Genomic DNA, 57,671 nt, shown 5'->3' with positions numbered 1-57,671 from the left:
AAATTTATTTTATAAAAAAATATTTTTTACTAAAAAAATAAAAAATTATTTAATTATATATTATTTTTAATATCTATATATTATATCATAATATATTAATATTCATTAAATCGTTTTTTTACATTTTTAAAAATAAAATTTTTTATTGAAATATTATTCAATATAAAATATATAAAATTTATACTATAAAATAATTTATAAATAAAACAAAAAAAATATATACTTATGAAAAAAAAAATAAAAAATGAATTTGATATTAAACAAATGAGAATATCAGGAAAAATAACAGCTAATGTTTTAGAAATGATTAAACCATATATAATACCTGATATTTCAACAGAAGATATAAATCAAATTTGTCATAATTACATAACTCTTAAAAAAAAAGCTATACCTGCATGTTTAGGATATAATAATTTTCCTAAATCTATATGTATATCAATAAATGATGTAGTTTGTCATGGAATTCCTAATAGAAAATTATTCTTAAAAAACGGCGATATAGTTAATATAGATGTATCAGTTATTAAAAATGATTACTATACTGATGCATCAAAAATGTTTTTTGTAGGGAAAGTAGATAAAAAAAATAAAATATTATGTAAAAAAACAAGAAAAAGTCTATATTTATCATTAAAATGTATAAAACCAAACAACAAAATAAATAATATTGGAAAAATTATTCAAAAATATATAGAAAAAAATAAATTTTCAGTTGTAAAAGAATATTGCGGACACGGAATAGGAAAAAAATTTCATGAATTTCCACATATTTTACATTTTTATAATAAAAAAAATAATATAAAAATGAAGAAAGGAATGACTTTTACTATAGAACCTATGGTAAATACAAAATCATCATATGTAAAATGTATGAATGATGGTTGGACAATAAAAACACAGGACGGAGGTTTTTCTGCACAATATGAACATACTATTTTAGTAACTAAAAATGGATGTGAAATAATAACACATCAAAAAAAAGAAAAAATACCAAAAATTTTTATTAACATATAAAAATATATATAAAAAATAATAGGTTATTAAATAATATGATAAAAATAAAAAATAAAATAGAAAAAATTTTCCAAAAAAAAATAAAAGAAAAAAAATATATAATTAAAAAAAAGGAAAAAAAAGATATTAGAAGTACAATTTCACTCTTAAACTCTGGTAAAATTAGAATTGCAGAAAAAATTAATAATAAATGGATTACACATCAATGGATAAAAAAATGTGTACTATTATATTTATATTCTAATAATAATAAAATTATAGAAACATCAAATAATGTTTTTTATGATAAAATACCATTAAAGTACAAAAACTATAATAAATTAAAATTCATTAAAGATTCTGTACGAATAGTTCCAAATGCAGTAATTAGATTTGGATCATTTATTGACAAAAATGTAATAGTAATGCCTAGTTTTATCAACATAGGAGCATACATCGGAAAAAATACTATGATTGATACCTGGGCAACAGTTGGATCATGCGCACAAATTGGTTCTAATGTACACTTATCAGGAGGTGTTGGAATAGGAGGTGTTTTAGAGCCCCTACAAAACAATCCAACAATTATAGAAAATAACTGTTTTATTGGAGCTCGCTCCGAAATTGTTGAAGGAGTAATTATAGAAAAAAATTCAGTAATTTCTATGGGAGTTTATATTGGTCAGAGTACTAAAATTTATGATCGAGAAACAGGAGAAATATTTTATGGACGAGTTCCTTCCGGGTCAGTTGTTGTTCCGGGAACACTTCCATCTAATAAAAACAATATACATTTATATTGCGCTATAATTGTTAAAAAAGTTGATAAAAAAACATTAGAAAAAACAGAAATAAATACCTTACTACGTAATATATAATATAAATTATATATTATATAAGAAAATTATCAATAAATAATATCCACTAAATTAAGTGGATGTTATTTTAAAAAATATAATTGTAGTATAATTTTTATATTTAAAAATTAATTTTTAATTTAGTATCTTATTCAATACCATTATAAATTTTATTTTTTAAATAAAAACTAATTTTATATAAGGATTATTAAAAAATGAAATTATTATCAGGCGCTGAAATGGTTATACAATCATTAATAGATTTAAAAATTAATATAATATTCGGTTATCCTGGAGGGGCAGTATTAGACATATATGATGCTATATTTACTGTAGGTAAAAAAAAAATAAAACATATATTAGTAAGACATGAGCAAGGCGCTACCCATATGGCGGATGGATATGCAAGATGTACTGGAAAAATTGGAGTAGTATTAGTAACTTCTGGTCCGGGAGCAACAAATGCAATTACGGGAATTGCAACAGCTTATATGGATTCAATACCATTAATTATCATTTCAGGACAAGTATCTTCTGAATTAATTGGATTTGATGCATTTCAAGAATGCGATATGATAGGTATTTCTAGACCAATTGTTAAACATAGTTTTTTAGTTAAAAAAACTGAAGATATTCCTTTAATTTTTAAAAAATCATATTTATTAGCATCAAGTGGAAGACCTGGACCTATAGTAATTGATTTACCAAAAAATATTTTAAACCAAGAAACAAAAAAAAAATATATTTGGCCTAATAATATTTATATTAAATCTTATACACCTGAAAAAAAAAATAATTTTAAATATATTGAAAATGCATTAAATATTTTAATAAAATCTAAAAAACCAATAATTTATGCTGGAGGAGGAGTTATTAATTCAAATAGTCATACTGAATTATTTACTCTAGCAACTATTCTTAATATACCCGTTACTATGTCCCTTATGTCATTAGGATCCTTCCCTGGTAACCATTCACAAAATTTATCTATGCTAGGAATGCATGGAACCTATGAAGCTAACATGGCAATGCATTATTCTGACACAATATTAGCAATTGGGGTAAGATTTGATGATAGAACAACTAATAATGTAAAAAAATACTGTCCTTATGCTAAAATAATACATATTGATATTGACCCTACTTCTATTTCAAAAACAATTATAGCAGATATTCCAATTATTGGAGATGCAAAAAAGATACTAAAAAAAATGTTAAAAATAATTAACAAAAATAAAATATTAAATCGATCTAAATCATACTTACATAAATGGTGGAAAAAAATTGATAAATGGAGAAAAATAAAAAAAAATCATTATAATGAAAAAGAAAAAATGATCAAACCTCAAATTTTAATTAAAATATTATATAAATTAACAAAAGGAAATGCTTATATAACATCAGATGTAGGACAACATCAAATGTTTACTGCATTACATTATATGTTTAATAAACCTCGTCATTGGATTAATTCAGGAGGGTTAGGAACTATGGGATTTGGACTACCAGCTGCTTTAGGAGTTAAAATTGCTTATCCTAAAGAATTAGTAATCTGTATAACTGGAGATGGTAGCATACAAATGAATATACAGGAATTATCTACTGCAAAACAATATAATCTTGCAATATTGATAATAAATTTAAATAATAAATCTTTAGGAATGGTTAAACAATGGCAAGATATTATCTATTCTGGAAGACATTCTCATTCATACATGAAATCATTACCTAATTTTATAGCATTAACTAAATCATATGGACATACAGGTTTAACAATTAAAAAACCAAATGAAATAAAAAAAAAATTAAAAATTGCTATAAAAAAAGTTCAATCGGGTTCTTTAGTATTTGTAGATGTACACATTGATCCAAATGAACATATTTACCCTATGCAAATAAAAAATGGCGGGATGAATGAAATGATATTAGAAAAAATAGGATAAATTTAATTATGCGTCGAATTTTATCAATTTTATTAGAAAATGAATCAGGAGCATTATCTAGAGTAATAGGACTATTTTCACAAAGAGGTTACAATATCGATAGTTTAACTGTAGCACCTACTGAAGATAAAAAAATATCAAAATTAACTATTCAAACATTGGGAAATAAAAAAACTATTGAACAAATTGAAAAACAATTACAAAAATTAATTGATGTCTATAATGTTATAGAAATAACCAATAAAAATTATATAGAAAGAGAAATTTTATTAATAAAAATCCAAATAAAAGATTTTGACAATCTTCATAAAATGAATCAATTAATAGAAATTTATCAAGGTAATATTATTGATTGTTTTTCAGAAAAATATATCATTCAAATTACAGGAACTAATCATATTATTGATTCATTTATAAATATCTCAAAAAAATCATTTATTATTATAGAATCTTCTCGATCTGGGGTAATTAATATAAATTGTAATAAATAATAAACACAAATATATTTAATTAATTAAAATATTTTATTATAAGAAAATTTACTATAACTATTTATACATTTTCTATTTAATATTTAAAAAAATATTTTTATTTTTTAAAAAATAATGCTATAGAGAATGTATAATCACGGGTTTAGAAATCAAATAAATTATGATTCATATACCAGTATTACTAAAAGAAGCAATTAATTCTTTAAAAATAAAAAAAAACGGAACATATATTGATGGAACATTTGGATGTGGTGGACATTCTCTAGAAATATTAAAAAATTTAGGTAATTTAGGTAAACTATATGCTATTGATAGAGATCCTTATGCAATAAAAAAGGGGAAAAAAATAGTAGATAAAAGATTTTCTATCAATTATGGAAATTTTTCTGATATAAAAAAATATTTAAATAAAAATAATCATAAAAAATGTATTAATGGTATTTTGTTAGATTTAGGAGTTTCTTCTGTACAAATAAATACAGCTAAAAGAGGTTTTTCATTTATGAAAGATGGACCATTAGATATGCGAATGAACGATAAAATTGGTATACCTGCATGGAAATGGTTGAAAAAAGCAAATCAAAAAGAAATTGAATATGTTTTACAAAATTTTGGAGAAGAAAAATATGCAAAGAAAATTTCTTTTTCTATTGTAGAAAGAAACAAAAAAAAAGTTATTATGAGAACCCTAGATTTGGTAGAAATTATTAAAAAATCTATACCAAGAAAAAATAAATTTAAACATCCTGCCACTCGTACTTTTCAAGCTATACGTATTTATATCAATCAAGAAATAGATGAATTAAAAAAAATATTAGATATGTCATTAAAAATACTAAAAAAAAAATCTAGATTAGTTATTATTAGTTTTCACTCAATAGAAGGTAGAATTATTAAAGATTTTTTCAAAAAAAATAGCAACATAAAAAATATTCCAAAAGGATTACCAATAACCGAGAAACAAATCAAAAAATATAATAATAAAAAGAAAATAAAAATCATAAAAAAAATCAAACCTAGTAAAATAGAAATAAAAAAAAATCCTAGATCACGTAGTGCAATTCTAAGGATTGCAGAAATTTTATAATATAAAACAGATTAAAATTTTTTAAAAAAATAAAAATTATTTTTTTAAAAATTTTATAAATAAAAAAAAAGTATAAATTTATATATAAATTAACAATTTAATAAAAAATTAATAATATATTTTACTAAATATAAAATTTATTATTAAATACATAAAAATTTTATAATAAAAATTATATATAATACTATATAAAACTATTAAAGAATATTTTACTATGATAAAAAAAATAGATAACATTCAAGAATTATTAAATCCTTGGGTTAATAATGTTCCACATAAAAAAATTTGTAATATTAGATTTTATATCTCAAAAATAAAAATCGGTGATTTATTTATAATATTACAAGAAAAAAAAAAATCAAAAAAAAAATATATCATAAAAGCAATTAAACAAAAAGCAAATGTAATTTTATATGAAACTAAAAAAAATAAACACGGATTATGTATATCAACACAATTCCATACACTAATTATTTACTTTAAAAAATTAAATCAATATATTCATAAAATATATGAAAGATTTTTTAATTATCCACAAAAAAAATTAAAACTCATCGGGGTTATTGGAACATACGGGAAAACTACTGTAACTAATTTAATTGCACAGTGGGAACAGTTAATTAATAAAAAAATTGGTGTAATTAAGAATTTAGAAAAAAAAATATATAAATCAAAGTATAATATATATAATATAGATTTAAATAATTCAATTCAAAAAAAATTATATTATTTAGTAAAAAAAAAAATAAATACTTCTATTATAGAGTTATCTTCTAATCTTTTAATTAAAAAGCAAATATCTGATTTACAATTTGAATCAGTAATATGTACAACTTTAAATTATAATAATTTAGATGGTCAAAAAAATATGTTTCAAAAAGAAAAAATAAAATTTTCTTTTTTAAATAGAAAAAAAATAAAAACAATTATTTTAAATGGAGATGAAAATATAACGCATTTTTGGATAAAAAATCTTAAAAATAAAAAAATCATTTCTATTACTACACTAAAAACGGATAATATCTTCAATACAAAATATTGGATTAATGCAACAAAAATTATATATAATACATCATATACAAAAATTTTATTTAATTCAACATGGGGATCAGGAAATTTAAAAAGTTCACTATTAAGTGATTTTAATGTTAATAATATACTTTTATCTTTAGCAAATCTACTTTCAGCAAACTATTCTTTAAATATTTTAATAAAAAGTAGTCAATTCTTAAATCCTATAAATAGAAAAATGGAAAAAATTCAAAAAAACAATAGTCCATTATTTATTATAAATAATATTCACTCACCACAAATATTATATCGTACATTAAATTCATTAAAAAATTATAATTATGAAAAAATTTGGTGTATTTTAGGATATGAAGAAATAAGAGATATTAGTGAAAGAAAAATTCTAGGAAATATTGTAGAACAATTTTCTGATTTTGTAATATTTATAAATAACCATACACAGTATAAAAAAAAAAATTTAATTATAAAAGATATAATAAGAGGTAGTTATAAAAAAAATAAATTTTTTATTTTTTACAATATAGAAAAAGCTATACAATTTATTTTTTCTCAAACTAATAAATATGATATAATTTTAATATCAGAAAAAGAAAAAAAAGTAAAAAAAATTATTAAATATATAAACATTATTTTAAAAAAAAATTTTTAAATATAAAAATAAAGAATTTTTTAAAAATTAAATAATAATTTTTATATTATATACTTATAAAAAATTCAAACAATTAATTAAATAAATTAAAAATTAATCTATTTAATAAATTAATGAAAATATATTTTTATTTGAAAAAATTTATATTATTAAATTATAAAAAATTAATAAAAAATATTATTATCAAATATAATTAATTTAATTTTTAAATACTTTTAAAAAAATAAACATTATTATATAAATATAAAAATAAAAAAATACATAAAATCATATATAAAATATACCACTCAATCAAAAAGTAATAATCACTCTATTTAATATATTTAAATAAAAATAAATTTTTATATTTTCTTATATTCTAAAAATCAATTATAAAATATTATTAATAATATTAAATTTTCTAATCTCTTATTTAAAAATTAAAAAATAAAAAAATTATATAAATCAATACTATTATATATTTTATTTTAACTATAAATAATATTATAATGTCTACTTAAAGATAAAAATATATACCTAATAAAATAAATAACGTCTATATTTTTTTATAATATTTCAAAAAAAAATTAATATATAATACTATATAAATTTATATAAATTTATATAAATAAATCAAAATAAAAAAGTATTATTATACAACTCTAGTGTAATTAAATAAAATGAACCTTTTAACAAAAAAAAATATGATTGTCGGATTAGAAATAGGAACAACAAAAATAATTGTTTCAATAGGGGAAATTCTACAAGATGGTATAATAGATATAATTGGTTTTGGTGAATGTAATGCTTTAGGAATAGAAAAAGGAAAAATTAATAATTTAGAATTATTAATAGAATGTATTAATAAATCCATTCATGAAGCAGAAGCCATGGCTAAATATAAAATTTATTCTGCATATTTAACTATATCACATGAAGAAATTCATTGTCAAAACGAAATCGGAATTATACCAATTAAAAAAAAAGAAGTGACAAAAAAAGATATAGATGCTGTTATAGAAATAGCTAAATCTGTTAAAATAAACAATGATCACAATATTTTACACATTATTCCACAAGAATTTTCTATAGATAAACAATCAGGAATAAAAAATCCAATTGGATTATCAGGTATACGAATACAAGCAAATATACATTTAATTACATGCAACAGAAGTATCAAAAAAAATATTATAAAAGCTATTAAAAAATGTGGAATTTATGTAAAAAAAACTATATTTACAGGACTAGCATCTAGTTTTTCAGTTTTAACTGAAGAAGAAAAAAATACTAATGTTTGTTTAATAGATATAGGTGGTGAAAATATGAATGTTTGTATTTATATAAAAGGATCATTATATCATAATTTTGTTATTCCTTACGCAGGTAATACTATTACACGTGATATTGCTTATGCTTTTTCTTTATCCTATTCTGATGCAGAATTTATAAAAAAAAAATATGGCCATGCCATAGAAGACATTTCAATCACATGTAAAAATTTAGAAATTTTTAATAAAAAAGGAGAAAAAATAATTAATTGCTATTATCATTCACTAGTTGAAGTTATTGAACCTAGATGTATTGAATTATTTAATCTAGTAAAAAATGAAATATTAAAATTATATTCAAAAAATAATATTAAAAACATTAATAATCAAATACTATCTAATATAGTATTAACTGGCGGTTCTTCAAAAATTAAATCTTTATCACAATGTGCAAAAAAAATATTTAATGTTAATATAAAAATCAAAAAACCTTGTAATATATATAAAATACCAAAATATCTTTCTAAACCTGAATATTCAACAATTGTTGGTTTATTATATTACGGAAAAAAACATCAACAATGTTATTCAACAAATAAAAAAAAACATGGTTTTTTAAAATATTTACTTAACCAAATGAAAGATTGGTTAACAAAATAATTACATATTAATCAATAATATTATGATTATAATTATTTCTATTTTATGGAGTTTTTTATGTTTGAACCTTCTGAATTAAGTAATGATGCAGTTATTAAAGTTATTGGCGTTGGTGGAGGAGGAAGTAATGCAGTTGAACATATGGTTCGTGAAAAAATAGAAGGTGTTGAATTCTTTGCTATAAATACAGATGCACAAGCATTAAGAAAAATAGCAGTAGGACAAACAATACAAATTGGAAATAATATAACTAAAGGACTAGGAGCTGGAGCAAATCCAGATGTAGGAAAAAATTCTGCTGAAGAGGACAAGGAAACATTAAAATCTGCATTAGATGGAGCAGATATGGTATTTATAGCAGCTGGTATGGGGGGGGGAACAGGAACAGGAGCCGCTCCAGTAGTAGCTGAAGTAGCTAAAGAATTAGGAATATTAACTGTAGCTGTAGTAACTAAACCTTTTAGTTTTGAAGGTAAAAAAAGAATGAATTTTGCTGAACAAGGATTAAATGAACTATCAAAATATGTTGATTCTTTAATTACAATTCCAAATGATAAATTATTAAAAGTATTAACACGAGGGATATCATTATTAGATGCTTTCGGGGCTGCAAATGATGTACTAAAAGGTGCAGTACAAGGAATAGCAGAACTTATTACTAGACCGGGTTTAATGAATGTAGATTTTGCAGATGTAAGAACTGTTATGTCAGAAATGGGATATGCCATGATGGGAACAGGATCTGCTTCGGGTGAAAATAGAGCAGAAGAAGCATCTGAAATAGCTATATCAAGCCCTTTATTAGAAGATATTGATCTTTCAGGAGCTAGAGGAGTATTGGTAAATATTACAGCAGGTTTTGATTTAAGATTAGATGAATTTGAAACTGTAGGAAATACTATTAGAGCGTTTTCTTCTGATAATGCTACTGTTGTTATTGGAACATCATTAGATCCACAAATGGATCATTCTTTACGAGTGACAGTAGTAGCTACCGGAATAGGAATGGAAAAACGTTCCGAAATATCTTTCATGAGAAATAAATCTTCTAAAGAATTGCTAGTTGACTATAGAAATCAATCAATACAAAGAAATAGAGTTACAAAAAACATAAAAAAAAATACATTACATGATGTAACACCAATGAAAAAATATGAAAAAAATTTTTTAGATATTCCTGCATTTTTGAGAAAAAAAAATTAAATATACAAAGTATTTTTAATAAAAAAATATATCAAAACAATATAATATAAAAAATTATATATAAATTATTAACTATAATTTTATTAATAAATTATTCTTAATAATATTTAAAAAGTAAAAATTATTTTTAATAATATTAATTAAATTTTTTATTTAAAAATTTTTTGATAAATTAGTAAAAATAGAGTTTATATAAAAATGTCAATATACCCATTAAATATAACAGTTAAAGCTATAAACAGAATTAAAAAACTTTTAGTCATAAAAAAAAATTTACAACTAAAATTACGTATATATATAACTGGAGGTGGATGTAGTGGTTTTCAATATGGATTTGAATTAGAAAAATTTATTAAAAATGATGATATACACATTGTAACATCTGGTATAGAAATTATTATTGATCCAATTAGTTTTCAATATTTAAATGGCGGAGAAATAGATTATATAGAAAATTTAGAAGGATCAAAATTCATAGTTATTAACCCAAACGCTCAAACAACCTGTGGATGCGGATTATCATTTAGCATATAAAAGTTTATAAAAACAAATATTACATTTATCTAAAAAATAAACTATATACTTAAAAAAATACATATTTTATTTAATCCAACCACTAAAGTAGAGCAGGAAAATAACCTGCTCTTTAAAAATAGAAAAGAAATTATTCTCTAATAAAAATAGAGAAAAATTAAATATCACAAAAAAAATAACATAAAAGTTCAATAAATTACATATATCTATTTTTATTATTTAAGTATTAAATTTATTTATATTTTAAATTAATAAAATTAATATTTATTTTTTATTTATCATATCTGTTGCTGTACCATTAAATAATTGAGCAGCTATATTAATAGATTCAGATAATGTGGGATGAGAATGAATAGTTAAAGCTAAGTCTTCTATATCACATCCCATTTCAATAGATAAACTAATTTCAGATAATAATTCTCCAGCATTTCTACCAATAATTATTCCTCCTATAATTCTATTACTATCAGAGTCAATAATTAACTTTGTAATACCATTATCAGAACAATTAGAACTTATTGCTTTACCAGAAAATTTCCAAGGCACAATAGCTGATCGACAATTAATTCTTTGTAAATTTGCCTCTTCTTCCATAATTCCAGTCCAGGAAATTTCAGGATCACAATAAGCAACAGACGGGATAACTTTAGGATCAAAAAAATATTTTTTACCTGAAATGACTTCAGCTACTATATGTGCTTCATGTATTCCTTTATGTGCAAGCATAGGAGGACCTGAAACATCACCAATAGCAAAAATATTTGATATATTTGTTCGCATCTGATTATCTACTATAATAAAACCTAAATTATTTGTTTTAACTCCAATAGAAGATAAATTTAAACAACTCGTATTAGCTTTTCTACCTATTGAGATTAATACATTATCGTATATTTTATTAATCAATAAATTATTTTTTTTTTTAGTATTTATAGTAATACCATCTATATTAGAATTTAGCTTAATTAACGAAGTATTTAAATATATATTAAAATATTTTTTTGTATACTGAAGAAATATATCACTCATATCTTGATCAATCATAGGAAAAAATCTTTCAGAATTATCAATTAAATCTACCTTAGATCCAAAAGAACTAAAAATAGAAGCCATTTCTAAACCAATAATTCCCGACCCAATAATTAATAAATTTTTAGGAATTGTTTTAAAATTTAAAGCTTGAGTAGAATTCCAAATACGTTCATCTTTATAATCTATATTTTTCAATTTTATTGGACTAGATCCTGAAGCAATAACTGCATAATCAAATTGAATATTATAAATAGAATTATTATATACAACTTCTAATTCATTTTTACTTAAAAAATTTGCAATTCCAGGCAATATATCTACTTTTCTATATTTAGCCATGCTTTCTAAGCCCGAATTTAATTTAAAAATAATATTATTCTTCCATTTCATAATTTGAGATATATCTAATGGATTATCATTACCTATGTTAATACCATATTTAGAAAATTCTTTTATTTCTTTTATTAAATTAGTTAAATGCAATAATGATTTTGATGGAATACAACCTACATTTAAACAGGTTCCACCTAAAATTCCATATTTTTCTATAATTATAGTAGATAACCCTAAATCAGAACATCGAAAAGAAGCAGAATATCCAGCAGGTCCACCACCAATTACTGCTACATTAACACAAATTTTTTTTTTCATAAAAATACTCTTCTGTTAATAAAAAATAAATTTTTTTAATATAAATAAAATTTACATTAAAAAACAAAAATTAATATAATTTCTAAACTAAATTAATAAATTTCTAATATCAGATAAAATATAACCTAAAAAAGTTGTAAAATAAACACCTTCTGCGCCATCAATTACACGATGATCATACGATAAAGAAAAAGGAAGCATTAAACGAGGATAAAATTTTTTTTTATTCCATATTGGTTTTAAAACAGCTTTAGAAATACCAAGTATTCCCACCTCAGGAGCATTAATTATAGGAGTAAAACCAGTACCACCAATTCCTCCTAAACTTGAAATAGTAAAACTCCCCTCACTCATTTCAGAAATTTTTAATTGATTATTTTTAGCTTTTTTTACAATATTATTTATATCAATAGATATTTCACTAATACTTTTATATTTTAAATTTTTTAAAACCGGAACCAATAAACCATCCTTTGTATCTACAGCTATACCAATATTAATATCTTTTTTTAAAATAATACTTTTTTTACTAGCGTCTAAAATACTATTTAATCTCGGGTATTTTATTAAAGCATATGTAACAGATTTAACTAAAAAAGATAAAAGTGAAATTTTTTTATAAATACTTTTCTGAGAAACATGAGAATTATATAATTTTCTAAAATTTTCCAGATCAGTAATATCTGCTTCATCAAATTGAGTAACATGCGGAATATTTTTCCAGTTATTTAATAAATTATTTCCAGACATTCTTTGAATGGATGTTAAATTTTCATGTTTATTTTGATTATTTATATTATTTACAAAATTTTTTTCAATATTACTCTTATTTTGAAAGCTGTTATTTTTTAATAAATTATATTTATGTAGATCCTCCAAAATAATTCTACCTTTTCTTCCACTACCTTTAATATGTGATAAATTTATATTCAATTCTCTTGCAAAACGACGAATATTCGGAGAAGCAGAAGTATATTTAATAGATTTATTATCATTATTTTTTAAATTTAATAATTCATTATTTTTTAATAAATCAAAAGTATCTGAACTATCTCTTTTAAATTTACTTGTATTATTTTCTTTTAAAATATTACTTTGATTAAAACTATCTAAAACTAAAATTAATTGATTAATTAATAATTTCTCTCCTACTTTAACAAATATTTTCTTAATAACTCCAGAAGAAGGAGAGGGTATTTCTAAAACAGATTTATGACCCTCTACAGAAATAAGACTACTTTCTTTTTCTACCGCTTCTCCCTTTTTAACAAAAATCTCAACTACTTCAACACAATCTACCCCAATATCAGGAACACAAACTTCTATGTCCACTATATCACCTCTTTATGCTAAACGTGGATTAAGTTTATTTGAAACAATATTTAATTTACTTAAAGCTTGATCAAGTATCATTGAATCTACATTTCCTTGTTCAATCAAAGCATCTAATGCTGCAATAACAATAAAAGATTCATTAATTTCAAAAAAATTACGTAATTTCTCACGACTATCTGATCTGCCATATCCATCTGACCCTAAAACCCGAAATATATTTGAAGGAATATATGCTCTAATTTGTTCTGCAAAAATTTTCATATAATCAGTAGCTGCAATAACAGGAGAAAAATTCATAATTGAAGAAATATACGTTTTTTTCTTTTTCTTTAGTGGATTTAACATATTCCAACGCACACAATCTTGACCATTTCTTGCAATTTCAGTAAATGAAGTTACACTATATACATCAGAACCAATTTGATATTCTAATAGTAATATTTTAGCAGCTTTTCTAACACAACGCAAAATAGATCCAGATCCTAGTAATTGAACATGACCTTTTTTACCTTTATATCTTTCTAATTTATAAATTCCTTTACAGATACCTTTTTTTACATTTTTAGGTATTTTCGGCATTTTATAATTTTCATTCATTGTAGTAATATAATAAAAAATATTTTCTTGTTTTTTTCCATACATACGCTTTAAACCTGATTGTATAATTATTGCTAATTCATAACTATATGTAGGATCATAAGAAATACAATTAGGTATAGTTAAAGATAAAACATGACTATGTCCATCAGCATGTTGTAAACCTTCTCCATTTAATGTGCTTCTACCTGAAGTTGCTCCAATTAAAAAACCTCTAGCTTGTTGATCACCGCATGACCACAAAAAATCTCCTATTCTTTGAAAACCAAACATAGAATAATAAATATAAAAAGGTATCATAGGAAAATTATTAGTACTATATGATGTAGCAGCAGATAACCAAGAGGCACAAGCTCCTAATTCATTAATACCTTCTTGCAAAATTTGACCATTAGAATCTTCCCTATAATAAAAAATTTGATCTTTATCAGCTGGTGTATATTTTTGTCCTTTATAATTATATATACCAACTTGACGAAATAAACCCTCCATACCAAATGTACGTGCCTCATCTGCTATAATAGGTACAATTCTATTCTTTAAATCAATATTTTTTAAAAGAATATTTAAAATTCGAACAAAAGTAATTGTAGTAGAAATGGGTCTTGTTTGTTTTTCTAGTAGAGAATTAAAATCATTTAACTTTGGAATATTTAATAATTCAGAAGAATTTTTTAAACGTATAGGAAGATAACCTTTTAACTTTTTTCTTTGTTTATGTATATATAAAAATTCTGGGGAATTAGAAGCAAATTTTATATATGATAATTTTTCTATAGAAATTGAATCTAATTTAATATTTAATTGTTTTTTTAAATGATAAATATCTTTAATATCTAAATTTTTTATTTGATGAGCAATATTTTTACCTTCTGCAATATTACCTAAACCATAACCTTTAACTGTATGCACTAAAATAACTACTGGTTTATCTACTATAGATTTAGCTAAACAAAAAGCAGAATATATTTTTTTAAAATCGTGTCCTCCTCTATTCAACTTCCAAATATCATCATCCGTCATATCCTCTACTAATTTCTTTGTTTCTTTGTATTTACCAAAAAAATGTTTTCTAATATATGCACCATTTTTTGACTTAAAAGTTTGATAATCTCCATCTACAGTTTCATTCATTAATTTTTTTAAATGACCAGAATAATCTTTATCTAATAAGATATCCCATTTACTACCCCAAATTACTTTAATAACATACCACCCAGCTCCAAAAAAAATATCACTTAATTCATTAATAATTTTTCCATTACCATTTACAGGTCCGTCTAAACGTTGTAAATTACAATTAATAACAAAAATTAAATTATCTAATTTTTCTCGAGCTGCTATAGTAATAGCTCCTTTGGATTCTGGCTCATCCATTTCTCCATCACCTAAAAATACATAAACTGTTTGTTTTGAAGTATTTTTTAAATTTCTATTATTTAAATATTTTAAAAATTTTGCTTGATAAATTGCTGATATAGCACTTAAACCCATAGAAACAGTTGGAAATTGCCAAAAATTTGGCATTAATTTAGGATGAGGATAGGAGGACAATCCCCCCCCGTCAGTTTCTTGTCTAAAACTATCCATTTGTTTTTCAGTTAAGCGATCTTCTACAAATGCTCTAGAATAAATACCCGGAGATATATGTCCTTGAAAATAAACTAAATCACCACCATCATAATCATTACGAGCACGAAAAAAATGATTAAAACAAACTTCATAAATCATAGCAGAAGATTGAAAAGAAGAAATATGTCCACCTAAATCTAAATTTTTTCGAGAAGCACGCAAAACCATCATTATTGCATTCCAGCGTATAACTGAACAAATTTTTTTTTCTAATTTAATATCGCCAGGATATTTATATTCATCATTTACATGAATTGTATTAATGTAATCTAAATTCATTTTTTTTAAAAAATGAGTATTTTTTAATATATTTAATTTTAAAATTTTATTTATTAAAAAAGTAACTCTGTTAATACCATCTCTTTTTATTACTGCATTAATAGAATCTATCCATTCCTTAGTTTCAGTTGGATCAATATCTTTAAAAATATTTTTTGACATACTTTTCTAACCTTTAAAAGTATTAAATATTTGACATTTAAAAAATTTAATTTTTTATAAATACAAATTATTTATTTTAAAAATTTTATATAATATATATTATATATAATTAAATATATTTTATAAAAAAAATAATTATTAAATCTATTAAAAAATTTACTTCTAATATTTTTATTATATAATTCAGTTTATTTAATATTTTTTAAATAAAAAATAAATTTATAAATTATAATTAATGTAATCTAATTATATTAGATAATAATAAAAATATTTTTTATAATTATATAATCTCAATAGATTTTCTAATTAATAAATGAAATGAATTAAAATCTTTATTATCAATAAAATTTAAATATATATTTTTCTCTTTTTCAAAGTCTATAAAAAAAATTTTAATTAATGTTTTAATTACATTATTTTTTATTGATTCTAACATTGATTGAAACATAAAAAATGATTCTCTTTTATATTCTTGTTGTGGATCTTGTTGAGCATACCCTCTTAAATAAACACTTTGTCTTAATGAATCTACTGCATTTAAATGTTCTGTCCAAAAAATATCCAATATTTGTAACATTACTGATTTTTCAATCATATTTGAGTATTTTTTTAAAACACTAGATGTATTATTATTATAACTAAATTGTATTGTAGTAACAATTAAATCAATTAATTTATCAACATTTTCATATAAAGTAGTATCATGTTCTAAAAACTTATTTATTGATTTAATAAAATAAAAATTATTTTTTAATTCTTGTTCTAAAGAAAAAAAACTATCAAGGTTAATTGTATTTCCTGAAATATATTGTTTAATACAATAATGTATACGATCTTTTAAAATACACAAAATATAATCATGAATACTAGATTTGTTAATTAATTTATTTCTTTCATTATATATGACTGAACGTTGTTCATTAATAATATCATCATATTCTAATAATTGTTTTCTAGAATCAAAATTTTGATTTTCTACTTTTTTTTGTGCTTGTTCAATAGACTTACTTAACCAAGGATGCTCAATAGATTGGCCTTCTTTCATACCAATTGTTTTCATAAAATGAATAACACTTTTTGAAGCAAAAAGACGCATTAAAGAATCATCTAGTGATAAATAGAATCTTGATGAACCTGGATCACCTTGCCTTCCAGATCTCCCTCTTAACTGATTATCAATCCTACGAGATTCATGCCTTTCTGTACCAATAATATGTAATCCTCCTGATTTAACAACTAATCTATTTTTATCTCTCCATAATTTTAAAATAAAACTATTTTTTTTAAATAAATATCTTTTATCATTGCTATTATCTATTAAAATACCTCCTAATACAATATCTGTTCCTCTTCCAGCCATATTAGTCGCGATGGTAACTGCTCCAGGTTCTCCTGCTTTAGATATAATAAGAGCTTCTTGAGAATGAATTTTAGCATTTAAAACATTATGTTTTATATTTAATTTACTTAATAATTTAGAAATTTGTTCAGATTTTTCAATAGAAACTGTTCCAACTAATACAGGTTGTTTTCGACGAACACAACTACGTATATCAGAAATAATTGCATTAATCTTATCTTGTTTAGAAAGATACACTAAATCTGGCATATCTTTTCGAATCATTGGTTTATTTGTTGGAATAACTACAGTATCTAATTTATAAATTGAATTAAATTCAACAGCTTCTGTTGCAGCTGTACCAGTCATTCCTGATAATTTAACATATAAACGAAAATAATTTTGTAAAGTTATAGTAGCTAAAGTTTGATTATCATTTTGTATAAAAACATTTTCTTTTGCTTCTATTGCTTGATGTAATCCATCAGACCAGCGTCTACTTGACATAAGTCTTCCGGTATGTTCGTCAACAATAATTATTTTTTTATTTTGAATAATATAATCTATATCTTTTAAAAAAAGATAATGTGCCTTTAATGCTAAAATCACGTGATGAATAAAAAAAATGTTTTCAGATAAATATAATGACTCTTTTTTTAATATAAAATTATGTTTTACTAATAATTTTTCTACCTTGACCAGTCCTATTTCAGTTAAATAAACTTGACGTTGTTTATAATCTATATAAAAATCACCTGTTTTACAAATTTTATTACAATTTTTTTTATTTTTTGGTGTTAAATATATAACAAGAGAATTAATATGATTATATAAAGAACTACTATTTTCTATAGATCCTGAAATTACTAATGGTGTGCGAGCTTCATCAATTAAAATAGAATCAACTTCATCAACCAAAGCAAAATATAATTTTCTTTGAACTTTCTCTGTATTACAAAAAATCATATTATCACGTAAATAATCAAAACCATATTCATGATTCGTACCATATGTAATATCAGCTAAATATGCTTTTTTTTTCTCTTCTTGTGACATACCTGAAATATTTATACCAACGCTTAAACCTAAAAACTCAAATAAAATACGATTTTTATTTGCATCTCTTTTTGCAAGATAATCATTCATTGTAACTATATGTACCCCTTTACCTAAAAGTGCATTTAAATAAGCGGGTAATGTAGCAGTCAGTGTTTTTCCTTCTCCTGTACGCATTTCGGCAATACACTTTTTATGTAGAATAATTCCCCCTAAGATTTGTACATCAAAATGTCGCATACCAAAAATTCTTTTACTAGACTCACGAATTACAGAAAAAGCTTCGGGAAGCAATGAATCTATTGTATCACCATTTTTTAATCGTAATTTAAATTCATGTGTTTTTTTTTTTAATTCATAATCTGATAAATTTAATAGATCTTTTTCTAAACTATTTATTTTAATAACAAGATCATTTAATTTTTTTAAAACACGTTCATTTCGGCTAAGAAAAAAATTATTAATTAGTTTACTTAACATACTAAAATCTCATATTTACTAATGCAAAATGTAAAAAGTTTATATAAAATTAAAAAAAATATTTTCATAAAAACATTAATTTATTAAAAATTTTCATAAAAATAAAAAATAAAATTATATTATATAATTTTCACAATATGATAGAAATAAAATTATATTAAATGATATAAAGAAAATTTTTTTATTTATAAAAATATTTAAATTTTATTTATTTAAAAAAATTTTAATTAATCAAACTATCTATCATATCATGATATGATATAATATATTATTATTATATAAATAAAATAAACTTTTATATAAAAATATTTATTTTAAAATAAAAATAAATTTTTAATAAAAATATAGTATATTTATTTAATTAAATTTAATAAAAAAAAATAAATAATTTTACTAATAAAAATATAAAAAAATTTTTATTTTTAATTAAAAATATTTCTAATATATAGAATAATAGTTAGGATATGAAGCAGATAAAAAATATAGACCATGAGGCGGGACAGTAGAATAAATTTTATTTATATCTTTATTATATAAAACTATTTTAGTCCAATCAGCACTATGTTTAGATAATCCTATAGAAACTAAACAACCTACTATATTTCTTACCATATGATATAAAAAAGAATTAGCAGTAATATCAATAATTACAAAATCATTTATATTATATACTAACAAAGAAATTATTTTTCTATTAGAAGATAAAGATTGACAACCGCTACTTTTAAAAGAAGTAAAATCATGTTGACCAAGTAAAAAACTAGAACTATATTGCATTTTTTGTATATCTAAAATATCCTTTACATAAAAATAATATTTTGTCATAAAGCTAGATTGTCTATTTTTATTTAAAATAATATATCTATAAGAACGAGATAAAGCAGAAAATCTAGCATTAAAATTAGATGAAATTTCTTTTATCCATAAAATCTTTATATCATATGGTAATAAAGAATTTACACCTTTTAACCAAACAGTATTACTACGTATAGTATTAGTACTAAAATGAGCAATCTGTTTAATAGCATGTACACCGCGATCAGTTCTCCCAGCACAAACTATATCTACTTGATGATTAGCAATTTTTGAAAAAGCTGATTCTACACATTCTTGTAAAGTTAATACTGATCTTTGTTTTTGCCAACCATAATACATACTTCCATCATATTCTACACCAAAAACAAACTTCATTTACTTTTTCCTAAAATATATAATTTAATAAAAATGATATAAAAATATAAAAAGGTTATATATAAATATTATTTATACACTTTTTATTTATATAAATAATTTTTGTTATATCAATGTTACTTGACATTAGATGCTAAAATATGGCATTTTCTATACATAAAAAAATTTTATATGCATTAAAAAAATGTTATGTATAAAATATCTACTAAATATTATTTTTATAAAAATATAACATATTTTTGAATATTAATATTTATTTAAATAAATTTAATTAAAAAATTTTAAATAATAAATATTTTATAAAAATTTAATTTATGTATATAATTTAAAAAATTAAAAATTATTAAAATAAATTATATATCTCATATATATACATTATATATATTATTTCTGATATAGAAAATAAAATTTATTTTTCGTTTATTAAAATTATACTAATTTCAAAAAACTATATAAAAACATAAAAATAAAGTAGATATTAACATATGAATCATATTATAAAAAAAAATCATAATATATCTCAAAAAAAAATTAGTAAAAATTCTATAAAAGTATTATATAGATTAAATAAATCAGGTTATGAAGCATATTTAGTAGGAGGAGGAGTTAGAGATTTATTATTAGGAAAAAAACCTAAAGATTTTGATATTGCTACTAACGCTAAACCAAATGAAATTAGAAAATTATTTAAAAATTGTCGATTAATAGGAAGACGATTTATTATTGCTCATTTAATATTTAAAAGCGAAATTATAGAAGTATCAACATTTAGAGCTAAAAATAATAATATAGAAAATAATAAATTATATTTTAATTCTAAAAAAATAAATAATGGTATGTTATTATTTGATAATACTTTTGGAAAAATAGAAGAAGATGTATATAGAAGAGATTTAACAATCAATGCGTTATATTATAGTATAAAAGATTTTGGAATTAGAGATTACGTTGGAGGAATAAAAGATATAAAATTAAAAATAATACGATTAATAGGTGATGCTGAAACAAGATATAGAGAAGATCCTGTACGTATGTTACGAGTAATTCGTTTTTCAGTAAGATTACATATGCATATAGATAAAAAAACTGCAGAACCAATAATTAAACTTTCAAATTTACTAAAAAATATACCACCCGCGCGATTATTTAATGAATCTATAAAATTATTTTGTTTTGGATATGGTTATTTAACTTATATAAGATTAAGAAAATATTCTTTAATATATCCTCTTCTACCGTTTTTATTTCATACCCTTAGTAAAAAAAACAAAATATTTTTAAAAAATATTATTATAAAATGTTTAAAAAAAATAGATTCTATTATTAATAGAAAACTTATATGTTATCCGTCCTTTTTATTTGCTACATTATTATGGTATCCACTAATAGAAAAAATACAAATACTATTAAATACTAAAAAATTAAAATATTCTAAAGCATATTCTATTTCTGTAAATTATATTTTAAAAAAATATTCAATTCTACTTGGTATTCCTAAAAATATTATTTTAATTATTAAAAAAATATGGAATTTGCAAAAAGATATAGAAATGAAAAAAAAATACGAAATTAAAAAAATCATTCAAAATAATAATTTTTTTCAAGCTTTAGAATTAACTACACTAAGATCAAAAATAGAAAATAAAATTGAACTAAAAAAGATTTTATTTTTTTGGAATAAAAAAAAAACTTTTTTTTAAAAAAAATAATAATATATATTATATATATTTATATATATATAAATAAAATCTATAAAAATTATATTATAATTATAATATTAAAATTTTTCAAAAAAATATATTGATAAACATATATTAATAATATAAATATTAGTCAAAATTAAATCTTTGTAAATATATTAAACCAAAAAAAAATATATTTTATATATATAAAATATTTTATTTTAGAAAAAATAAATTTTATAATAAAAATATAACTTTAATTTTTAATATTTTATAAAAAAAAATAATAAAAAAAATATTAATATTATGATATAATTTATTAATTTACCTATAAATATGTTTATAATAATAAATATTATTATTTACAAATAAAAATATTTATATTCTAAATATTTTTCATATCATTCATAACAATAAAATCAAAATTTTATATATATTCTAATAAATATATACTATTAATCAATATATTCTATATATAGTATTTAATACTATCAACAACAGAATAAATCTAAATAATTTTTTAACAAGAGATTACATTTATGAAAACATTAAAATTTGGAGGTACATCACTTGCAAATGCAGAAAAATTTATACAAGTATCCTCAATTATTACTAATAAAATAAAAAATAATCAAATATCTGTAGTATTATCTGCTCCAGCTACTATTACTAATCAATTAGAAAATGCTATTAAAAAGTGTATAGAAAAAAATATTATTCCTATAAAAAAACTAAATATTATTAAAAATTTTTTCTTTAATTTAATAAAAAATATACATTTATTAGAAAATAAATATCCTAAAGAAAAAACACAAAAAAAAATAATTATACAATATAAAAAATTGTATAATAAATTTTCTAATATACAATCATTAGCAAAATGTCCAGATAATATATATGCCAAAATAATTAGTATAGGAGAAATTATTTCTGTCCAATTAATGAATGAATTATTAAAAATAAAAAAAAACAAAATCATGGTAATTAATCCAGTTAAATTAATTGCAGCAACTGGTAATTATCTTAATGCTATAGTAAATATAAATAAGTCAAAAAAACGTTTTCAAAAATTAAATTTTTCAAAAATAAATATTATTCTTATGCCGGGGTTTATAGCTGGAAATAAATTAAAAAAACTTGTTGTTTTAGGAAGAAATGGGTCTGATTACTCTGCAACAATTTTATCTATATGTACAAATTCTCACACCTGTGAAATTTGGACTGATGTAAATGGAATATATACAGGAGATCCTAATATAATATCAAATACCCATTTATTATCAGAAATAACATATCAAGAAACACTAGAACTAGCTTATTTAGGAGCTAAAGTAATTCACCCTGCTTCTATAAAACCTTTAAAAAAATATAATATACCATGCATTATTAAAAATACAAATAATATACAAAACTCGGGAACTATAATTAGTAATCAAAATAAAAAAAATGATAAAAAAATTAAAGGAATTACATATTTAAATAAAATCATTTTAGTAAATATATTTATATCAAAAAATTATAATATAGAAAAAATCTCATATAAACTATCAAAATATTTATCTTCTAATAATATTATTACATATTTATATAATCAATCTATATCAGACAACAGAATTAATTTTTATTTTCAAAAAAATCACTCAATTAATATTAAAAATGAATTAGAAAAAATTTTTAGTATAGAAATACAAAAAAAAATATTAAAACCAATTATTTTATTAAAAAAACTAAGTATTATTTCTATAATTAGTAGTAATATTACAAAACATAACACTGTAATTTTAAAAAATATTTGTTCAATTGTAGATAGTTTTAATAATAAAATATTATTTATATCACATAATATATCAAATATATCACTGTCAATAGTGTTAAAAGATAAAAATATTATTAAAATAATAAAAAAAATTCATAATTTAATTATCAATAAAATAATACCAATAAATATTTTCTTAATTGGTATTGGGGGAGTTGGATTAGAACTACTAAAAATAATTTTTAATCAGCGTAAAATATTAAAAAAAAAACTTATTCAAATAAATATTAATCTTATTGCAAACTCTAAAAAATATATCGTAAACAAAAAAAACATTAAACCAAATAAATGGATTAATAAATTTAAAAAATCTACCAAAATTTTTTATTTAAAAAATATTTTAAATTTAGCAAAAAAAAATGGTTATTTAATTCCTATTTTAATTGATTGTACATCAAGCCAAAGTATTGCTAATCAATATAATTTAATTATGAAATCTGGATTTCATATTATTACAGCTAATAAAAAATCTAATTCATCAAAATTATCTGAATATATAAAAATAAGAAATACATCTAATAAATATAATAAAAAATTTTTTTATGAAACACATGTTGGAGCAGGTTTACCAATTATTCAGAATTTAAAAAATTTAATAGATTCAGGTGACCGTTTAATTAAATTTCAAGGAATTCTTTCTGGTTCAATGTCATACATATTTGGAGAGCTAGATGATAATAAAACATTATCAGAAGCTACAAAAAATGCTAAAGAATTAGGATTTACAGAACCAAATCCAAAAGATGATCTGTCAGGAATTGATATAGCTAGAAAATTATTAATTCTAGCAAGAGAATTTGGATATTCTTTAGAGCTTTCTGATGTTAAAATAGAAGAAATTTTACCTGATTGTTTTAAAAAAATAGATAATAAAAAAGTTTTTTTATCTAAATTAAAAAAAATAGATAATTTATTTATTAAAAAAACAAAAAAAGCTAAAAAAGAAAAAAAAGTATTAAGATTTATTGGAACGATAAAAAACAATGGAAAATGTAGCGTAAAAATAAAATCTGTAAATAATAAAAATCCATTATATTATATTAAAAATGGAGAAAATATATTTGTTTTTTATACAAAATATTATCAACCAATTCCTTTAATAATACGTGGTTACGGGGCTGGAAATAGTGTAACTGCATCGGGTATTTTTTCTGATTTATTGCGTATTGCATTATAATCTTAAGAGTTTAAAATAATGATAAAAATTTATGCTCCCGCTTCTATTGGAAATGTTGGTGTTGGTTTTGATATTTTAGGAGCAGCTATTATGCCAATAGATGGCACGTTACTAGGTGACTGTATATCAATACAAACATCAGATGCTTTTCAATTCAACTGTCATGGAAATTTTTCTACTCAATTACCAAAAGATATAAAAAAAAATATTATATGGCAAGCATGGAACTGGTTTAATGAAAAAATAAAAAAAAAAATACAAATATCTATTACACTCGAAAAAAATATGCCAATTGGTTCTGGTTTAGGATCTAGCGCTTCATCTATAGTAGCTAGTGTACTTGCTTTAAATCAATTCTATAAAACTAATCTTAAAAAAAAAGAATTAGTAGATATTATGGGAAAATTAGAAGGAAATATATCAGGAAGTGTACATTATGATAATGTTGCACCATGTTATTTAGGTGGTTTACAACTAATTACGGATGATATATATCATATTACACAAAAACTTCCTATATTTGAAGATTGGCTTTGGGTAATTGCATGGCCTGGTATTACATTATCTACTTCTACAGCACGAAATATTTTACCATTAACATATGATAAAGAAAAGTGCATAAAAAATAGTCGAAATTTATCTACCTTTATACATGCTTTATATACTAAAAAATCAGAATTAGCAATTCGAGTAATGATAGATACTATTGCAGAGCCTTATCGAATTCCATTAATACCAAATTTTTTAAAAATAAAAAATGCAGTAACTAAGTTAGGTGCTTCAACATGTAATATTTCAGGTTCTGGGCCTACTTTGTTTTCAATATGTCTAAACTTTTCTATTGCAAGTAAAGTAAAAAAATGGTTAGAAAAAAATTATATTAAAAATAAAAAAGGATTTGTTTATATCTGTAAAATTGATCAGTTAGGAGCTAGAAAAATAAGGATTTGAAAATGAAATTATATAATTTAAAAGATAATAATGAAGAAGTAAATTTCTTAAGTGCTATTAAATACGGGTTAGGAAAAAAACAAGGATTATTTTTTCCAAAATATTTACCAAAATTTAATACTAAAGCATTAGAAAATTTAATAAAAATGAATTTTATCGATCGTAGTACACATATATTATCACATTTTATTTCAGATGAAATATCATTAAAAGATTTAAAAAAACAAATTAAAATAGCTTTTTCATTTACTAAACCAATTATTGTACCTGTTACTAAAAATATTTCATGTTTAGAATTATTTCACGGACCAACATTAGCATTTAAAGATTTTGGAGCTAGATTTATGGCTCAAATGCTTTCATATTGGAAAAATAAAAATTCTATTATGACAATATTAACTGCTACCTCAGGGGATACTGGCGCTGCAGTTGCTCATGCATTTTATCGTATGAATAATATTCGGGTTGTTATTTTATATCCTAAAGGCAGAGTTAGTAAATTACAAGAAATATTATTCTGCACGTTAGGAAAAAACATACATACAATTGCTATTGATGGAAGTTTTGATGATTGTCAATATTTAGTAAAACAATCTTTTAACGATAAAAAGTTAAAAAAAAAGATTGGTTTAAATTCAGCTAATTCAATTAATATTAGTAGATTGTTAGCTCAAATATGTTATTATTTTGAAGCATTTTCATTAATTCCATCTAAATATCATAATGATATAGTTATATCTATTCCTTGTGGAAACTTTGGTAATTTAACTGCCGGGTTAATTGCAAAATCATTAGGATTGCCAATTAAATCTTTTATTGCTGCAACTAACTCAAATGACACCGTACCTAGGTTTCTAAAAAACGGAAAATGGAAACCAAAGAGTACAATATCAACTATTTCGAACGCTATGGATATTAGTCAACCAAATAATTGGCCTAGAGTAGAAGAGTTATTCAAAAGAAAAAAATGGGATTTAAATGATTTAAAATCTGAAAGTGTATCTGATACAGAAACTATACAAACAATACGAGAATTATATAAAATTGGATATACATCAGAACCACATGCAGCTATAGCATATAAAGTATTAAAAAAGCATATTCAAAAAACAGATTTTGGTTTATTTTTAGGAACTGCTCATCCATCTAAATTTCAAAATACTGTAGAAAAAATATTAAGCATAAAATTAAAATTACCAAATTCTTTACAGTCTAGAGTAGACTTAAAAAATTTTTCACATAACATGAAACCAGATTTTTTAAAATTAAAAAAATTTTTATTAAAAAATATTTAATAAATCTTAAAATTTAGAGAGGAAAATATACACCTCTCTAAATAACCACAGAGTAAATATTACTATAATTTATACATTAAACAAAAAATTTATAATATCACCATCTTGCACAATATATTTTTTTCCTTCACTACGTATTTTTCCTAATTTTCTAATTTTATTTATACTACAATATCTTATTAAATCATTATATGAAATTATTTGAGCTCTAATAAATCCTTTAGAAAAATCAGTATGAATTAATTTAGCTGTTTGTAACGCTGTTTTTCCTTTCTTAAAAATCCAAGATCTAACTTCTTTAGAACCTGCTGTAAAAAATGTTTCTAGTTGTAAGATATCACATAATTTTTTAATAATTTTTTTACAATCAATAAAATCAATATAAAATATATTTTTTTTAGATAATTCATTATTAACATAATTTAACTTAAAATTATTATTTTCATTTAATATTATAGAAAAAATGATTGATTTATTAATATTTTTATTTTTAAAAAATTTATCTAAAAAAAAATTCATATCTATGTTATATTCTGTATTTATAATATAAATAATAGGTTTTAAAGTTAAAAACTGATATTGTTTTAGTTTTTTAAATTCATCTTTAGTAAATGTAATATCTCTTAAGGCTAAACCAGATTGTAGTTGACAAATACAGCGATTCACTAAATTTAATATTACTTTTTTATTAATATCTTTTGTAAATTTAGCTAACGAATTTCTTTTAATAATCTTTTCACATAAATCTAAATCAGATAACATTAATTCTGTATTAATAATATCAATATCTCGAACTGGATCAATTTCATTATATATATGAATAATACTAGTATCTTTGAAATAACGTATAACATGTATAAGAGCATTACATTCTCTAATTTTATCCAAAAATTTATTTCCTAAACCTTCCCCTTTAGAGGCGCCTTTTACTAAACCAGCAATATCAATTAAAGTAACAGTACTAGGAATAATTTTTTTTGATAATACACAATTAGCAATTTTTTCTAATCTAGCATCAAACACTGAAACAATACCTATATTAGGATTAATAGTACAAAAAGGAAAATTTTTTGATGGAATATTTAATTTCGTTATTTTATTAAATAATGCTGATTTTCCTACATTAGGTAAACCTATAATACCAAATTTATATACCACAATAATTTACACCTGTGAAATAAAAAATTTTATTAATCAAAAATAACTTTATTTATTTAAAACAATTTTTTTATTTTTTAAAAAATCTTTTTTATATATATTATCTTTAGTCAAAAAAATAAATTCCAAAATTGCTTTTATAATCATTTTTTTTTCTATAATACCGGGATTACTTAAAACAAAATTTGATATATTTTTTTTTAATTCTGGTCGACCAATACCAATATTTAATTGCATAAAAGTACTTTTATTTTTAAAAGTATTAATAATACTTTTAACTCCATTATGACCATTATAAGATTTACCTATCTTTATTTTCAATACCCCGGGGAGTAAATCTAATTCATCTCGTACTATTAAAATTTCAGATAACTTAATTTTATAAAAAGATGATAAAGCATATACTGAATTACCATTTAAATTCATAAAAAGATTTGGTCGTAATAAATAAATCTTATTGTTATTTAATTTAATAGAAGATATAAATCCTAAAAATCTTTTTTTTAATTTCAATGAACTTTTATAAAAATCAGATAACATATTAACAAACCAAAAACCAACATTATGTCTTGTTTCATAATATTTATGAAAAGAATTTCCTAAACCTACAATCATTTTTATTTTTTTCAAAAAAAACCTACTTTAAAATGTGTTTTTAATTAATAAAAAAAATATTTATATAATTTATTAACAAAAAAAATTATATTATATATATAATATAATTATCAAATTATATAAAATAAAAAATAATTAATTTTTATATTATGATAATATAAATTACATATGCAATAAAAAATATTTTAAAATCACTTTTTATTTTTTATTAAAAATAAACTTTTATTTATTAAAAATAACAATTAATATTTTTATTAAATAAATTTCAATTAAAAGAAATAAAATTTATTCTTTTATATAAAATTTTAATTTTCAAACATAAAAATAAAATTATAAACTATATATATTACTATTTTCAAAAAAATTTAATACTCAATAATAATATTAATATACATTATAAATATTAAATTAAAAATAAAATTATAATAACATATATATAAAAAATTATTTTATTTAAACATATTAATTTATTTTAAAGAAATAATTATTATCTTATATTAAAAAAATAATTTATCATACTAAATACTAAAATTGAGATTTATATGTCTATAAAGCAAAATTTACGAGTTACTCTAAATAATCGATTTAGAGGATTTTATCCTGTTGTTCTAGATATAGAAAGTGCAGGATTTCATGCAAAAACAGATGCTTTATTAGAAATTGCTGTTGTAACATTAAAAATGAATGAATTTGGTTGGTTACAAATAGACGATACCTTGCATTTTCACATTACACCTTTTCAAGGTTCTATTATAAAAGCAAAATCTGTAGCATTTAATAAAATTGATCCATTTAACCCTCTTAGAGGAGCGATTAGTGAAAAAAACGCATTAGAATATATCTTTAAATCAGTAAAAAAAAAAATTAGTATTAATAAATGTAAAAAAGGAATATTAGTAGCGCATAATGCAAATTTCGATCATAATTTTTTAATGGCTGCTGCTAAAAGAATAAAAACAAAAAAAAATCCTTTTCATCCATTTACTATATTTGATACTGCTACACTTAGTGGTTTAATTTTTGGACAAACTGTTTTAGCAAAAGCATGTAAAATTGCAGGAATTTCATTTGATACTATGCAAGCACATTCCGCCTTATATGATACTATGAAAACAGCATGTCTTTTTTGTGAAATAGTGAATAAATGGAAAAGAATTGGAGGTTGGCCGCCAAATATATCTCATCGAAAAAAAAATGATGAGATATAAATATATAATATATTTAATATTATCGAAAATCTATATACTAGGTTTTATATTATCATGACAGTTTTGAACTAATTTTAATAATTCTCCACTACGAAACATTTCTAAAATAATATCACACCCTCCAATCAAACGTTTATTAATCCATAACTGAGGAAAAGTAGGCCATTTTGAATATTTGGGTAGAGCTATACGAATATCATTATTTTGTAAAACATCAACGTAAAAAAAATTAGAAGTACAATATGATAATGCTCGTACTGCTCGAGCTGAAAAACCGCAACTTGGATGCTCTGGTGACCCTTTCATATATATAATAATACTATTTTTCTGTAACTGTTTTTCTATTTTATTAAAAATGTCTTTCATTTTTAAAATCACTCTTTAAAGTTATAATATATAAAAAAAAATAAAATAAAAAAAATATATTTTTATTTTATAAAAATAAAAAAGTTAACAAAAACAAAAATTTAAATTAATAAAAAAAAATATATATATAATATTGTTTAAATCAAATAAATCTATTATAATATAATTTATATATGGGGCTGATTATGGATTTGACAAAATATACAAAAATTTTTGTTGCATGTCGAGGGTTGGTTTGCCTCGATAAAAAACCAATTTAAAATAAAAGCAAAAAATAAAACTTACGCTTTAGCAGCTTAAAAAACTAGATAAAGCCCTTTCTTTCTAATCTTTTTTTTCTTCTCTTTTAAAAAGAATAGATATATTTTGAAAGGTTATATAAAAAGAGATAGCTATATGCAATTAATCTTGAAAGAATATAGTGATATTTAAAGCCAAGATAAAAAATAATACTTTGTTTATTGAGTATTATTTAACAAATAAAAATAAACTAAACATGTAGAGCAATAATCTCAGTTATTTTGGACGCGGGTTCGAATCCCGCCAGCTCCAAAAATATCTAACAAAAAATTCAATTAAATATATATCACATGAAAAAAAATATAAATAAAATATAATTATTTATATATTTTTTCAATAAAAAATTATTTTGATAATTTAAATTTTTTTATTATTTCATTTAAAGAAAATAATTAAATTTAATTATTTTTTTAATTAAAACAATTTATTGGAGAAAAAAATGCAAAAAAAAAAAATTCAAGATTATAAAAATAAAGAAATAGAAAGCAATATTAAAGATAAAAAACAAGAAAAAAAAACAAAAAAATTTAAAAAAATAGAAGAAAAAATTTCTTCTTTAATAAAAAAAAAAAAAGATATAGAATTAAGATATTATGCTGATATAGATAATATAAAAAAAAACAATAAACAAGAAATTACTTTAATTAAAAATAATCAAATTAAAAAATTTTTAAAATCTATTGTTCCTATTATCAATAAAATTGATAAATTAATAAAAATATCTAAAAATTCAAATTTAACACAAAATACAATAATAGAAGGTATACAATTAACAAAAAATATATTTGAAAAGAATTTAAAAATATGGCGTATAAAAAAGATAGATCAAGTAAATGTGATATTTAATCCTAAAATACATAAGTTAAAAGAAAAAAATATAGATAATAATCTATTAAATAATGCAACTATTAAAAATATTAAAAAAAATGGATATATTTTTAAAGATCAAATTATTAATAAAGCAACCGTTAAAATATAAAATATATATATACAAAATTAAAAATCTATATATAAAAAATAGATAATTTAATATATCATATTTTTAAACCAATTAATTGGTTGTTTTTTTTTATATTTTAATAATTTATTTGTTTTTGAAAAATGTCTGCATCCAAAAAAACCTCGAAAACATGATAATGGAGATGGATGCGGGGCTTTTAATATAAAATGTTTTTTTTGATTAATAAGATTATATTTAGAAAAAGAAAAAGACCCCCACAGCAAAAATACTACCCCTGTACAAAAGTGATTAATGAATTTAATTACTTGATTAGTAAAAATTTCCCATCCTATTCTCCTGTGAGAACCAGGAGCACTATCTGAAACAGTTAATATTGAGTTTAATAATAAAACTCCTTGTTTTGCCCAAGGTTCCAAACAATTAAACATTTTATTTTTATAAAATAAAAAATCATTTTGTAATTCTTTAAAAATATTTTTTAAAGAAGGTGGAGTTAAAATTTTATTAGGAACAGAAAATGATAATCCATGAGCTTGACCTGCATGACAATAAGGATCTTGACCTAAAATTACAACTTTAACATTTGATAAGGGTGTAAGTAAAAAGGCATTAAAAATCATTTTCTTGGGAGGATAAACTGCAGTATATTTTTGTATATTTTCAATTTCATTAAATAAATTAATAAAATATTTTTTTTTTTTTTCTATAGAAAATAAATTAGACCATGAAATATTCTTATTAATTTCCATTATATTATACCTTCATTAATATTAAAAAACAAAAATTACTATTTTCATAATTAAAAATAAAATTAATTTAAATATATTGTCATATAAAAAATAATTTTATTTAATTATTAAATAAAAATTTAAATCAAAAAAAACATTTTTTTAAATAAAAATATAATAATAAAAAATATGATATAATATAATATATCATAAATAAATTATGAATACTTAATTATAAATATAATTTTATTCCATTTAATCGAGGTAAAAATAAATATGGTTTTAGTATCTCAACAAGCTCCTAATTTTATCGCGCCTGCTGTTTTACCAAACGGTCAAATAATTAATAATTTTAATCTCAAAGAATATTCAAAAGGAAAAAAAACTATTTTATTTTTTTGGCCTATGGATTTTACTTTTGTATGTCCGTCGGAATTAATAGCATTTAATAATTTATATAATGAATTTAAAAATAGAGAAGTATGTATTATAGGCGTATCTATTGATTCAGTATATGTACACAATGCATGGAGAAATACATTACCAGACTCAGGCGGAATTGGTTTAATAAAATTTCCTATGATATCAGATATAAAAAGAAGTATACAAAAATCATATGGTATAGAACATCACGAATTAAAAATAGCATTAAGAGCATCATTCTTAATAGATAATAATAATATTATTAGACATCAATCTATTAATGATCTTCCAATCGGGCGTAACATCAAAGAAATAATACGAATAATTGACGCACTTCAAGTTTATGAAAAATTTGGTGAAGTTTGTCCAGCAAACTGGACTCCGGGGAAAGATACAATTCAAGCAACATCAAAAGGAATAAATAAATATTTATCTAAAAATTTTCATAAAATATAATATTTTATAAAAATATATTTTAAAAAATACATATAATTTATACTATATTGAACTAAAAATATTTATTTCGTTTAAAATAAAAAAAATTATAATATATATAATGATTACTATCTATCATTATATATATTTACATATATAAAAAAATATAAAAAAATCACAAATAATTAATATTGATTTATATATTAAATAAATAAAACTATCTATTTTATTAATAAAAACATAAAAAAACTAATTATTAAATCATAAAATATGATTTAAATAATAAATATTAAATATAAAATTATATCATTGAGATAACAAATCTATGAAAGACATTGCTCTAGAAATCAAACAGGTCAGTATTGAAAAAGAGTTAAAGAGATCTTATCTTGATTATGCTATGTCTGTAATAATAGGCCGAGCTTTACCTGATGTAAGAGATGGATTAAAACCAGTTCACCGAAGAATATTGTTTGCTATGAATATATTAGGCAATAAATGGAACAAACCTTATAAAAAATCTGCTAGAATTGTAGGAGATGTAATAGGAAAATATCACCCTCATGGCGATTCTGCAGTATATGATGCCATTGTACGAATGGCTCAACCATTTTCTTTAAGATATACGCTAATTGATGGGCAGGGTAATTTTGGATCTATTGACGGAGATTCTGCTGCTGCTATGAGATATACTGAAATACGTATGTCTAAAATAGCGCATGAAATGTTAAGTGATTTAAAAAAAAATACAATAAATTTTGTTTTAAATTATGATGGAACAGAAAAAATACCAGAAATTTTACCTACTAAAATTCCTAATTTATTAATTAATGGTTCTTCTGGAATTGCTGTAGGTATGGCTACAAATATTCCTCCGCATAATTTAAAAGAAGTAATTAATGGATGTATAGCATATTTAGATAATCCAGATATTTCTTTAAAAAAACTTATGAAATACATACCAGGTCCAGATTTTCCTACAGCAGGTATAATCTACGGAAAGATTGGTATTCAAGAAGCTTATCGTACAGGAAAAGGAAAAATATCAATTAGATCTAGATATTCGATAGAAATAAATCAAAAAAACAAAAAAGAATCACTTGTTATCTACGAATTACCTTATCAAGTTAATAAATCAAAATTAATTGAAAAAATAGCTATTTTAGTAAAAGAAAAAAAAATTAATGGTATCTCAAATATACGAGATGAGTCAGATAAAGATGGTATGAGAATAGTAATTGAAATAAAAAAAGATTTTATTACTAAAGTTGTTCTTAATCAATTATATACACTAACATCTTTACAAACATCTTTTGGTATCAATATGGTGGCGTTATCATCATCTGGACAACCAAAAAAAATGAGTTTAAAAAATATAATAAATGAATTTATTAAACATAGAAAAAATATTATTACTAGAAAATATGCATTTAAATTAAAAAAATATACAAAAAGAATACATCTTTTAGAAGGATTTTCTGTAGCATTAGATAATATTGATAAGATTATTGAAGTTATAAAAAGTTCACATAATAATAAAAATGCAATAAAAAATCTAAAAAAAATTCACTGGAAAAGAAAAACTACTATAAAAGTTAAAAATAGTTTAAAAAAAAATTATACAAATTTTAATTTTAGTAAAAAACAAGCACATGCTATTTTAAATATTAAACTAAATAAGCTTACTAGCTTAGAAAAAAATAAAATTTGTCAGGAAAATAGAGATTTAAATAAAAAAAATTTATTTTTAAAAAAAATACTTTCTCATTCAAAAGAATTAAAAATTATTATTAAAAATGAATTAATAAAAATAAAAAAACAATTTTCAGACTATAGAAAAACTAAAATAATCAAAAAAGTATCAGAAATTAATATGGAAGATATAATAGTAAAAGAAAGCGTAGTAGTAACATTATCATATTCAGGGTATGTAAAATATCAACCAATTTCCGATTATAACGCACAAAGAAGAGGAGGAAAAGGAAAATCAGCAGCTAAAACTAAAGAAGAAGATCATATAGCAAATTTATTAGTAGCAAACTCACACGATACAATTCTATGTTTCTCTAGTAGAGGTATATTATACTGGATGAAAGTATATCAATTACCTGAAACTAGCAGACATGCACGAGGACGTCCAATTATTAATTTATTACCTCTTATGCAAAAAGAAAGAATTACTGCAATTTTACCTATTTCTCAATATAAATCATCCATAAATATATTTATGGCTACAGCATTAGGTTTTGTAAAAAAAACACCACTAAATCAATTTCAAAAACCAAGGAATTCAGGAATTATTGCAATTAATTTACGAAAACATGATGAGCTAATCGGAGTTTCATTAACTAACGGAGAAAATAATATATTAATATTTACCTCTAAAGGAAAAGTAGTTCAGTTTTCTGAAAAAAACATAAGAAAAATGGGACGTACTGCTTCTGGTATATGTGGAATTAAAATTATTAATAATGATCGATTAGTATCTTTATTAGTTCCAAATAAAAAAGATGATATACTAATAGTAACTGAAAATGGATATGGGAAAAGAACAAAAATAAATCAATTTCCCATTAAATCTCGCGCTACTAAAGGTGTTATCTCAATTCGAGTTACCCAAAAAAATGGAGTAGTAATAGGAGCTATACAGGTTAATCAAAATAATCAAATAATGATGATAACGAATGCCGGAACTCTTGTCAGAATTAGAGTTTCTGAAATAGCAATCTTAAAAAGAAACACACAAGGAGTTATATTAATCAGAACAACTAAAAAAGAAAAAGTAGTTGGTTTACAAAAATTATCATATGATTCTTTAAAATCATAAAATTACTATATTAAATAAAAAAATTATTTATTATAGTAATTTTACAGAAAATAAATCATTATTATATATATTTTGAATTGCTATAATGTCATTTAAAATATTCTAAAAAGACTGAATAGCAGTCATAGCGGTAGTATAAATGATATCATCTACTGTCGCACCTCTTGATAAATCATTAACCGGTTTACATAAACCCTGTAAAATAGGACCAATAGATATAATTCCTGATGATCTCTGCACTGCCTTATATGTAATATTTCCAGAATTTAAATCTGGAAAAATTAATACTGTAGCTTTACCTGCTACTTTTGAATGTGGTAATTTGATACGTGCTATTTTTTTAGAAACAGCGGCATCATATTGAATAGGACCATCAATTAATAATTCAGGATAAATACTTTTTGCTATATCTATAGAATCTTTTATTTTATCTACAGAAATACCTGATCCTGAAATACCAGTAGAGTATGAAAGCATAGCTACTTTAGGTTTAATACCAAGAGAATCTGCTGTATATGAAGATTGTATTGCAATTTTAGCTAACATTTTTGAATCTGGATATCGATTAACTGCACAGTCACCATATACTAATACTTTTTTTGGGAATAACATTAAAAAAACTGAAGAAACAAATGGATCTCTACAATTATTTTGTATTAATTGAAAAGTAGGTCTAATAATATCAGCTGTTGAATGTGAAATTCCCGCTACTACACCATCTACATCACCTTGATGAAGCATCATAAGAGATAAAATAATATTACTATCTAGTAAACGACAAGCATCTTTATGACTAGTAACTCCTTTATCTTTTCTTAATTTAAATAATTGATCAACATAACATTTTCTAATTTTATCTGGATTAATTATCTTAATGTTTTCATGTAAAAAAAAATTATTTTGTATTGCTGTATCTTTAATATATTTTTTATTTCCTAATAAAATACACTTTGCTATTTTTAGTTTACTACTTATAGACGCAGATTTAATAATTTTAATATTATTACCTTCTGGAAAAATAATTTTTTTGATATTTGAACTAGCTTTTTTTTGTAAAAACAATTTAAAATTTTCTGAATAATTTTTCATAAAATATTTATTAAAAATAAGGTTTAAAAAAATACTGATTTATAATATAAAAAAATTATTTTTAAAAAAATAATTTTAATATTCTGTTTTTATAAAATTGATTTTTTTACTAAATCGTAAGTTTCTTTAGCTATAATTTGATTTTCATTAGCCGGTATAACTAGTATAGGTATACTTTTAATAGAATTTATAAACATAATTTTTTTATTATTTTCTAAATTCTTATCTAGATCTAAAAAACAACCTATTAAAGATAATTTATCTATTATTTTATAACGAATTAAACTAGAATTTTCTCCAATTCCACCTGTAAATACAATAGCATCTAATCGTCCATACATTAATGAAGAATACCCACAAATATATTTAGAAATACGACGACAAAATATATCAATTGATAATTTAGCTTTTTTATTAATATTATATTTTTCTTCTAATTTTCTAAAATCATTAGAAATAGAACTAATTCCTAATACTCCTGAATTTTCAGTTAATATTTTTTGTACTTTATCAATAGACATTCCTAATTCTTTAACCATGTAAAAAATAATAGATGGATCAATATCTCCACATCGAGTCCCCATAACTAGTCCTTCCAATGGAGTTAAACCCATAGATGTATCTATTGATTTACCATTTACTATAGCAGTAATAGAAGAGCCACTACCTAAATGACAACTAATAATATTTAATTTAAAAATAGGTTTTTTTAAAAAAATAGAAGATTTTTTGGTTATATAAAAATGATTAATTCCATGAGCGCCGTATCTACGAATAGAATAATCAGTATAAAAATGATAAGGGATAGCATATAAAAATGATTCTTTAGGTAAAGTATGATGAAATGCAGTATCAAAAACTGCTACATTAAAATTTTTTAATTTTAATATTTTTTTTAATGCTATATTAATAGCTAGCAAATGAAAAGGGTTATGCAAAGGAGCAAAAATAGATGATTCTTGAATTTTTGATAAAACTGAAGAATTAATAATCATAGATTTTTTTAAATACCTTCCACCATGAACAACTCTATGACCAATACCAACCACATTATTTAAATAATTTTTATATTGATTAATCAATATATCAAAAATTAATATAATTAACTTTTTATATGATTCTACTTTATCAAATTTTTTAAATAATTTTTTATTTTTTATAAAATTATTTATTATTAAAGATGTAACACTATTTATAGTTTCTACTATTCCATCAATATAAGTAACTTCTTTAATAGGATCAATAATAGAAAATTTAACTGAAGAACTTCCACAATTCAGAACTAAAATTAATTCTTTTTTCATAACATATCTCTTTTTTTACAAAATAATTATTTAAAAAAAATAAAAAATCATTAAAAAGTAAAATTAATAAAAATATCATTTAGTAAATAAAAAATTATTTTTAATGAAAAGTAATTTTTTTTTGTTCAATCGAATGAATTTGCATTTTAATAATATCACTAACAGGATCTTCTGGACGCTGCTCAACAAAATATAATAAATCTGAAATAGCTGCACGATAACAATTTAATTGAGAGAAAATTAATCCTCTATCTCGAATTTCATATGGATCTTTAGGTTTTAATGTTAACAAAATATTACTTACATTTAAAGCTAATTCTATATTTTGTTCTTCAATTAGAGCTATTTTTAGCATATCTAATATTTTTTGCGTAATAGTTGATGAATTCGATTCTTTTAAATGATGATCATTTAATTTAGCTGAAGGACTAATATTACCTTTTAACCAGGATTGTAAAATATGTTCATTCAGTATATCCCCATTAACGGGATCAATATATAATAATTTTTCTTCTAAACTTTTAAATTTTACAATCAATTGTGTTGGAAATATTATTGGAATAATTGATAAGTTCAATTGACTAGCAATATACATAAAAAATATTCCTAAAGAAAAAGAATTTCCTTGATTAGATAAAATTACTTTATCTAACCATAACATATCAGATAATTTATGCATTTTAACCGAACAACCAAAATTCCATTTTTTATAAAAAATAAATAATAATTTTTCTAATTTTTCTATTTCTGTTAATTTTTCGGAAATAAATAATAAAGATTCTTGAACTTTATTTGTACATATTTTCATTATATTTTCTTCTGGAAAATCACAACGAATTTTTACCATAAGTTTAATCATAATCTCAAACAAAGATGTTGTAGAAAAATCAATATTGTTTAAATTTATCATATATTATCCTAAATAAATGTAAAAAATTAAAATGATATATAAAACAAAATTTTCATAAAATTATATTTTTATATTTAAAAAACCAAAAGTTACTCTATTACGATTAGAATAATCTTTTATAGAAGATATTTTTATAAAAAAATTATTTTTAAAAAGTTTTTTTACTATTTTTGCTTGTTTGTAACAATGTTCAATATATAACCAACCCTCAGAAACAAAATAATGAAAAGAATTTCTTATAATATATTTTATACACTCTATTCCATTTTTTCCAGATACTAAAGCAGAATAAGGTTCGAAAAAAAGATCAGAGGAATTATAGAAATCTTTTATAGATAAATATGGAGGATTACAAACAATAATATGAAATTTCCTTAAAGGAACATGTGAAAACCAATTACTATAAATAAAATCAACATTTTTAATATTTAACTTTTTAGAATTATAACGAGCTACTTTTAATGCGTTTAAACTATTATCTACTCCAATAATATTACATTTAGAATGTTTCGAAGCTAATGATAAAGCAATTGCACCACAACCAGTACCTAAATCTAAAATAGTATTTGTTTTTGAAGAAATTTTTAATAAAACCTGTTCTACAAGAATCTCAGTATCCGGTCTAGGAATTAATACGAAGGGAGAAACAAAAAAAGATAAAGACCAAAATTCTTTTTTTTTTATAAGATAGGCAATAGGTTCTTTTAATACTCTTCTATATAATAAGTTATTTAAAACTAATAAATCGTTTTTTTTTATTTTTTTTTTTTTATTATAAAATAATTCTTTCTTTGAATATTTTAATACAAAACATAATAACAGTTTTGAATCTAATTTAGATGTTTTACTATTAAATAATTTTTTTTCAGCACATGATAACCATTCTATAACATTCATTATATAATACCAGTTTTTATTCCATTGTTAATAATAAATCTGCTTGATGTTCTTGTAGTAAAGGTTCTATTAATAAATCTAATTTACCTAAAAGAATTTCATTTAAACGATATACTGTTAAATTAATTCGATGATCTGTTACTCTGTTTTGAGGAAAATTATACGTTCTGTTTCTATCTGACCTAGATCCAGTTCCTAATAAATTCCTTCTCATTACTGAATTTTCTAATGCTTTTTTTGCGTTATTTTCAGAATAAATTTTGGCAGATAATACAGATAAAGCTTTTTCTTTATTTTTATGTTGAGATCTTTCATCCTGACATTCAACAACATTACCTGTAGGAATGTGAGTAATACGAACAGCAGAATCAGTTGTATTAACATGCTGACCTCCAGCTCCAGAAGAACGAAATGTATCAATTTTTAAATCAGAAATATTTAAAATTATTTTTTTTGATTTAGGAATTTCAGGCATAATTGCTACAGTACATGACGAAGTATGTATTCTACCTTGTGATTCTGTTTGCGGAACGCGTTGTACTCTATGACCACCTGATTCAAATTTTAATCTTCCGCAAGCTCCTATGCCAATTACTTTTAAAATAATTTCTTTATATCCTCCTATCTCTCCTTCGTGCATATTAATAATACTTACTTTCCAAGATTTTAAATCAGCATACCTCATATACATTTTACATAATTCTCCAGAAAAAATAGCAGCTTCCTGTCCTCCGGTAGCAGCTCGAATTTCAATAAAACAACTATTTTTATCATAAGGATCAATAGGTAATAATAATAATTTAATTTTTCTTTCAATTTCTTTCTTTTTATTTAATAATTCATATAATTCTTCTTCAGCTAATTTAGCAATAACAGAATCATCTAATAATAATCGAGTATCTTTTATTTCTGATTTTATTGATAGCCATAAAAGAAATGACTCATGCAATTTAAATAATTCTGATTTTTCTTTAGATAGTTTAGAAAATTCTTCCTTATTAAACGTTAAATAATTACGTGACAATAAAGACTCTAATTCTGTATACCTTTTCATTAAATTTTGTAATTTTATAATTATTGATTTTTTCATAAAAATAAACCTATTTAATATAAAAATATAAGAGTAAAATAAAATAAATATATATCAATATATAATTAATCATATCATAATATGATTAAATATATATAATAAGAATAATCTATTTAATAAAAATAGATATTCTTAAAAAACATTTTTTAAAAAATATTTTAATTTATTAAAAAAATAATATTATAAAAAATAAATTTCTAATAAAATTTAACACATACTTATTAAATAGGATTACAATGGAAAACGTTAAATTATTTTCTGGAAATTCTACTCCAAGTTTATCAAAAAAAATCGCTAGTCATTTAAAAATAAAATTAGGAGATGCGTCTGTAAGTAAATTCAGTGATGGAGAAATTAATATACAGATTAATGAAAATATTAGAGGATACGATGTTTTTCTAATACAGTCTACATGTTTACCTACTAATGATAATTTAATGGAATTAATTATCATGGTTGATGCTTTAAGAAGAGCTTCTGCAGGACGTATTACCGCTGTAATGCCATACTTTGGATATGCAAGACAAGATAGAAGAATTCGATCATCCAGAGTACCAATTACTGCAAGAGTCATTGCAGATTTCTTATCTACTGTAGGAGTTGATCGAATTTTAACTATAGACTTGCATTCAGAACAAATTCAAGGTTTTTTTGATGTTCCAGTAGATAATATGTTTAGCAGCAGAATTTTTCTAAAAGATTTATTAAAAATTAATTTTTTAAACCCGGTATTTGTTTCGCCTGATATAGGCGGGATAATAAGAACAAGAGAAATTGCAAAACTACTAAATGACTCTGATATAGCAATTATTGATAAACGTCGACCAGCTTATAAAATACCGAAAGTAATGAATATTATTGGACAAATAAAAAATAGAGATTGTATTTTAATTGACGATATTATAGATACCGGAACAACATTATATCAAGCAACAAAAACATTAAGAAAAAATGGAGCTAATCGAATTTATGTATATGCTACTCATCCAATTTTTTCAGGTAAAGCACATAAAAATATCAAAAAAGCAAATATAGATGAAATAATAATTTGTGATACAATTCCTTTGTCAAAAGAAATAAAAAACTTAAAAAATATACGTATATTATCAGTATCTAATATGTTAGCAGAAGCGATTAGAAGAATTAATAGAGAAGAATCAATTTCAGAAATGTTTAATGAATAAAAAAAATCTTTTTTAGATAAAAAAATATTAATTTATTTATTAAATAAAATATTTTTTTTATTTTTTTATAATTAAAAATATTAATTTTAAAATAATAATTTTATTGTTATATTGATAATTTAAAAATAAAAAATATTTACTTTTATAATATAATGTTGGAAAAATTTTCAACATTATATTATAATAAATTATATCATTATATATATGATATATATTGATATATATTAAATATACCAATAACTAAATTAGTAATAAAATATTTTTTATTAACAATAAAATTATAATATTTTAAATAAATTTTTTAAAAAAAAATAGATTTTTACTAAAATAAATATATATTTATATAATATTAAAAATAATTTGGGGAAATAAACCTAAAATCATAAAAACTAACCCAATAAATAAAATAAAAAATTTTTGAACAATCGGTATATAAAAATTATATTTAATGTTTTTATTATCTACTGTTGAAGATTTATAATACAAATTGTAAATAATACTCAAATAACTTTGTGTACCTATAATACTACTTATAATAATTATTATCACTGTAATAAAAAATCTTCTTTGAATTAAATTTTTTAATATAAAAAATTTTCCCCAAAAACCTAAAGTTAAAGGAAATCCAGATAAAGATAATAAAATAATAGACATAATAACACCTAAAATAGGATCATACCAAAATAATCCTTTTAACGAATTATCTTTAATTAAATAAATTTTTTTAGAAAAAATATTAAAATCAATAATACTTTTAATACTAAAAAAACCAATTAATCCTAATATATAACCAAATAAATAGAAATGTATTTGTTTAATAATAAATATATTTTCCCGTGAAGAATACATCAACAATAACATTAACAAAAAACCAAGATTAGAAATAGATAAATATCCTATTAATCTTTGTACTTTATTCTGAAAAATAGAAACCAAGTTACCAAAAAAAATAGAAAATATAGAAATATAATATAATATATAATATAATAATTTAATATTATGCACATATGGAATACAATAAAGAAAATGTATTAAAAATGAAAATATAGAAATCTTTGTAACGGTAGAAAAATAGATCAATGAACATGAATTAGTATTTTGATATATATCTGGAGACCATGTATGTAAAGGAAATATTGATAACTTAAAAAAAAGAGATAACAATATTATACAAAACCCAAATAAAATAATACTTCCAAACATAATAGAAGGATAATATATAAATACTTGCGAAAGAAAAGAAAAACATAACCTGCCAGAAATAAAATATATAAAAGAAAATCCCAATAATAAAAAAGAAGATGAAAAAATTGACAGAATCATATATATGACAATTAATAATAGATTATTCCCTGATTTGGGAAAAAACATTAAAATTCCTAATAACGGTAAAAATAATAATTCTAAACCAATAAATAAGGTAGAAAAATGATTAGATAAAATAACTAAAATTCCACCTAAAGTAGATAAAAGAATAAAAAAATAAAATTCTATTGAATGATAATTACCATATAACAACCAAGTATATGAAAATATACAAGTATAAAAACTAGAAATTAATAACATAAATAAAAAAAAATAAGAATATTTATTAATTTTAATTAATTCAGAAAAATAATCTAACATAAAATATTTTGAATAAATAACAGACATTAAACTAAAAAAAATACCAAAAATAATAATTATATATCCTAAATATGTTTTCTTTTTATAAAAAGAAATAAGTAAAATTATTAAAATAGAAGCAATTAATATTAAAATTGGTAATATTGGAATAATACTATAAAATAGTCTAATCATAATGTTATTACCTATTTATTGAAAAAAGATGTGTAATATCTATATAACTGATCTGAAATTTCATATGAAAAATGTAAAAAAATTCTAGGATATAATCCTATAAAAATAAGAAAGCATGTAAATACAATTAAAGTTATTAAATTAAAAATATTTAATTCATTTTTTAAAATAATATGCATACTAGAACCATAGCATACACGTTGTATTAACATAATTAAATAAATAGAAGATAAAAATGAACATAAAATAAACAAATAACCTAAAATAGGATGAAAAGAAAAAATACCAAATAATATCATAAATTTACCACTAAAATTACCTGTTAAAGGAATACTTAAATTTGCAAAAGAAAAAAATAAAAAAAAAGAAGGAATAAAATACATACAAGACCATAGTCCACCCATATATAAAATATTTTGAGTTTTAATATGATAAAATATTTTTCCAAAAATTATTAATAAGGCTGCAGCAGAAATAACATAAGATAAAAAATACAAAATAGCACCTTGATAGGAAAATATATTTTCACTATATAAAGCAGCAAAAATTATACCCATATTAGAAATCGAAGAATAAGACAACAATCTTTTTATATTTGTTTGAGAAAAAGCCATTATAGAACCATATAACATTGAAAATAAACCTAAAATAACAAAAATCAAAGAAAATATATGAGATGTACGGGGAAATAAAATTAAATGAAATCTTAATAATCCATATATTGCCGGTTTTAATAAAATACCAACTAAATCAATAGAACCTGAGGGAGAAATAATTTCTTGAGTATCTGGCAGCCAATCATCAAAAGGAAATAATGGTATTTTTATTAAAAAGGATAGTAAAAAACTAAACATTAAAAAAATTTCCATATATAAAGAAATTGTTATATTTTTTAATATAAAATAATTAAATGTCCAAATTCCTGAATAATTATGATAAATACAAGCCAAATTTAAAATAGAAAAAAGTAAAGTAAAACCAGATAATTGAGAATATATAAAAAATTTCCGAGAAATATAAAAAACTTTATTCTTACTTTCACAAGAATGATTCCAAAAAATAATTAAAAAATACATAGGTATTAATATCATTTCCCAAAAGAAAAAAAATAACAACATATCTAAAGATAAAAATATACCAAACATACCTAAAACAACAAATTGTAAATAACAATAAAATAATCCAATATCTTTATTTAAAACATTCCACTCACAAGAAACTGAACACATGCCAATTAAAGAAGTTAAAAAAATCATAAGTAATGATAATTTATCTACACCTAAATAAAAAGAAATCCCATATCTTGGAATCCATATTTTATAAAATGAAAAGATAAATGTATTTACTAAAATAGAAGGATTAGAAATTCTATTAGAATAAAAGAAAAATATTGAAACTAATAAACAAATAAACATAGAAAAAAAAGCTATATAACGGGGTAATTTTTTATTTAAAAAACATGTTAAAAAAGATAATAATCCACCAATTAATGGAACAAACATAAAAACTAAAAGAATCATAAAATATATTATCCTTACTATATATTAATATATATAAATATAAAAAATTCATTAATACTATTAGAAATAAAGATTTTACATATAATTATTTTTATCAATAAAAATAATTAATAAAAATACAGTTAAACAAAAAATATACCATCTAACATGGTAAACAATATCTATATATTTAATATTAAAAAATTTACTTTTAAAAAAATAAATTATTTTTAAAAAAAATTTTTCTATATAAAAAAATTTTTTACTATTTAAATAATTTGATAGCCAATAATATGGCTTTACAAATACATAAAAATAAAAAATATCAAAAAACCAGTTATTCGAAACTAAATAATATAAAGGAGAAAATATAATTTCTAAATAATTTTTTCTTAAAAAAACATATCTACTTAAATAAAAAATAAAAAAACCTAAAATTGAAATACCAAAAGAAATATATTCTATATATAAATAATTTTCATTTAAACAAATGATTAATGGCGTATAAACAGTTTTATAAAATAAATTAGAAATAATATACTGTGTAATAGGAGTACAACCTAAACATAAAATAAATAAAGATATATCATGAAAAAAATTTTTTTCAATAGAAATAAAATTAGATTGATTCTCTCCATGAAAAATAAAAAAAAACATTCTACATGAATAAATAGAAGTAAAAAAAATACCCAAAAGAAAACAAAATAAAAATAAATTTTCCTGTTTATTAAAAATATTTAGTAATATATCTCCTTTACTATAAAAACTAGAAGTTATAAATGGAAATGATACTAAAGAAATCATACCAGTAAAAAAAGTTATATATATAAAAGGTATCCTATTATATAAATTACCCATTTTTAAAATATTTTGTTCATTATTTGTATGCTTTATAATAGATCCGGTAGATAAAAATAATAAAGATTTAAAAAAAGCATGACATAATAAATGTAGAAAAGCACCTTTAATATTTTTAAAACCTAATGCTAAAAACATATAACCTATTTGACTAATAGTAGAAAAAGCTAAAATACGTTTAATATTTGTTTCAAAAATAGCAGAAAAACTTGATATTAAAAGTGTACAACATCCAATTATAGAAAGTATATATGTTATATATATATTAAAAAAAAATAAAAAATGAACTCGAATAATTAAATATACTCCCATTGTAACCATAGTAGCGGCATGAATTAAAGCTGAAGCGGGTGTCGGACCAACCATAGCGCCTATCAACCATGTATATAATGGTATTTGAGCAGACTTTCCTATCGACGCAATAAATAAACAGAAGGAAATCCAAAATAAATAATTAGTATAACAATTTAAAAATATAATTTCTTTAGTAAGATATTTCAATACAAAAAAATCTGTAGTTTTAAAATTCAATAAAATTAAAAATATAGCAATTAAAAAAAATACATCACCTAACCTAGTCATTAAAAAAGATTTAATAGCAAAATATCCATTTTCTTCTTTTTTAAAATAAAAACCTATTAATAAATATGAACAAATTCCCACTAATTCCCAAATACAAAACATAGTAATTAAATTATTAGTTAAAACAAAAAATATCATAAAAGAGATAAACAAATTCATATATATAAAATATTTAGTATATTCTGAAGAATTATTCATATACCATAAAGAATATAAATATACACACAAGCTAATTAATAGTACTGTTCCTAACATAGATAAAGAAAAAAAATCTACTATAAAATTTAAATTAATACTATAATTATTGATAGTTATCCAGTGTAATAAAGGAATAAAAAAAACTTTTGATTGACTATACTTATTAATATAATCATATACAACATATAAAAACAAAAAAAAAGACATCACTATCGAAGATATACTAATTACTGAAACAAATTTTTTTAAAAGAAATCTTTGTAAAAAAATTAATAAAAAAGAACTAAATAATGGAAATATTCCAATATAATAAATTAAATTCATTTATAGGTCTCACTTAATTTACATATATCTAGAGTATTATACTGTTGATATATTTTTAAAAAAATTGCTAACATTATACTTGCCTCTATAGCTGCAATAGTAATAATTAATATATACATAATTTGACTATCATGTTGATTCCAGTAATGACCTACTAAAACTATTGCCAATGCTACTGAATTAGTTAATATTTCTAAACTTATCAATATAAATATCAAATTTTTATGTTTTAATAACGAAAAAATTCCAATTACAAATAAAATAATAGGTATTAAAATCCCATAATTTAATAACAACATAAATTTATATATTTTCCTTTTTAAGAATTAAAAATAAATTTTATTTTTTTTATAAAAAAATATACTAAAAATACTGAAGACAATAGTAATAAAGATATAAATTCCACTAACAAAATATATTTACTAAATAATAAAATACCAGTATTTTTTATTAAAAAAATTTTAAAAAACAAAATTTTTTTCTTCTCACTTATAAATTGAATAAATAAAATAAATAAAATAAAAAAAGTACACGTGTATAAGTACATATCATAAAAATTATTTGATTGATTTAATAAAATCGTTGAATTATGTATATTATTCTTTATTAACATTACAACAAAAATAAATAAAACCATAATTGCGCCGGCATAAATAATTATCTCTATAGTTCCTAAAAAAATAGAACCTAAAGTAAAAAAAATACCAGAAATAGAGGACATTAATAAAATTAAATATAATAAAGAATAAATCGGATTATTGCTAATCATAATTAAAAAAGAAAATAAAATAGATAAAAAACTTAATAAATAAAATATAATAACCATAAAATTTTCCCTATGGTAATAAAGATGTTACATCTACACAATTTAATATTTTTTTTGAAGCAATATTATTTGAATTTTTTTTAAATTTCACACCAGAAATAGAATAAAAATTATATTTAGAAAATTTCCCAGGTCCGGAAATTAACAAATCTTTTTTTTTATACATTAATTTTTTTCTTTTAAAATCACTTAATTCTATATCTGGTATTAATTGAATAGCGGAAGTAGGGCATGCCTCTTCACACAAACCACAAAAAATACAACGAGAAAAATTTATCTGAAAAAATTTAGAATACCAACGACCATCTTTATTTTCTGATTTTTTTAATGAAATACAATTAACAGGGCAAACAGCAGAACATAGATTACATGCGACACAGCGTTCTAAACCGTTAGGATCTCGAGTTAAAATAATACGACCTCTATATCGAAGCGACAAATTTAATGATTGTTCTGGGTATAGACGAGTTTCTCTAGGCGAGAAAATATTAGTTAATAACATTAACATACTACGAATAATACTTAAAAAACCAAAAAAAATATCTTTTATACCCATATAAAAACCTCACGTTTGTATTAAAACTCTAAAAGATGTAAATACTATATTTAATAGAGATAAAGGCAAACAAAACTTCCATGCAAACAGCATAACATGATCATACCTCGGTCTAGGTAAAGATGCTCTTAATAAAATAAATAAAAAAATAAATAATAAAAATTTTAATAAAAACCAAATAATAGGAGGAAAAAACGGACCAAGCCAACCACCAAAAAATAAACATACATTTAAAGCAGATACTACCATAATAGAAATATACTCACCAATAAAAAACATTCCAAATTTCATTCCAGAATATTCAATATGATATCCATCAGCTAATTCTTGTTCAGATTCAGGTTGATCAAAAGGATGTCTATGACAAACTGCAATACATGCAATAAAAAACATTAAAAAACCAAAAAATTGAGGAATAATATTCCATACTTTTTTTTGTGAATAAATAATATCAACTAAATTAAAGGATCCACATTGAATTACTGCTCCCATAGACGATAAACCTAAAAAAACTTCATAACTTAACATTTGCGCTACTGATCTAATAGAACCCAATAAAGCATATTTATTATTACTAGACCAACCAGCTAATAAAATTCCATATACAGATAAAGATGACATCATTAAAAAATATAATAAACCAATATTTAAATTAATAATAATTAAATTAGAAGTAATAGGAATACTAGCAAAAACTAAAAGTAAAGAAATAAAAGAAATTATTGGAGCTATAATAAATAATACTTTATCACTAAAAGGAGGAATCCAATCTTCTTTAAATAATAATTTAATACCATCAGCACATAGTTGCATACAACCAAACCAACCAACTCTATTAGGTCCATATCTATTTTGTAATAAACCTAAAATTCTTCTTTCTACTAAACTTAAAGCGCTGGCGCTAAAAACAATAAAAATTACAAAAAAAATAGTAAAAAAAATTTTATTTATCATATTATTATACCTAATTTAATAAAATATTTATTTATTATATTTCGTTAAATTAATAGCAATTTTATTAAAAAAAATAATTGGAATTCCGCTGCATCCTAATGGTAAACCCATATGAAATAAACTGATATTTTTAGATAATTGTACCGGAAATCTAAAAAATATATTATTTATTTGAAATTGTAATATATCACCATTTTTAATTTTTAATCTATCAGCATCTAAATAATTTAATTTAACATGAATAAAATTCATTTTTATAGTTTTAAAAAAATAATTTTGACTCATTTCTTCACTACCTAATAACTTATAATAAGGAATAATTTTAAAAAAAGAAAAATTATTTTTTTTATTAATAATAAATTTTTTTATAGGAAAATCTAAAAAAAATTTTTTTTTATAGTTATGAAATAATAAAATACCTTCATATATTTTTTTAAATTTCTTATTATTAATAGATGATATATGAAATGATTGATTGGAATTCCAATTAGGAGACCATAAAAACGGAGAAAAAGAAAAATTATTTTCTGTTTGCGAACTTCCTTCCATTGAAAAAGAAAACATACTATCTAAATCTACGGAAGGTTTTTGTTCATGCATATCTTTGTTAGTAATCATAGCTGCACGACCACTAAATCTAATAGGTGATCTTGCTATTTTTTGACCTTTAATTCTAAAAGAAGCAGAAGGAGAAGAATCACATATTTTTTTAAAAACAGAATTCCAAATAGAACATAGTTTCATCATTTTATCAATTGTAAAAGATATAATAGATGAAAATAAATAAATTTTATTCTTAATAGCTTGTATCCAACGCCAACTTTCTAATTTACATAATTTTTTTCTATATAAATTAGGATCATTCATTTGAAAAAATCGTTGTATACGAGCTTCGTAATTCACAATATTTCCTGAACTTTCTGAAAAATTTGTACAGGGTAAAAAAACATTGGAATGCATCACTGTTCTATTATTTTGATGATCTAATACAATAATTGTATTAACTTTTTTAAAAATATTATCTAAGAAACTAGATTCATATAATCGATATAAATCATTTTCTAAAATAACTAAAATATCTACTTTTTTACAATAAATTATGTTAAATATTTCATTTAAGGAAATACTTGGAATTAAAGATAATCCTATACTATTTGCTGAAGGGGGGAATAATGCTAAACCAACTGGCAATCCTTTTTTTTGTAAAGATTGAGCAATATTAAATGATACTTTAAGAATATCAATATTATTATATGATGTACCTGAAATAATTAATGGTTTTTTTGCATTACATAATGCTTTAGTAATTAAATCAATTTTCATAAAAATACTTTTTTTATCTTTATTCTTAATATTTATACCATTAAGATGATCTAATATTAAAGTACTGAAATATACTTGCTCTTCTATAGATCCAAAATAACATAAACTACTAATATCATCCAATTTTGTTTCATTTCCATTAATAATAAATAAAATATTTTTTTGATCTTGAGCAACATTTTTTATTGCATTAATGTGCCATAATGGTATATTATTATTTTTTGATATATGAGAATAAATACCACGTACTGCTTGACGTACAGATAAAGCGGCTAATGATGCAGTTTGTGTAATATCTTCACTTATAATTAGAATTACATCATATTTTTCAATTTCTGAAATAGAAGGTATATGTATACCTCCATTTTTTATAATACTTCCAATTAATTGTACGCATTCATCTAATTCTGGTAACATTCCATTAGAAAAATTCTCTTTTCCTACTAAATTATATAATGCCATATTACTTTCTATACTAGCTCTAGAAGAACCAATACCTAATATTGAATTAGAAGAATTTCGAAAAATAGTAGTAATAATTTTAATTGCATCAGAATAATCTAAAAATTTTTTTTTATTATTTTCTTGTATAAAAGGTTTAGTTACAGAAGTAGAATTTACGTAATTACAACCAAATCTACCTAAATCACATAAAAAATATTTATTTATTTTTCTATTATATCTATTGTCAATACGACATAATTTACCTAATCTTTCTCCCAAACTAATATTACACCCAATACTACAACCATGACATATACTAGGAGAATATTGTAAATCCCATTTACGATGAAAATTTTGAATATTACTTTTATCGGTAAATACACCAGTAGGACAAACGTCAATTAAATTACCAGAATACTCACTTTCTAATAAACCATCTTCTAATCGACCAAAATAGATTTTATTACTAGAACCATAAACTCCAAAATCTTTTCCTCCAGCATAATCAGTATAATATCTTGAACAACGATAACAAGTAATACATCTATTCATACAATGTGATACAAAAGGACCTAAATATTGATTTTTAAAAATACGTTTTTTATATCTATATCTACGTATATGATGTTGATTTAATACAGTCATATCTTGTAAATGACAATTACCTCCCTCAGAACAAACTGGACAATCATGAGGATGATTTAACATCATTAATTCAATAATACTTTTCTGAAAATTTTTAACATCTGAATCTATAACTGATATTCTGATTCCTTCTCTTATTTCTGACATACAGGACATAACAACAGATCCTATTTGATCTGTTTCATCATGAAAAACTCTTACTGCACACTGCCGACAAGATCCAATACTACCTAAAACAGGATGCCAGCAAAAAAAGGGAATGTTAATTCCGACAGACAAACATGCTTGTAATAAATTATCTGATTTTTTAACAAAAAAAGATTTTTTATTAATATAAATTTTAACCATTATTAAATACTCACTTGATAATATTTATTATAAAAAATATATAAACAGATAAAACAAAATAAAATTAATCTTATACTTTTATAATATATAATAATATTTTTTTAAATTATTAATTCTATAAAGAAATAATATCAATATTATTTTTTTGTGTTTTATATTTATTTATCCCTTTTTCAAATTCAATTCGAAATAACTTTATTGCGCTTTGTAAGGGGGATATTGCTCCTGGAGCATGCGCACAAAAAGTTTTTCCGGGACTTAAGTAAAGGCACAATTCTTCTAATATAGAAATATCATTAATATAACCGTTCTTTTTTTCTAAACTTTTTAATATCTTTACTATCCATGGTAATCCTTCTCTACAAGGAGTACAAAAACCACATGATTCACGTGAAAAAAATGTTTCAATATTTACTAATAAAGAAACAATATTAATTTTATTATCAATAGCCATAGCAATTCCAGTTCCTAATCGACTACCTATTTTTTGTAAACTAGTAAAATCCATTTTTATATCAATATCATCACAAGATAAAAAATTAGTTCCAGCTCCACCAGGTTGCCAAGCCTTTAAAGTAAAATTCTTTTTCATGCCGCCAGCATAATCTTCTAAAATTTCTCTAGCAGTAATTCCTAAAGGTAATTCCCATAAACCTGGTTTTTTTACTCGACCTGAAAAACCTAATAATTTAGTTCCAGAATCTATACCTTTAGATAAACTCAAATACCAATCTGGTCCGTATAAAATAATTGCAGGAATATTGGACAAAGTTTCAACGTTATTTATACATGTTGGTTTACCCCATAAACCATAATTAGCTGGAAAAGGGGGTTTAAATCGTGGATTAGCTCTCCTTCCTTCTAAAGAATTAATTAATGCAGTTTCTTCACCGCAAATATAACGACCCGCTCCAGTATGCAAAAATAAATCAAAATTAAAATTACTATTTAATATATTTTTACCTAAAAAACCAAATTTATATGCTTGATTAATCGCTTTAATTAAAATTTTTTCTGATAAATAATAATCACCTCGTAAAAAAATATATCCACAGGAAGACTGTAAGGCAAAAGCACTAATAATCATACCTTCAATTAACTGATGAGGCAAATGTTCTATTAAAAATCTATCCTTATACGTACCAGGTTCCATTTCATCTGCATTACAAATTAAATATCTATTTGATTCTAAAGTATTTTTTGACATTAAACTCCATTTATTTCCAGTTGGAAATCCTGCCCCTCCTCTTCCTTTTAAATCTGATTTTTGAATTATAGATATAATATCTTCAGAAATAAATGTTTTTAAAGATTTTTTTAAAGCTTGATAACCTTGAGTATTACAATATTCATTTATTTCAATAGTTTTATAAGGTTTATTTAAACGCCAAGTTAATGGATGTGTTTCAGGTTTTTTTAATATATATTTCATTTATATTTGTCCAATAAATTTTTTATCCCTTTAACGGTTAGATGAGTATACAAGACTTCATCAACAAGCATAACAGGCCCTTTATCACAAGCGCCTAAACAGCAAGTTGGAAGAAGTGTAAAACAACCATCACTGGTTGTTTGTCCTGGATGTATATCTAATCTGGATATTAATTCACTTTCAATATCACGATAACCATTAATAAAACATACAACACTATCACAATAACGAATGATATGATTTCCTACAGGTTTTCGAAAAATATGACAATAGAATGTTGCAACTCCTTCTACATCACATACAGAAATAGATAATATTTCTGCAATCGCTACAATAGCATCTTTACAAATCCATTTCCTATTTTTTTGTACAATTTTTAATGCTTCAATACATACAGCTCTAGAATTTACATAACATTTTTTTTTTAATAAAATTTCAGAAATTTCTGATTGACTTAAATAAAACACTATTTTTTTCCTATCATTATTTATAAGATATATTTATCGATCTACATCAGACATAACAAAATCAATACTACCAAGATAAACTATTAAATCAGATATCAAATACCCACGTATTACTGAGGGGATTTGCTGTAAATGAGCAAAACTCGGGGTACGAATTCGTGTTCTATAACTAGTTGGTAATCCATCACTAATCAGATAGTAACTATTTATTCCTTTTGTTGCCTCAATCATTTGAAAACTTTCATTAAAAGGAATAACAGGACCCCAAGACATTTGTAAAAAATGTGAAATTAAATTCTCAATATTTAATAAAGATTTATTTTTATTTGGAGGAGTAGTTAAAGGATGATCAGATTTAAATGGACCATTTGGCATGTTTAATAAACATTGTTGTAATATTTTTAAACTTTGTCTAATTTCTTCAACCTTAATTAAAACTCGTGTATAAGCATCACTTGTTTTATTCCCAATTGGAATTTCAAAATCAAAATTTTGATAACCAGAATATGGTCTTTTTTTTCTAATATCAAAATCAACACCTGTAGCTCTTAAACCTGCTCCAGTTACCCCCCAAGACAAGGCCTCTTCTTTACCATAAGATGCTACACCTTTAGAACGAGAAATTAAAATTCTATTTTTTAATGCCGTTTTTACATAAAAATCTAATCTCTTAGGCATCCAATCTAAAAATTTTTTTAATAAATGATGCCAATTTAAAGGTAAATCTTTAGAAAGACCGCCAATTCGAAACCAGGCAGGATGCATTCGTGCACCTGTAATACTTTCAATTAAATCATAAATTTTTTGACGATCAGTAAAAGCTAAAAATACAGTACTCATACTACCTACATCTTGAACGAATGTAGAAATAAACAATAAATGACTGTTAATTCTAAATAATTCTGATAATAAAATTCTAATAACTTGTGTTCTATCAGGTACTTGTATATTAGCTAATGATTCTACTGCTAATATATAAGGCATTTCATTAACACACCCTCCTAAATATTCTATTCGATCCGTATAAGGAATAAAACTATGCCAAGATTGTCTTTCAGCTATTTTCTCAGCTCCGCGATGATGAAAACCAATATCAGGAACACAATTTATTATCTTCTCTCCGTATAATTGTAATATTATACGAAAAGCACCATGTGAAGAAGGATGATTAGGTCCGAAGTTTAAAAACATATATTCTATTTTACTATTATTATTACGTTTTAAACCCCATGATTCCGGACAAAAACGTAAAGATTCCATAGCTAAATCTTCTCTTTGTTTAGAGAAAAAAAATTTATCTAATTCTGTTGCATGTGATGGATAATCTTTTCTTAAGGGATATCCTACCCAATTTTTAGGCATTAACAGTCGAGTTAAATGTGGATGACCAATAAATCTTATACCAAACATTTCCCAGGTTTCACGTTCATACCAATTTGAATTTAAAAAAATTGAAGTAATAGTAGGTAATTGCAAATTTTTCTTTGATAAAGCAACTTTTAAAATAAGATCACTGTTATTAGTAATTGATAAAAAATGATAAAAAACCGTAAAATCAGAACAAGGAATATACTCAATATTTTTTCGTAAACGTTCATCAACACCATATAAATCAAATAACATTTCATATGAACATATATTGTTTTTTTTTAAAAAACAAATTACTTTTATTAAAATTGAATGGTTAATCCATAAAATGGGACATTTTACATAAGTATCTTGTATAAAAAAATTTTTTTTTCCAAATAAACTAAATAAAGAAAAAATAATCGGATATTTTTTATAAAAATGTTTATTTTTACTATCTAAAAAAAAAATTTTTTTGTAAATCAATAACAGACATAATTTAATCTCAATAGGTTAATAAAAAAAATACTAATAAAATTATTTATAAAACAAATTTTTAATAAAAAATAAAAAATACATACATTTTTATTAATAATTAAAAATTATCTTCACAATCAAGGTTAATAATAGATATTCGTTTATTATTTTTCTTTTCCTTTTCAGATAACATTTTTGCTTTATATACACCCTGTTCTCCTATTACCCAAGATAGTGGACGGCGTTCTTTAGAAATAGATTTTTGTAATAAAGTTAATGCATGTATATATGCTTCTGGTCGGGGAGGACAGCCAGGTATATAAATATCTACAGGAAGAAATTTATCTACTCCTTGTACTACAGAATAAACATCATACATCCCTCCAGAATTTGCACAAGCACCCATAGAAATAACCCATTTAGGCTCTAACATTTGATCATATAATCTCTGTATTACAGGAGCCATCTTAATAAATGGTGTACCGGCAATTACCATAAAATCAGCCTGTCTTGGAGATGCACGTAATACTTCAGAACCAAAACGAGAAATATCATGAACTGAAGTGAATGAACTTACCATTTCTACATAACAACATGACAAACCAAAATTGTATGGCCATAAGGAATTTTTTCTACCCCAATTTACAATTTTATGAATAAATTTAGAAAGTGTTCCAAAAAAAATATTATTTTTTACTTGTGTATCAATAGGATCAGAA

Annotated in this window: 44 protein-coding genes and 1 other RNA gene (1 of these 45 cut by a window edge); 19 read left to right on the top strand and 26 right to left on the bottom strand. The window is 21.9% G+C overall.

Annotation, left to right across the window (positions count from 1 at the left end; translation table 11 throughout):
* Window positions 1–225: 225 nt before the first annotated feature.
* The 9 genes from map to erpA all read left to right on the top strand — a co-directional run bounded on the left by map (window position 226) and on the right by erpA (window position 10,702).
* On the top strand, window positions 226–1,017 hold the full coding sequence (gene map / locus BUCICURT3053_RS00740; RefSeq protein WP_154061121.1) for a type I methionyl aminopeptidase: 792 nt from the start codon (window positions 226–228) through the stop codon (window positions 1,015–1,017).
* A gap of 35 nt (window positions 1,018–1,052) precedes the next feature.
* Window positions 1,053–1,874, top strand: coding sequence for a 2,3,4,5-tetrahydropyridine-2,6-dicarboxylate N-succinyltransferase (gene dapD, locus BUCICURT3053_RS00735; protein ID WP_154061120.1), 822 nt, complete (start codon window positions 1,053–1,055; stop codon window positions 1,872–1,874).
* 194 nt (window positions 1,875–2,068) lie between these two features.
* Window positions 2,069–3,796: a biosynthetic-type acetolactate synthase large subunit gene (ilvB, locus tag BUCICURT3053_RS00730; protein ID WP_154061119.1), complete on the top strand. Its 1,728-nt coding sequence runs from the start codon at window positions 2,069–2,071 to the stop codon at window positions 3,794–3,796.
* 8 nt (window positions 3,797–3,804) lie between these two features.
* On the top strand, window positions 3,805–4,287 hold the full coding sequence (gene ilvN / locus BUCICURT3053_RS00725; RefSeq protein WP_154061118.1) for an acetolactate synthase small subunit: 483 nt from the start codon (window positions 3,805–3,807) through the stop codon (window positions 4,285–4,287).
* A gap of 160 nt (window positions 4,288–4,447) precedes the next feature.
* Window positions 4,448–5,374 carry a 16S rRNA (cytosine(1402)-N(4))-methyltransferase RsmH gene (rsmH, locus tag BUCICURT3053_RS00720; protein ID WP_154061117.1) on the top strand — a complete coding sequence of 309 codons (927 nt, stop codon included), beginning with the start codon at window positions 4,448–4,450 and terminating at the stop codon, window positions 5,372–5,374.
* Between the two features lie 214 nt (window positions 5,375–5,588).
* A complete protein-coding gene (locus tag BUCICURT3053_RS00715; protein ID WP_154061116.1) occupies window positions 5,589–7,055 on the top strand; it encodes a Mur ligase family protein in 1,467 nt (488 codons plus the stop codon).
* A 659-nt stretch (window positions 7,056–7,714) separates the two neighbouring features.
* Window positions 7,715–8,965, top strand: coding sequence for a cell division protein FtsA (ftsA, locus tag BUCICURT3053_RS00710; protein ID WP_154061115.1), 1,251 nt, complete (start codon window positions 7,715–7,717; stop codon window positions 8,963–8,965).
* A gap of 57 nt (window positions 8,966–9,022) precedes the next feature.
* A complete protein-coding gene (gene ftsZ, locus BUCICURT3053_RS00705) occupies window positions 9,023–10,168 on the top strand; it encodes a cell division protein FtsZ (protein WP_154061114.1) in 1,146 nt (381 codons plus the stop codon).
* A 198-nt stretch (window positions 10,169–10,366) separates the two neighbouring features.
* A complete protein-coding gene (erpA, locus tag BUCICURT3053_RS00700) occupies window positions 10,367–10,702 on the top strand; it encodes an iron-sulfur cluster insertion protein ErpA (protein ID WP_154061113.1) in 336 nt (111 codons plus the stop codon).
* A 264-nt stretch (window positions 10,703–10,966) separates the two neighbouring features.
* Here the strand turns inward: erpA and lpdA are convergent, their stop codons facing one another.
* The 5 genes from lpdA to truA all read right to left on the bottom strand — a co-directional run bounded on the left by lpdA (window position 10,967) and on the right by truA (window position 20,456).
* Window positions 10,967–12,385, bottom strand: coding sequence for a dihydrolipoyl dehydrogenase (gene lpdA, locus BUCICURT3053_RS00695; protein ID WP_154061112.1), 1,419 nt, complete (start codon window positions 12,383–12,385; stop codon window positions 10,967–10,969).
* An 87-nt stretch (window positions 12,386–12,472) separates the two neighbouring features.
* Window positions 12,473–13,717 (bottom strand): 2-oxo acid dehydrogenase subunit E2, encoded by a 1,245-nt coding sequence (locus BUCICURT3053_RS00690; protein WP_154061111.1) that lies wholly within the window; start codon window positions 13,715–13,717, stop codon window positions 12,473–12,475.
* 12 nt (window positions 13,718–13,729) lie between these two features.
* Entirely contained in the window at window positions 13,730–16,390 is a 2,661-nt protein-coding gene (gene aceE / locus BUCICURT3053_RS00685; protein ID WP_154061110.1) for a pyruvate dehydrogenase (acetyl-transferring), homodimeric type, read from the bottom strand.
* Between the two features lie 280 nt (window positions 16,391–16,670).
* Window positions 16,671–19,265 (bottom strand): preprotein translocase subunit SecA, encoded by a 2,595-nt coding sequence (gene secA, locus BUCICURT3053_RS00680; protein WP_154061109.1) that lies wholly within the window; start codon window positions 19,263–19,265, stop codon window positions 16,671–16,673.
* A 438-nt stretch (window positions 19,266–19,703) separates the two neighbouring features.
* Window positions 19,704–20,456, bottom strand: a complete 753-nt coding sequence (gene truA / locus BUCICURT3053_RS00675) for a tRNA pseudouridine(38-40) synthase TruA (protein ID WP_154061108.1) — start codon at window positions 20,454–20,456, stop codon at window positions 19,704–19,706.
* Between the two features lie 485 nt (window positions 20,457–20,941).
* Here truA and pcnB point away from each other — a divergent pair, with 485 nt between their 5' ends.
* The 4 genes from pcnB (at window position 20,942) to thrC (ending at window position 27,377) form a co-directional block, all read left to right on the top strand.
* Window positions 20,942–22,156, top strand: a complete 1,215-nt coding sequence (pcnB, locus tag BUCICURT3053_RS00670) for a polynucleotide adenylyltransferase PcnB (protein WP_154061107.1) — start codon at window positions 20,942–20,944, stop codon at window positions 22,154–22,156.
* Between the two features lie 521 nt (window positions 22,157–22,677).
* Window positions 22,678–25,131: a bifunctional aspartate kinase/homoserine dehydrogenase I gene (gene thrA / locus BUCICURT3053_RS00665; RefSeq protein WP_154061106.1), complete on the top strand. Its 2,454-nt coding sequence runs from the start codon at window positions 22,678–22,680 to the stop codon at window positions 25,129–25,131.
* 18 nt (window positions 25,132–25,149) lie between these two features.
* Complete coding sequence (thrB, locus tag BUCICURT3053_RS00660; protein ID WP_154061105.1) at window positions 25,150–26,082, top strand: homoserine kinase; 933 nt, start codon at window positions 25,150–25,152, stop codon at window positions 26,080–26,082.
* A 2-nt stretch (window positions 26,083–26,084) separates the two neighbouring features.
* Window positions 26,085–27,377, top strand: a complete 1,293-nt coding sequence (thrC, locus tag BUCICURT3053_RS00655; protein ID WP_154061104.1) for a threonine synthase — start codon at window positions 26,085–26,087, stop codon at window positions 27,375–27,377.
* Between the two features lie 69 nt (window positions 27,378–27,446).
* Here thrC and ychF read toward each other — a convergent pair whose 3' ends face one another.
* Together ychF and pth are read right to left on the bottom strand one after the other, a co-directional pair.
* Entirely contained in the window at window positions 27,447–28,535 is a 1,089-nt protein-coding gene (ychF, locus tag BUCICURT3053_RS00650) for a redox-regulated ATPase YchF (RefSeq protein ID WP_154061103.1), read from the bottom strand.
* Between the two features lie 48 nt (window positions 28,536–28,583).
* Window positions 28,584–29,165, bottom strand: a complete 582-nt coding sequence (pth, locus tag BUCICURT3053_RS00645; protein ID WP_154061102.1) for an aminoacyl-tRNA hydrolase — start codon at window positions 29,163–29,165, stop codon at window positions 28,584–28,586.
* A gap of 527 nt (window positions 29,166–29,692) precedes the next feature.
* Between pth and rnt the strand changes: the two genes are divergently transcribed.
* Window positions 29,693–30,358: a ribonuclease T gene (gene rnt / locus BUCICURT3053_RS00640; protein WP_154061101.1), complete on the top strand. Its 666-nt coding sequence runs from the start codon at window positions 29,693–29,695 to the stop codon at window positions 30,356–30,358.
* Between the two features lie 30 nt (window positions 30,359–30,388).
* On the opposite strand, the gene grxD is transcribed toward rnt, so the two are convergent.
* Complete coding sequence (grxD, locus tag BUCICURT3053_RS00635; protein ID WP_154061100.1) at window positions 30,389–30,724, bottom strand: Grx4 family monothiol glutaredoxin; 336 nt, start codon at window positions 30,722–30,724, stop codon at window positions 30,389–30,391.
* Window positions 30,725–30,899: 175 nt separating this feature from the next.
* Between grxD and ssrA the strand changes: the two genes are divergently transcribed.
* Window positions 30,900–31,277, top strand: a transfer-messenger RNA (tmRNA) gene (ssrA, locus tag BUCICURT3053_RS00630).
* A 186-nt stretch (window positions 31,278–31,463) separates the two neighbouring features.
* A complete protein-coding gene (gene grpE / locus BUCICURT3053_RS00625) occupies window positions 31,464–32,003 on the top strand; it encodes a nucleotide exchange factor GrpE (RefSeq protein ID WP_154061099.1) in 540 nt (179 codons plus the stop codon).
* 47 nt (window positions 32,004–32,050) lie between these two features.
* Here the strand turns inward: grpE and ung are convergent, their stop codons facing one another.
* Window positions 32,051–32,734 (bottom strand): uracil-DNA glycosylase, encoded by a 684-nt coding sequence (gene ung / locus BUCICURT3053_RS00620; RefSeq protein ID WP_154061098.1) that lies wholly within the window; start codon window positions 32,732–32,734, stop codon window positions 32,051–32,053.
* Window positions 32,735–32,989: 255 nt separating this feature from the next.
* Between ung and BUCICURT3053_RS00615 the strand changes: the two genes are divergently transcribed.
* Window positions 32,990–33,592 (top strand): peroxiredoxin, encoded by a 603-nt coding sequence (locus tag BUCICURT3053_RS00615; protein WP_154061097.1) that lies wholly within the window; start codon window positions 32,990–32,992, stop codon window positions 33,590–33,592.
* Window positions 33,593–33,896: 304 nt separating this feature from the next.
* A complete protein-coding gene (gene gyrA / locus BUCICURT3053_RS00610) occupies window positions 33,897–36,398 on the top strand; it encodes a DNA topoisomerase (ATP-hydrolyzing) subunit A (protein ID WP_154061096.1) in 2,502 nt (833 codons plus the stop codon).
* 102 nt (window positions 36,399–36,500) lie between these two features.
* Here the strand turns inward: gyrA and pta are convergent, their stop codons facing one another.
* From pta to prfA, 5 genes are all read right to left on the bottom strand, one after another.
* Window positions 36,501–37,487 (bottom strand): phosphate acetyltransferase, encoded by a 987-nt coding sequence (gene pta / locus BUCICURT3053_RS00605; RefSeq protein ID WP_154061095.1) that lies wholly within the window; start codon window positions 37,485–37,487, stop codon window positions 36,501–36,503.
* A gap of 89 nt (window positions 37,488–37,576) precedes the next feature.
* Window positions 37,577–38,791 (bottom strand): acetate kinase, encoded by a 1,215-nt coding sequence (locus tag BUCICURT3053_RS00600; protein ID WP_154061094.1) that lies wholly within the window; start codon window positions 38,789–38,791, stop codon window positions 37,577–37,579.
* 100 nt (window positions 38,792–38,891) lie between these two features.
* Entirely contained in the window at window positions 38,892–39,701 is an 810-nt protein-coding gene (locus tag BUCICURT3053_RS00595; RefSeq protein ID WP_154061093.1) for a tetratricopeptide repeat protein, read from the bottom strand.
* A gap of 60 nt (window positions 39,702–39,761) precedes the next feature.
* A complete protein-coding gene (prmC, locus tag BUCICURT3053_RS00590; RefSeq protein WP_154061092.1) occupies window positions 39,762–40,598 on the bottom strand; it encodes a peptide chain release factor N(5)-glutamine methyltransferase in 837 nt (278 codons plus the stop codon).
* Window positions 40,599–40,614: 16 nt separating this feature from the next.
* Window positions 40,615–41,688: a peptide chain release factor 1 gene (gene prfA / locus BUCICURT3053_RS00585; RefSeq protein WP_154061091.1), complete on the bottom strand. Its 1,074-nt coding sequence runs from the start codon at window positions 41,686–41,688 to the stop codon at window positions 40,615–40,617.
* Between the two features lie 236 nt (window positions 41,689–41,924).
* Here prfA and BUCICURT3053_RS00580 point away from each other — a divergent pair, with 236 nt between their 5' ends.
* Window positions 41,925–42,872: a ribose-phosphate pyrophosphokinase gene (locus BUCICURT3053_RS00580; RefSeq protein WP_154061090.1), complete on the top strand. Its 948-nt coding sequence runs from the start codon at window positions 41,925–41,927 to the stop codon at window positions 42,870–42,872.
* Between the two features lie 339 nt (window positions 42,873–43,211).
* On the opposite strand, the gene BUCICURT3053_RS00575 is transcribed toward BUCICURT3053_RS00580, so the two are convergent.
* The 12 genes from BUCICURT3053_RS00575 to BUCICURT3053_RS00520 all read right to left on the bottom strand — a co-directional run.
* A complete protein-coding gene (locus BUCICURT3053_RS00575) occupies window positions 43,212–44,672 on the bottom strand; it encodes an NADH-quinone oxidoreductase subunit N (RefSeq protein ID WP_154061089.1) in 1,461 nt (486 codons plus the stop codon).
* Window positions 44,673–44,683: 11 nt separating this feature from the next.
* On the bottom strand, window positions 44,684–46,192 hold the full coding sequence (locus BUCICURT3053_RS00570; RefSeq protein WP_154061088.1) for a complex I subunit 4 family protein: 1,509 nt from the start codon (window positions 46,190–46,192) through the stop codon (window positions 44,684–44,686).
* A gap of 75 nt (window positions 46,193–46,267) precedes the next feature.
* The gene (locus BUCICURT3053_RS00565; RefSeq protein ID WP_154061087.1) at window positions 46,268–48,133 is read right to left on the bottom strand and encodes an NADH-quinone oxidoreductase subunit L; all 1,866 of its coding nucleotides are present in this window, start codon (window positions 48,131–48,133) and stop codon (window positions 46,268–46,270) included.
* Complete coding sequence (nuoK, locus tag BUCICURT3053_RS00560; protein WP_154061086.1) at window positions 48,130–48,432, bottom strand: NADH-quinone oxidoreductase subunit NuoK; 303 nt, start codon at window positions 48,430–48,432, stop codon at window positions 48,130–48,132. The genes BUCICURT3053_RS00565 and nuoK overlap by 4 nt, the downstream gene beginning before the upstream one ends.
* Before the next feature lie 20 nt (window positions 48,433–48,452).
* On the bottom strand, window positions 48,453–48,959 hold the full coding sequence (locus BUCICURT3053_RS00555) for an NADH-quinone oxidoreductase subunit J (protein WP_154061085.1): 507 nt from the start codon (window positions 48,957–48,959) through the stop codon (window positions 48,453–48,455).
* Between the two features lie 10 nt (window positions 48,960–48,969).
* Window positions 48,970–49,515: an NADH-quinone oxidoreductase subunit NuoI gene (gene nuoI / locus BUCICURT3053_RS00550; protein WP_154061084.1), complete on the bottom strand. Its 546-nt coding sequence runs from the start codon at window positions 49,513–49,515 to the stop codon at window positions 48,970–48,972.
* A gap of 9 nt (window positions 49,516–49,524) precedes the next feature.
* Complete coding sequence (gene nuoH, locus BUCICURT3053_RS00545) at window positions 49,525–50,469, bottom strand: NADH-quinone oxidoreductase subunit NuoH (protein ID WP_154061083.1); 945 nt, start codon at window positions 50,467–50,469, stop codon at window positions 49,525–49,527.
* Window positions 50,470–50,496: 27 nt separating this feature from the next.
* The gene (gene nuoG / locus BUCICURT3053_RS00540; RefSeq protein ID WP_154061082.1) at window positions 50,497–53,229 is read right to left on the bottom strand and encodes an NADH-quinone oxidoreductase subunit NuoG; all 2,733 of its coding nucleotides are present in this window, start codon (window positions 53,227–53,229) and stop codon (window positions 50,497–50,499) included.
* 115 nt (window positions 53,230–53,344) lie between these two features.
* Window positions 53,345–54,661, bottom strand: coding sequence for an NADH-quinone oxidoreductase subunit NuoF (gene nuoF, locus BUCICURT3053_RS00535; RefSeq protein WP_154061081.1), 1,317 nt, complete (start codon window positions 54,659–54,661; stop codon window positions 53,345–53,347).
* Window positions 54,658–55,128 (bottom strand): NADH-quinone oxidoreductase subunit NuoE, encoded by a 471-nt coding sequence (nuoE, locus tag BUCICURT3053_RS00530; protein WP_154061080.1) that lies wholly within the window; start codon window positions 55,126–55,128, stop codon window positions 54,658–54,660. The genes nuoF and nuoE overlap by 4 nt, the downstream gene beginning before the upstream one ends.
* 33 nt (window positions 55,129–55,161) lie before the next feature.
* Entirely contained in the window at window positions 55,162–56,961 is a 1,800-nt protein-coding gene (gene nuoC, locus BUCICURT3053_RS00525; protein ID WP_172598436.1) for an NADH-quinone oxidoreductase subunit C/D, read from the bottom strand.
* A gap of 109 nt (window positions 56,962–57,070) precedes the next feature.
* Window positions 57,071–57,671, bottom strand: the 3' portion of a protein-coding gene (locus BUCICURT3053_RS00520) for a NuoB/complex I 20 kDa subunit family protein (RefSeq protein ID WP_154061079.1). Its footprint extends 77 nt past the window's final position; 601 of the gene's 678 nt are visible here — the last part of the coding sequence; its start codon lies off the right edge, out of view; it ends in the stop codon at window positions 57,071–57,073.

The organism is Buchnera aphidicola (Cinara curtihirsuta) (assembly GCF_900698895.1).
GTDB classification, from domain to species: domain Bacteria; phylum Pseudomonadota; class Gammaproteobacteria; order Enterobacterales; family Enterobacteriaceae; genus Buchnera_F; species Buchnera_F aphidicola_AX.
The sequence above is the reverse complement of the archived record's forward strand: the minus strand, read 5'-3'. Positions and strand labels throughout refer to the sequence as shown.

Excerpts from the sequence above, each read along its gene's own strand:
- map (WP_154061121.1), top strand. The coding sequence starts at position 226 with ATGAAAAAAAAAATAAAAAATGAATTTGATATTAAACAAATGAGAATA.
- dapD (WP_154061120.1), top strand. The coding sequence starts at position 1,053 with ATGATAAAAATAAAAAATAAAATAGAAAAAATTTTCCAAAAAAAAATA.
- ilvB (WP_154061119.1), top strand. The coding sequence starts at position 2,069 with ATGAAATTATTATCAGGCGCTGAAATGGTTATACAATCATTAATAGAT.
- ilvN (WP_154061118.1), top strand. The coding sequence starts at position 3,805 with ATGCGTCGAATTTTATCAATTTTATTAGAAAATGAATCAGGAGCATTA.
- rsmH (WP_154061117.1), top strand. The coding sequence starts at position 4,448 with ATGATTCATATACCAGTATTACTAAAAGAAGCAATTAATTCTTTAAAA.
- BUCICURT3053_RS00715 (WP_154061116.1), top strand. The coding sequence starts at position 5,589 with ATGATAAAAAAAATAGATAACATTCAAGAATTATTAAATCCTTGGGTT.
- ftsA (WP_154061115.1), top strand. The coding sequence starts at position 7,715 with ATGAACCTTTTAACAAAAAAAAATATGATTGTCGGATTAGAAATAGGA.
- ftsZ (WP_154061114.1), top strand. The coding sequence starts at position 9,023 with ATGTTTGAACCTTCTGAATTAAGTAATGATGCAGTTATTAAAGTTATT.
- erpA (WP_154061113.1), top strand. The coding sequence starts at position 10,367 with ATGTCAATATACCCATTAAATATAACAGTTAAAGCTATAAACAGAATT.
- lpdA (WP_154061112.1), bottom strand. The coding sequence starts at position 12,385 with ATGAAAAAAAAAATTTGTGTTAATGTAGCAGTAATTGGTGGTGGACCT.
- aceE (WP_154061110.1), bottom strand. The coding sequence starts at position 16,390 with ATGTCAAAAAATATTTTTAAAGATATTGATCCAACTGAAACTAAGGAA.
- secA (WP_154061109.1), bottom strand. The coding sequence starts at position 19,265 with ATGTTAAGTAAACTAATTAATAATTTTTTTCTTAGCCGAAATGAACGT.
- truA (WP_154061108.1), bottom strand. The coding sequence starts at position 20,456 with ATGAAGTTTGTTTTTGGTGTAGAATATGATGGAAGTATGTATTATGGT.
- pcnB (WP_154061107.1), top strand. The coding sequence starts at position 20,942 with ATGAATCATATTATAAAAAAAAATCATAATATATCTCAAAAAAAAATT.
- thrA (WP_154061106.1), top strand. The coding sequence starts at position 22,678 with ATGAAAACATTAAAATTTGGAGGTACATCACTTGCAAATGCAGAAAAA.
- thrB (WP_154061105.1), top strand. The coding sequence starts at position 25,150 with ATGATAAAAATTTATGCTCCCGCTTCTATTGGAAATGTTGGTGTTGGT.
- thrC (WP_154061104.1), top strand. The coding sequence starts at position 26,085 with ATGAAATTATATAATTTAAAAGATAATAATGAAGAAGTAAATTTCTTA.
- rnt (WP_154061101.1), top strand. The coding sequence starts at position 29,693 with ATGTCTATAAAGCAAAATTTACGAGTTACTCTAAATAATCGATTTAGA.
- grxD (WP_154061100.1), bottom strand. The coding sequence starts at position 30,724 with ATGAAAGACATTTTTAATAAAATAGAAAAACAGTTACAGAAAAATAGT.
- grpE (WP_154061099.1), top strand. The coding sequence starts at position 31,464 with ATGCAAAAAAAAAAAATTCAAGATTATAAAAATAAAGAAATAGAAAGC.
- ung (WP_154061098.1), bottom strand. The coding sequence starts at position 32,734 with ATGGAAATTAATAAGAATATTTCATGGTCTAATTTATTTTCTATAGAA.
- BUCICURT3053_RS00615 (WP_154061097.1), top strand. The coding sequence starts at position 32,990 with ATGGTTTTAGTATCTCAACAAGCTCCTAATTTTATCGCGCCTGCTGTT.
- gyrA (WP_154061096.1), top strand. The coding sequence starts at position 33,897 with ATGAAAGACATTGCTCTAGAAATCAAACAGGTCAGTATTGAAAAAGAG.
- pta (WP_154061095.1), bottom strand. The coding sequence starts at position 37,487 with ATGAAAAATTATTCAGAAAATTTTAAATTGTTTTTACAAAAAAAAGCT.
- BUCICURT3053_RS00600 (WP_154061094.1), bottom strand. The coding sequence starts at position 38,791 with ATGAAAAAAGAATTAATTTTAGTTCTGAATTGTGGAAGTTCTTCAGTT.
- BUCICURT3053_RS00595 (WP_154061093.1), bottom strand. The coding sequence starts at position 39,701 with ATGATAAATTTAAACAATATTGATTTTTCTACAACATCTTTGTTTGAG.
- prmC (WP_154061092.1), bottom strand. The coding sequence starts at position 40,598 with ATGAATGTTATAGAATGGTTATCATGTGCTGAAAAAAAATTATTTAAT.
- prfA (WP_154061091.1), bottom strand. The coding sequence starts at position 41,688 with ATGAAAAAATCAATAATTATAAAATTACAAAATTTAATGAAAAGGTAT.
- BUCICURT3053_RS00580 (WP_154061090.1), top strand. The coding sequence starts at position 41,925 with ATGGAAAACGTTAAATTATTTTCTGGAAATTCTACTCCAAGTTTATCA.
- BUCICURT3053_RS00575 (WP_154061089.1), bottom strand. The coding sequence starts at position 44,672 with ATGATTAGACTATTTTATAGTATTATTCCAATATTACCAATTTTAATA.
- BUCICURT3053_RS00570 (WP_154061088.1), bottom strand. The coding sequence starts at position 46,192 with ATGATTCTTTTAGTTTTTATGTTTGTTCCATTAATTGGTGGATTATTA.
- BUCICURT3053_RS00565 (WP_154061087.1), bottom strand. The coding sequence starts at position 48,133 with ATGAATTTAATTTATTATATTGGAATATTTCCATTATTTAGTTCTTTT.
- nuoK (WP_154061086.1), bottom strand. The coding sequence starts at position 48,432 with ATGTTGTTATTAAATTATGGGATTTTAATACCTATTATTTTATTTGTA.
- BUCICURT3053_RS00555 (WP_154061085.1), bottom strand. The coding sequence starts at position 48,959 with ATGGTTATTATATTTTATTTATTAAGTTTTTTATCTATTTTATTTTCT.
- nuoI (WP_154061084.1), bottom strand. The coding sequence starts at position 49,515 with ATGGGTATAAAAGATATTTTTTTTGGTTTTTTAAGTATTATTCGTAGT.
- nuoH (WP_154061083.1), bottom strand. The coding sequence starts at position 50,469 with ATGATAAATAAAATTTTTTTTACTATTTTTTTTGTAATTTTTATTGTT.
- nuoG (WP_154061082.1), bottom strand. The coding sequence starts at position 53,229 with ATGGTTAAAATTTATATTAATAAAAAATCTTTTTTTGTTAAAAAATCA.
- nuoF (WP_154061081.1), bottom strand. The coding sequence starts at position 54,661 with ATGAAATATATATTAAAAAAACCTGAAACACATCCATTAACTTGGCGT.